This is a genomic window from Bacillus cereus (genome assembly GCF_002567495.1).
Lineage (GTDB): Bacteria > Bacillota > Bacilli > Bacillales > Bacillaceae_G > Bacillus_A > Bacillus_A cereus_AQ.
Genome location: NZ_NVAP01000034.1, coordinates 1 through 57,671, shown reverse-complemented (window position 1 = coordinate 57,671; position 57,671 = coordinate 1). Strand labels below are relative to the sequence as shown.

Below are 57,671 nucleotides of genomic sequence, written 5' to 3'. Positions count from 1 at the left end.
TAATATTGCAGTATGCGTATTATAAGCTTTCATGGCAAAAGAAACGAATTACACGATTAGTTAGTTAAATAGTAAAAATGTCCCTAAGTTATTAAACTTAGGGACATTTTTTTTTCATAAGTGTATGTTTATAAATAGCTTTTTAAAGTTATGTCAAAATGTTGTCTAATGAATTTTTTATCACTCATATAAAACTCCCACGCTTTTTCCGGTTCGCCGATAATTTCAAAGGATTCCTCTGTAATATATAAAGCGCAATTATCCTCCAGTGCAATTCCCTCTATATTCCCTTGATGATTTTGTAAAAAGGAATGGAAGGCGTTCATTCGGTTTAATTGATTATAATGTGGGCAAAATCTTTTATTAACAATTCCCCACCCGTTACTCTCTATATAACCAGAACCTTCATAATCTGATCGGATACTAGACATGAACCAACACATAGCACCAGCGCTATAACCAGCAATAAGTGTTCCTTGTTGCAGAGCCAATAATAATTTTTTATCGATTCTATGTTCTTTCCAGTATGTAAGCATTTGAATATAGTTCCCGCCACCAAGATAAATTAAATCGGCTGAATCAATCATCTCGTCTATTTCATACTTAGAAGGTGAATCTGTTATAGTACGTAAAATTTGTACTTCACAATGTAATTGTTTTTCAAACGTGTCTAAAAATAATTTTATATAGCTTTCATCATCATGACTAGCCGTTGGAATAAATAATATTTTTGGGTACGGTTTATTTGTTAATTCTATAAGGCGTTCATTAATAGGCAAGTGATTTGAATCTTGTAAATCACCGCCACCAATGACAGCTAATTTCATAGTAAAGCACCACCTAATCATTTTTGTTATATAAAAATTCGATAGAAGAGACTTACATTCCTTCTGTAATGTAATCAATAATTAGAAAATGTGGTTTAAGTATATCGGAATAGTAAAGGAAATCCCGCTGATTAAAGTTTCACTTTATCGATATATAATATTTCATACTATTGTTTCAAAATATGGAAAAAATATGTTTAAATAGATATAATGACGTATTCATTCATATTGAATTCGTGCTTATATTTTAAAAAGGAATTGGAAATAATAGAGATTTTATAAAACAGTTTTTACTTTTAATAGGAACTTGTATTACAATATGGTAAAATTATTTCAATATATTTATTTAATATGAAATACAAAGAGGGAGCGTGAAAAAAGTGGATTTTCGATTTGAATTTACAACGAAGCTGAAAGAATACTTAGATGATGAGAAGGATGAAAAAATAATAAAAGATGGACATAGAGATATGATTTTTCACTATTTATATGCGTTAGAGACTGAAATTGGCGTTGTTAAAAATCCTAATTTTACTTTTTTTGCATCAGGAAGGCGTTCACATATAGTATTAGAAAATGTTGAATTTAAAACAGAAGTAAACGTGAAAAGTAATATAATTGAAATTACAAAAATAGTAGATAATGTAGTTATTCCGTTAGATACTATCGTAGCGAAAGATCGGGAGTTATTTGCACTTGGGCGTAATGAGAAGTTTAGTGTACAAATATTAGAGCAGTATCTCTTTGATACATTTGGAGATAAGTTAGGCTTATAATATATAGAATGAGGTACTTATTTATAGGTAGTGAATTTTAGTTTATATTACTCGCGTTTGACCTCTCATTTAATTTATACTACAATTCGTAGTGTGAAAGGAGCCATACGATGTTTACGCAAAACTATAAATTAAATGAGCAAGGATTAAATCACTTCTTTGGACCGCTTGAAGCGAAAATTATGGAGATCATTTGGTCTACTGAAGGTATCACTATTAAAGAAGTCCAGCAGAAATTAAGTGAAGAATCGCCTGTGAATTTTAATACTGTTATGACAGTTATGAACAGGTTAGTAGAGAAATTACACTTAGAAAAACAGACTGTGAGAAGAAGTGGTATATATCGTGCTGTACAAACGAAAGAAGAATTTTTATCCAATCAAACGAAGAAAATGACACAGGAATTAATGGGGGAATTTGGAGATTTAGTTGTAACTCATATGATAGATGAGCTAGAGCAGGCTGATCCGAATTTAATAAAAAAATTAGAAGACAAATTGAATCAGTTAAAAAAAGAGGATCGATGAAATGAAATGGCAAATGCGTAAAATCGTATTGTTAGCGGTCATTGTTAGTACCCTCTTTTTCAGCATGCTATTGTATTACGTTACATATCCATTTCTTTTTCAAAATAAGGCGTTCTTCCTTTCAAAATTTTGCTTGTTTCAGTTAGAAAAACATATGAAAGAACTATCAACGATTCGTATTATAATAGCTGGGTTATTATTATTTACTGTATTAATCGTGTGCAAAAGAATTTGGCGGCAATTTTTCTATAGTAAAAAATTGCAAAAAGCACTTATCCCATTCATTAGAAAAGGGAAACAAATACATATACTACCGACTGCGGAAGTTGCAGCGTTCACAATTGGATTATTTCGTCCGAAAGTTGTCGTATCAGAAGGTTTGCTTCAGACATTTTCAGATGAAGAAATTGAAGCGATTATTTTCCACGAAGAATATCATCAAAATAACCGAGATCCGCTAAAATTATTTTGTTTTACGTTATTAGCAGAAGGAATGTTGTACATTCCGATATTAAAAGGATTGTTACAACGATATCATACGTATCAAGAGTTAGCAGCAGATAAATATACGATACAAAAAATGAAATCTTCATTTGAGTTAGGTAGTGCGTTATTAAAATTAATTAAAATAAAGACAATAGAAAATCGATGTGTTACAGCTTCATTTGCAAAAACAGCAATAAATTTACGAATCGAGCAAGTGTTAAATGAAAAAGTTGTGAAGCTTAATATCCCGTTACATACGAATTCGGTATATGTAACAATAGGTTTATTCTGTGTGTTGACTGTACTTATTGTTGGAGAGTGCATATAGCCTCTTTTTTTATGAACAAACACTACTCATTGTAGTGTGATAAGAGGTATTGTCATTTATATTATCATGCTTTTTACTGTTTTATTCGTCTATTCGGTGGATTTACAGGTTTTTAAAAATAAGGAGGAAGAAAAGTGAAGAAACTAATTGCTATTATACTAGTAGGTGCCCTCGTTTGGGCGGGTGTTAACTTTTATAATTCAAAGAAAGAAGAGCAGGAAAGAAAAGCAAAGCAAGCAAAGTTACAAGAGAAAGAAGTATTACCACAAGTAGGTTTTAAAGCACCTGGTATCACATTAAAAGGATTAGACGGAAAGTTGCAGTCGTTAAATGATGCAAAGGGAAAACCGTATATCATTAATTTTTGGGCATCATGGTGTGGGCCGTGTGAAATGGAGGCACCTGACTTAGTTCATATGTATGATAAATATAAAAAGGATGTTGAAATTTTTGCGGTGAATGCAACTGTTAGTGACCCGGTACAAGAAGCAAGCGCATTTGCTAATCGCTATGGATTTGAGTTTCCTGTTCTACTAGATATGGATGGAGTAGCTGGCCAAGATTATAAAGTATTCTCTTTACCGACGACATTTTTCGTTAATAAAGATGGAATTATCGTAGATCATGTACGAGGGGTATTACCACCAGACCAATTAGAAAAGAAATTTAAGAAATTGATTGAGAGTTAAGAGCGGATTTCGTGATGATGGAGTGGATCGTGAGGTTACAACCCGTATCTCTTATAATTGGAAGTCTATTTGGATTTATGTTGATGAAACGAAAGATGAGGCATCAAAATGTATCATATGAAAAAATGATGGATGTCGTAACAAATGCTTTTCTTATCATCGTATTTGTATGGAAGTTTGCACCGGCAATTTTAAATCCGATATGGGCTTTGGGATCGCCAGTGCAAGCATTATTAGCTGTTGGAAGTATGCAACATATTGTAGTAGGATGCGTAATTGCTAGTGTATACATTGTTTTGAAAAGTAAAAAGGAGCAATTTCCGCTTCGTATTTTACTTGATGTACTGCCTTTTGGGCTATGTATGAGTATTATTTTTTATTTTCTATTTCATCATGAAGTAGGTGCACAAACGACACTACCATGGGGAATGAACATATATGAATCTAAATTTTTATATCACTCTATTTTCGTATACGAGATCATCCTTGCTCTTTGTATAATGGGCTTGTTATGGATGAAAAATGAAAGGCTCGGAAATGGAAAGAATATAAGTATTTTTCTAATTGTTGAGGGGTTTGCTCAAATCATTATTTCGCTTGTTAGTGAACAAAATTCGGTTCAGTTTGGTCTATCGGCACAGCAAATAATGAGCTTTTGTATTATTAGTTTAGGGATTTTGTTGGTGCCGAAAAAATAAAAAATAGCCATTAACGGATATTCCCCGTGCATGGCTATTTTTTTATTACATACATTAAAAAATCGGTGGAGTAACAGAAAATAAAACTACCGCATTTCTCTCAAAATGATTCACCCATTTATGCTTTAAATAAGCAGGTATTTTTACACTATCGCCAGTTTCTAATATGTATTCTTCCTCGTTTAAATATAATGTGATTTTCCCATCTAAGACAAATGCTAATTCTTCTCCTTTATGTTCTAGTACATTTTCTGATGAAGCTGTATTAGGCGGGATAGTCATAATTGCTGTTGCTAAATTTCCAGTAAAATCAGGTGAAAGCATTTCATATGATAAATTATCGATAATCATTTTCTTTCGTTTATGGGAACGTACAATTAAATCGTCTGTATTTGTTTCTTCTAGTAAAAAACTAAATGTTGGAACATCAAGAGCTTTAGCAAGCACTTTTAATGTTTGAATAGAAGGGTTAGCAGACCCGCGCTCAATTTGACTTAACATAGATGGTGTAATATCGGCCATCTTTGCTAGTTCTTTACTAGTTAAACCCTTTTCTTTTCTTTGTTTTTCAATCTTTTTACCAATATCTATATTTTCCATAATGAAAATCTCCTTAATGATTATTAAATTATATTTAAATAAATTAAACTAAAATTAATTTTTGTGTTAAACTATATTAAAATTAATTTAATTATAATTTATTAAATCGCAAGCTACAAGGTGATGAGGAGGAAGAGGAATGAAGGAAATAGAGAAATTAAAAGAACAATATGCACTATTAAACAAGCTAATCGCAACGGAAGAAGTCTTTTGGATGAATCCGAATACGAAAAAGTATGAGACGGCAATAAAAGACTCGCCACTGAATGAAGGAAATGTAAAAGACGCGGAAGAGAGATTAAAGCGTTTTGCACCATATATTGCGAAAGTTTTTCCTGAAACGAAAGAGACGAACGGCATAATTGAATCACCTTTAGTGAAAATACCTTCTATGAAAGAAGCTTTAGAGAAAAATTACGAGCAACCTATTTTAGGAGAATTATTATTAAAATGTGATAGTCATCTTCCAATATCAGGATCAATAAAAGCTAGGGGCGGCATTTATGAAGTGTTGAAACATGCTGAACAATTAGCATTGCAGCACGGAATGTTAACAGAAGAAGATGATTATTCTATTTTAGATAGTGATACATGTAGAGAGTTTTTCGCGAAATATTCAATTGCGGTAGGTTCAACAGGTAATTTAGGATTGAGTATTGGGATTATGAGTGCAAAACTAGGTTTTAATGTCACTGTTCATATGTCAGCAGATGCGAAACAATGGAAAAAAGATTTATTAAGAAGTAAAGGTGTAAATGTTATTGAATATGAAGATGATTATAGTAAAGCTGTAGAAGAAGGAAGAAGGCAAGCTGATGCTGATTCTAGCTGTTATTTTGTAGATGATGAAAATTCACATGATTTATTTTTAGGATACGCAGTAGCGGCATCGCGTTTACAAAAGCAATTAGAAGAGTTAAAGATTGTAGTAGATGAAGAACATCCTCTATTCGTTTATTTACCATGTGGTGTCGGGGGCGGACCTGGCGGAGTAGCATTTGGGTTAAAGTTATTGTATAAAGACAACGTTCATTGTTTTTTTGCAGAGCCTACTCACTCTCCATGTATGTTACTCGGCTTAATGACAGGCCTTCATGACAAAATTGCCGTTCAAGATATCGGAATTGATAATGTAACAGATGCGGATGGACTTGCGGTAGGAAGGCCATCTGGATTTGTTGGGAAAACGATGGAACCATTTTTAAGTGGAAATTATACAGTAAGCGATGAAGAGTTATATAGATTGTTAAAAGAACTGGCTGATACGGAGGATATTTATTTAGAGCCTTCTGCACTAGCAGGTATGATAGGGCCAGTGAAAGTATGTAAAGAAGATGAGTATTTACAAAAGCAACAGTTAACAGAGAAGGTGACAAAAGGTACTCATATTGTGTGGGGAACGGGTGGAAGTATGGTTCCACAAGATGTAATGAGTGATTATTATAAGAAAGGTTTAGAATTAACGATATAAGAAAAATGAGGCTAGTTGTAGCCTCATTTTTTTCATGTACATAAAAATCTTTGTTATTTTCATAATAGTTCTTTATAGTATATATAAAGGATAACTAATATTGAATAAATACAACAAAAAGCTTTATTTTACATAATAAGAGGATGTGTATACGATGTCATTACAGACTAAATATATAGCGGGCATTTCGCTTGGGGTTATGGGTGTAGGCTTTGCAGCTACCATCCCTTTTCATGGAACGGTAGCAGGGGAGATTATACAAGGGGGATTTGAAGCCGGATTGGTTGGTGGACTTGCGGATTGGTTCGCGGTTACAGCATTGTTCCGTCATCCGATGGGAATCCCAATTCCGCATACCGCATTGTTACCTAAAAATCGTAAACGGGTAACGAAAGGGCTTATTCATACGTTAGAAAATGAATGGCTGACGAAAGAAAGTATTACGAATAAAGTAAAAGAGATGCAGTTAGCACAAATGGTGCTGCAAATTGCTGAAAGAGAAATACAGTCTGATGCTGTGAAAAAGGGGATTGTAACGATTGCAGAGAAAGCGATTGTAACAATAGATACAGAAAAGCTAGCTGTTATTATTGAAAAAGAATTAAAAACATATTTACATACAATTAATACAAGTAACATTTTACAAGTGCTTGTTGATCAATTAGTTGTGCAAGAATATGATGAAAAGACACTTGATCACATATTAGTAAAAGTGAAAGATTGGACAGCGCAAGATGAAGCTCGTTACCAACTCGGAAGCTTAGGTATGAAGGCAATGGAAAATATAAAAGTAGATGGGTTCTTGCAGTTTACTTTGAAATCATTTATGAATATTGTAGATGAAGATAAAATTGGTGGCATTTTGCAGAAGTTTATCATTAGCAATATTAACAGCTTACAAGAGGCTGATAATAGCACAAGACAACTTATATTAGCGAAGATTCGTCAAGAAATTATCAATGTAAAAGAAAATGGAGCATTATTACAGGAATTAGAAAATTGGAAAGAAAAGTGGATTGCGAATTGGAATGCTACTGATAAAATAAAAGAGTTGCTGGAGCAAGTACAACAAAGAGCAGTTGCTTTTGTAAATAATGAAGAATTTGCTGATAAATATGTTATTCCATTTTTACAAAAACAAATGAATAAAATAAAAGAAGACGAACAGACTGTTCAAAAAATAGAAGATTGGTTACAAAAACAAGTTGTGAATCTTGTTGAGAAGAACCATTCGAAAATCGGTAAGCTTGTACAAGAAAACCTTGATAAGTTAGATGATAAAACATTAATCGAAATGATTGAAAATAATGTCGGTAAAGATTTGCAGTGGATCCGTGTGAACGGTGCTGTGTGCGGATTTATGATTGGATTAATTTTAGAAGGAATTAAAGCAATTATATAAGAAAAACCTTCCACAATTGTGGAAGGTTTTTCTTATTTTTCAATAACGCTCATATTTAAATTATAAGCTTTCTCAATATTTAACTTGTACGTGCCATTTCCAGTTTTAATCGAATTTTTATACCAATGTTCTTGGTTGTTTAATTCTGGATGTTCTTCTGAAGAAGTATTTTCTTTTTTCGTTAAATCTTCTACTTGTTCCCAAGGTGTGCTTTCATGTGTTTCTTTTTGATTTGTTACTGCTGTTAAAGATACATCACTCTCTTTTGCAAGATGGACAGAGACTCTTGAGCTTTCCTGTACAAACCAATTATTTTGTAATTGACCTGGATAAAGAGATAGTTCGTTATTTGAAGCACGGATTTCCACATTTTTATTTTGCGGAAGAACAAGTGTTGGTTTCACCTGTGGTGCTGAATTAAATAACGTATGCTGAACAGGTAATGATTTTAAAGTGATGTACATCGTTTCTCCAGCCGTTTGAACCGAAAGGAAATCATCTCGTTTTAAATTGAGTTTTTCATTTGCTTTCGTCGTCATTTCATAAGTTCCCAAAAGATGAATTTGATTTGTATTATTTCCCTCTATCGTTAGAGGTTGATGTCCCGCATCTACTACGATTTTTTTGATAGATTCAGGTATATCAAATTGTCCGTCTGGAATATTACTCGTTTGCCTCGTTGTGTTAATAGAATGACGAACTTCTTCTAGTAATCCAGTTGATAATAAACAGTAAAAAGCAATTCCGACACTTCCTAAAACACCGATAAAGAAAATACTAAAAATATCATATTTAATAAAAGATTGCTCTTTTTTAGAGAATAGAAGGTATAGTAAAACTTCAGCTCCAAGTATGATAAGTAAAACTGGCCACCATGCAGTTAGTGTATCTAATACTTGAATTCCTTTTACGACTGAAAATAGTAAAAAGCATCCTAACGATATAATAGAAAGCCCCATTGAGAATGTTCCAACACGCCAAGTCCTCATTCGCTTGTCCCACCTTTGTTTTCTTTATTTCCAAGTAACAATTTACAGCCGCCACCAATTAAAAGGAGAGCAACGATAGATGTTTGGAAATAGCGATAATATAGTTCGCTAAGATGAATATTAAATATAGTTACAAAATAATCATTCAAAATCGGAAGGACTGTTTGATTTAATAAATAATAACCACCGAGTGTAATTAATCCGATACCAATCCATCTTTGATGATTTATAAAATAATCAATGATAGGTTCGTCATTTACGCGTTCTTTTCCGTATTTTGCTGTTTGCTGTAACGCATCAAAAAAGCTATAGAACCAAATAATTGGTACTAAAAATAAAAATGCAGAAAGTCTTAATAAGTCGAGTAAATAAATTGATAGTAAAAAGGCTGCCATAAGCTGAAGACCACGGCGTTGTAAACCTAAATACATATGTCCTGCTCCGGGGAACATTGCTAAAATAGAAGCAAATGTTTTATTTTTCTTTCCTTGTTCACGGTGCTCTTCAAAATCTTCGAAAATAGTACGGTCAACTAATTGCTCGCCGCGTTCTTTTTTCTGTAGTTGCTGAACAACGTCAAAGAAATTATAAATCCATAAAACAGGTAACGTAATAAGGAAGATAAGGAAACTTCCTTGAGATGTTAATAATGTCACAAATATAATCATGCTACCTAGGCCCGTACATGCAACTAAAAATGTAAGACCACGCTGCATAAGTCCTAATTGAAAATGTCCAAGTCCAGGGATGATGGATAGGAGAATAATATAAAATCTTTCACTTTCTTTAGTAGTTTCTAGATTTTTTTCTGCACCTTGTTTTTGTGATTGATTAATAAGGGTAATGACTAAGTCAATTAAATTGATTGTCCATAAAGCTGCAAATAAAAATAGGAGAAGAAAAATAATTCTATGATCTCCGTAGAGAACTGTAATACCTGCTGTAGCAATAAATAGTAATAAAGCTCCTCCGCTATATAAAATAAACCGTCCTATCTTTTTTAAGTATAAATGTCCAAGCCCAGGAATTAGCCCTAATACAAGTGCTAAAAAGGGATTTTTAATCATGCTTTGAACCTCCGTCCTTTTTTGATGTGTCTACCGATTTGTTTACAATTTGTTGTGAGATAGAAGTCTCATTTTCTTTGGAAGATTTCTCGAAATTTGATGCCGCTGTGAAAATAAATTGGAATAAACCACTTACCATGAAAATAATTGTAGCCGCAGTTGCAATTATGTAGTGAATAATCGTGCGCTTTAGTGAGTTTGTTTTTATATTTTCATTAGGTTGTAGCGTTTCAAAATTAATTTGCGTCATAACTTCGTTTGTAAATGAATCATCATTTATCATTGGAAGGTTTTCATGTTGTTCATCAATACTTTCCATATAAAGTGCTAAACAATGATCACATTCATAAAGGTGTTCTTCCATAGATTCACGTTCATTGCTTGCTATAAAATCTAATGTATAATTGCGCCAATCTTCTTTTGAATAATGCATCATAGAAACTCTTCCTCCTTCCAATGTTTTTTTATCCATTTTCTTGCCCGATACAGTTTCATTTCGACTGTTTTCACTTCGATGTTTTCTTGGAAAGCAATTTCTTGATAACTTTTTTCCTCTAAGTAATGCGCGAGAACGATGTCACGGTAATTTTCCGGAAGTTCTCTCAGTTTTTGAGCAATGAGTAATTTTTGCTCTTTCGTCAATAATAAAGCCTCGATATTATGAGAGGACTTTATATTTTCTTCAGTTTCTTTACATAAGGAGAGTTCTTCGTTTTCTCTAGCTTTCTTTCTCTTATAATCAATAGCGTGATTGGTGGCAATACGTGCCATCCACGTTTTTAATCCGCGAAATTGATAATTTGGGAGAGAGGTGTGAATTTTTACGAATACTTCTTGTGTAACATCTTTAGCATCTTCTTCATGTCTTAAAATAGAAAAGATAACTTGAAAAATATAATGACGATATGTTTGTACAAGGATACGAAAAGCATGCTCGCTTCCTTGCTGTGCTTTTTCAATTAATTGTTTTTCCTCAATCGGTCTCTCCCTCCTTTTTGACCCATTCTATTATATAGACGTAAGAAATGATAAGTCACCCTACACATTTTGTAAAAAAAAATAATATATTTTTTTGCAGGAGAGCTAGATGAAAAAAGGTGTGAAAAAATGGTAAGCAGAAGTATATAATGAGCAAGTAGGAAATGTTACGGGAAGAAAGGATGTGAATGTTAGTAGGGAAAGGGCCATACTAACAAAAATGAAAATTAAAATATTAATAGCGGATGATAACTCTTTTATTAGAGAAGGCATGAAAATTATTTTAAATACATATGAAGAGTTTGAAGTGGTAGATACTGTAAATGATGGGGAAGAAGCTGTAGCATATTGTAAAAAGCATGAAGTTGATATTGCTCTTTTAGATGTTCGTATGCCAAATATGAACGGGGTAGAGGCGACGAAGTTCATTTGTGAAGAGACGAAAACAAAACCGCTTATTTTAACGACGTTTGATGATGATGAATATATTTTGGATGCAGTAAAAAACGGAGCGAAAGGTTATTTATTAAAAAATAACGATCCGGAGCGTATTCGTGATGCGATAAAAGGGGTTTATAACGGTCAAACTGTTATGCAAGATGTAGTCCTTGATAAAATTAAGTCTAATTTAATGGAAAGTAAAGAGGAAGCATGTAAAATTGATAAGAGCCTTTTCACAGAAAGGGAGCTTAGTATTATCGCATTAATTGCAAAAGGTTTCTCAAATAAAGAAATTTCGAAACAGCTTTTTATATCTGAAGGAACAATTGCAAATTATATTACATCAGTTTTAGGGAAAACTGGACTTGAACATCGCACACAAATTGCGATTTATTACTTAACAGGGAAAGTAGATTAATGATATGGAATTTTGGTTAACGGTAAGTAAATTAATTGTTTTTTTATATATTGTGTTCAGTTACATACATTCAAATGTTACGAACTTACCATGGGTTATATTTGCTTTGCTTTTATATCTTTCTGTAAACGTGCTGATCTCTATATTTAAAAAAGATACGTACAAAAAAATATTAATCTGTATTTCAATTAGTGTAGTTATGTTATTAACATGGAGGGTTCATCCATTTTTTATTTTGTTTTTACCTTTGAACTTATACGAAATTACATTCCATTACATAGACAAGAATTGGTCACGCTTTGTCATTATGATGCTCCCAATTACGGTTACAGATGAAAGTATTCGAATGACTTATGGATTAATTGTTGCATTTTCTTTTCTCGTTTTAACTATGGCAGATCGATATATATCGCGTGTAGTAAAGCTTGAATCGCAAAATGATAAGATGCGAAAAGATATGCAACGACTTACGAAGAGCTTACATGAAAATAAAGAGTACATAAGACAATCAGAATACACGTTTAAGTTAGAAGAAAGAAATCGGTTATCACAAGAAATTCATGATAAAATTGGTCACTCGATGACGGGTGCACTAATTCAAATGGAAGCAGCAAAGAGATTAATGGGGATAGATAAAGAAAAATCTGCGGAGTTATTACAAAATGCAATTCATATTTCAAAAGATGGAATTGAAAGTATTCGCATTACATTAAAAAATATGAAGCCACCAACTGAGCAAATTGGCATTCACCGTATGAAATTATTCATAGAGGAATTTGCCAGTAAGAATGATGTGAATATTCCTTTCGTATACAAAGGGGACTTAGATATGATTTCTCCCATTCAGTGGAAAATTATCGGTGAGAATGTTACAGAAGCATTAACAAATGCGATGAAATATGCCGATGCGACAGTGATTTCCATAGATATTCATGTGCTTAACAAGATGGTTAAGGTGCAAGTGAAGGATAACGGAAAAGGCGCAGCTCTTGTTAAGAAAGGTCTCGGTATTATGGGGATGGAGGAGCGAACAGCGTCAGTAAACGGAAAAATTATTGTAGATGGAACAAGTGGTTTTTCAGTGACAATGTTGTTTCCGATATAAGAGAATGGGACGAAGATGAACCATCTCATATGAAAAAAGTGAATATTCTCATGTGAAAAGAATGAACTTCTGCACTGAGCAGGTTCATTTTTTTTGTTTATACTAAAAGCAGAGAAACCGAAATAGGGGTGAAATGATGAATACATTAGAAATTAAAAATTTAACGAAAAAATTTGGTGATTTCATCGCGGTAGATAACATGTCTTTATCTATTAAAGAAGGTGAAATATTTGGCTTTTTAGGATCAAATGGTGCTGGTAAAAGTACAACGATAAATATGATTGCTGGATTGTTAAGAAGTAATGAAGGTGAAATTAGCATACTAGGAAAAAATATAAAGAAACATAACCGCTTCGCAAAGATGAACATTGGTATCGTTCCACAAGATATTGCGATTTATGAAGAGTTAACTGCCTATGAAAATGTGAAGTTCTTTGCTGGGTTGTACGGATTAAGAGGGGCTGAGCTAAAAGCGAGAGTAGAAGAAGCACTTCAATTTGTGGGACTTAGTGATAAACAGAAAAGTTATCCGAAAAACTTTTCTGGTGGGATGAAAAGAAGGCTAAATATCGCTTGTGCAATCGCACATAGACCGAAGTTAATTATTATGGATGAACCGACAGTTGGAATTGATCCGCAGTCAAGAAACTATATCCTTCAATCTGTCCGGAAGTTAAATGAAATGGGAAGTACAATTATTTATACGAGCCACTACATGGAAGAAGTAGAAGAGATTTGTACGAAAATCGCAATTGTCGATCACGGTAAAGTAATTGCAGAAGGAACGAAAGAACAGTTAAAAGCGATTATTACAGATACGAAAGATATTTGGATTGAAGTCAAATCAGTAGAAAATTTAGATGTAGAAAAATTAAAAGAGATAAGCGGTGTGAAAGCTGTTCAAATTGAAGAGAACGTAATTAAAGTGAATTCTGATGCAGGATTAAATAATTTAAATAAAATTATTCAGCATTTCATTAATCACGATATTGAAATTCGCTCGTTAGAGGAGCAGGCTCCGAACTTAGAAACAGTATTTCTTACGTTGACTGGAAGAAACTTACGAGATAAATAAAAAGTAAATGAAGAAAAGGTAAAGGGAGGTTCATCGATTGAACATCTTCAATATAGCAGTTATGCATATTAAAAGAGATTTCAGGGACGTAAGAACTTTAGTTTTTATGTTAGCATTTCCAATTGTGCTTATGCTTGTGTTAGGAACAGCGTTAACGAACGCATTTAATAGTGATAGTCATTCGATTAAAGATATACAAGTGTTATATAAAGATGAAGCAGGTAGCACGTTTTCTCAATCATTTGAAGCATTTACGAAAGAAGTGGATAAATCAGGTATTCATTTCAAAAAAGCTTCTGAAGGTATAGATGGGAAAGAAGAAGTGAAGCAAAATAAATATGCTGCATATGTAGAATTAAATAAAGACGGTGCGAAATTTTACGGCAGCGACAGAAGTAGTGTTGAGGGCAGTATTGTAGAAGGAATGCTTACAACATTTGTTGATAAGTATAATGTAGCGGTCGAAGTTGCAAAAGTAGATCCTAGTAAGGTTAGCGCAGTTATTTCAAACGGAAATCATAATGACTATATAAAAGAAACATCTTTACAGGCGGCGAAAAAACCAGGTTCTATGGATTACTATGCTGTTGTAATGACGACGATGATTGCCCTGTACGCTGCGATGGGAGCGAGTTTCCTAATTCGAGGTGAACGAATACGTAAAACAGGAGATCGCCTTATTGCTGCACCTATAAGTAAGGCTGAAATTTTCATTGGGAAAGTGCTCGGTAGTCTTGTAGCAAATGCCCTGTGCATATTACTCGTCATGTTATTTAGTAAATTTGTCTTTCAAGCGAATTGGGGGGACCATCTTGGAATCATATTTCTTATTGTATTAACAGAAGTCTTTCTAGCAATTAGCTTTGGTTTAGGGATTGGATATATTACAAAAACACCTGAAGCATCTAGAGCGATTATTATGGTTGTTGTGCAATTAGCTTCTATTTTTGGAGGTGCATATTTCGTAATAGAAGAAAATTTCGTTACGAATTTATCACCATTAACGTGGGCAAATACAGCTGTTATGAAAATTATTTATGCAAATGATATGGGAGCGGCACTGCCGGTAATCTCTTTAAATCTTGGAATTTCTGCACTCTTTTTATTAATTGCAATTATCGCATTACGTAGACGGGAGGGGCTATAGTATGAAGGATATTTTATGGCTCATACAAAAAACGTTATCTGTGCTTTTGAAAAATAAAAAAAGTTTACTCATTATAATTAGCTTGCCGATAATAGGGACGCTCATTTCCTTCTCGATATACGGAAATGTAGGGCAAGGAACCTTAAATATCGGGATTGTAAATAAAGAAAATCAGCCGATAGCAAATGATACGGTGAAATTTTTAGAAGGATTAAATCATGTAAATGTAAGTAAAATTAAAGAGTCTGAAGTAGAAGATAAACTCACTTCCAAAAAACTTGATGGTGTGATTACATTGGATTCAGGTTTTTCTGCAAGTGTTCGAGAGGGGAAACCTGATCATATTGAGATTTCATCGATTAAAGGTGATCAAGTAACAGTATTTATAAAATCATATTTATATAACTATATTGATAATGTAGCATCAATTAGTAAAGTAGCAGGGGCGGATCAAAGTACGTTTAATAGTATGTACGCTGGTTATCAAAAAAGTTCATTTAAAGTAAAGTCTGAGACACTTGAAGATACTTCGAAAAATAAAGATATGACAAATCAAACGATGGGCTATCTTATTATGTTTATGTTATTTTCAGCGGTAAACTTATCAGGATTTATTTTAAAAGAAAAAGAGAACAGAACGTACTTTAGATTATTATCAACGCCGATTGATGGAAAGAAATTTATATTATCTAATGTCGCAGTGAATATGATGATATTAACAGTACAAATTGTCATTGCGGTATTATTTATGACGAATGTTTTTCACACAAATATTAATATGCCTTTCATAGTAATGATTGGTGTGCTTATGATATTTGCTTTAATCGCAATTGGTTTATCATTAGTCATTGTGTCCTTTTCAAAAAATTCAGCCGCTTCAAATGCAATGCAAAATATAGTGATAGTACCAACATGTTTGCTTGCTGGATGTTATTTTCCATATGATATTATGCCAAAAGCAGTACAAAAAGTAGCTGATTTCCTTCCGCAGCGCTGGTTATTAGACACGATAGCAAAATTACAACAAGGAATTCCATTCTCTGAGTTGTATTTAAACATCTTAATTTTATTCGGTTTCGCGATTGCATTCTTCTTAATTGCGATTTATAAGTTTGGAAGAAATAATGATGCGAGGAATTTTGTTTAAATATAAAAAGGTGTGGCTTAATGCCGCACCTTTTTTGTTTGTAATTTAGAGTATCTTTTGTAATATAGGAATGCTTTTGTAGAGTACTTCGTTATGTGAAGCATGCACAGCATATTTATTTCCGTCTAGAAGAAAAACGCTATGTAGAACAGCGTTACCGTCACCATGTTTTGTAAGTGAATCACCGACTACTTTGCCGTCTGTCCATTTCAGTTTGGAGTGTGAAGGGACAACTTGTAAATATTGAATGGTTTCCTCTCCATCTCCGGCAATGAGTGTAGTTTCAATATTTCTTTTTTGTATCATAAATCTATTTTCATTTAATGTATCGAGGAAAGGGTTTTTCGTTTTCATCTTATTATAAGGAAGAAATGTAATCGAAGATCCAGATCTTATAAATAAATAATTCCCGTAATCTTTACAAGGAATAACATCTTGTAATCCTGGAAAGTAAAGATGTATCGCCTCAACTGTATTCATGTTATGTAAGGTACCTAAATAGTGAATGTATTGTTCCATATAAAAATGGACGATATTTATTTTAGAAGAGGCATGGACAGGAAGACTACCTCCAGTCCAATAACTATAATTTGCCGGAGATCCAGCGTTTGGTGTACAGAGTATAATAAGCTGATTCACATCATTTTTATATTCGTCACTTTGAACGTAAGTACGTCCAAGAAGCCCGCCCATACTATGGCATATTAGATTTAGTTTATCGCAACCTGTAATTTTTTTCGCATAGGCAATCGTTTGTAATAAATATTTTTGTGTAGAAAAAACAATGCGCTGCTGCCAGTCATAAAAACAGATGAACAAGTCTTTATTTCGTCTGTACCCCATACTTTCTAACATCATGATGAATGGCTCATAAACAAACGCAGAAAGTCCAAAGCTCCAATTACCGGTACCGGGAATAATAATATTGCTCATTGAACCGAAAAGGCCTGGGATAAAAACAATAGGGGTTTTTCCTCTTTTCATATTTCTCTCTCCTTTAATCGTTTAGCATCAATAGAAATACATTTCGTATGAAATCATATTTAAATGAAACACTACGGAGTAAAAAGTAATTTGATCGGAAGGAAACCAAAATGATTAAAAAAATATTACGAGTTACTTCTATTATTATTGCGATTTTCGTTTTTATTTTAATTTGGATGCATATCGATGTTACCTTAGGTAGGAAAATGGAAGCTGGGAAAAACATGCCGACAGAGTATGCGCCTCATTATAGTGATTTTCAATTATATGTAGAAGGAAAATCATTATATGAGCAGCTATTTGAAGATATTAAAAAAGCGAAAAACTCCATTTACACTTATTTTTTTATTTTGTCGGATGATAAAAGTAGCTATATTTTTTTAAACTTATTAAAAGAGAAGGCAAAAGAAGGTGTAAACGTTTATTTATCAGTTGATCGCATTAATGATTTATCATTTGAAAGAAAGATGATAAATGAATTGCGGGAAAGTGGTGTACATTTTACATATAGTAGAAAACCTGAATTACCGTTCGGATTTTATTCACTTCACCATCGCAATCATCGCCGTATTACGACGATTGATGGGGAGATTGGCTATACGGGTGGTTTTAATATTGGGGATGAGTATTTAGGGAAAGATAAGCGATTTGGATATTGGCGTGACTATCATGTACGAATAAGGGGAGAAGGAGCAAAAGATTTAGAAGAACAGTTCGCTTTAGATTGGAAACGAGATACGAAAGAGGATATAAAGAGGAGTACGAATAAGATCAGTAAAGGGAACACGTTACATACAATGGTTAGCTACAATGGACATCACGTCGTTGAAAAATATATAGAGTTAATAAAACAAGCGAAGCATTCAATCGTCATTACAACACCTTATTTTATAGCAAAAAATAAAGAATTAATGAATGCTCTAATTGAAGCACAAAAACGTGGTGTTACAGTAAAAATACTATGGTCATATAAACCCGATATTCCCCTTATTAAAGAGGCAGCGTATCCTTATATTCGTCAAGCTGTTAATAATGGGATTACGGTATACGGTTATAAAAAAGGGATGTTTCATGGGAAGTTAATGCTGATTGATAATGAATTAACTGTTATCGGTACAACGAACATAACTGCGCGAAGTTTCTATATAAATGATGAGATGAATTTGTATATTCATGGTGGAACTATCGTATCAGACGTAAATAAGGCGTTAACAAAGGATTTTCGTGATTCAAAAGAAATGACGAAAGAGTTTTTTGAGAAGTTATCTTTTTGGGAGCGTTGTAAGGAAAAGTTGGGGGGATTGGCTGATTTTTATTTGTGATGATGAATTAGGAAAGGGTGCCTACAAAAGGCACCCTTTTTTGTGGAAAATCATTATTTTTCATGCACAAGCATCGTAACATCATCATTTATTAACGTCCCCACATGTTCGCCTAAACATATTTTCTTCATGACCCCAGGCTCATCAAAGTTAAAGACATGTGCTGGTAAATTGTAGTCCCTGGCAAGCAGTAATGCCGCTTGATCCATCACTTGTATATTTTGTCTAACAACATCATTATAGTTTAGTTTGCTGTACATTTTTGCTGACTTGTTATGCTTTGGATCACTTGTAAAGACACCATCGACACCCTGCTTTGCGACTAATATGGCATCACTATTCATTTCAATGGCTCTTTGTACGCTTGGATAATCTGTAGTAACGAACGGTTGCCCGTTTCCGCCTCCAAAGATAACGATATAACCGTTATCTAAATGGTGGACTGCACGCAAGCGAATGTATGGTTCAGCTACTGCATTAAATGGAATAGACGTCATAACTCGCACTTCTCTATTTGTTTTACTTGTTAAAACACCGCGAAGCATTAAGCTGTTAATGATTGTACCTAACGTACCGATATTATCAGCTTCTACGCGATCAATGCCCCATTCTTCAGCTAGGTGGCCCCTAAAAATGTTACCGCCACCGATGACGATGGATACTTCGATACCTAAATCAACAATGGATAAAATTTCGTTTGCGATATGTTCTAATCGTTTGGAGTTAAAGCTATTTCCAGTTTGATCGGCAAGTGCACCGCCGCTTAATTTAATTAAGACACGTTTATATGGCCTCATAACAATTCCCCCTATATAGATCGCAATAAAAAAGGAACAAAGGCGAATGCCTTTGTTCCTTTTTAAGAAAATGAAAAAGAAAAGAAGAAGATAGGACGAATTGCTTTGTATAGTTTTTCATAACATCCACTCCTTTTCATTTCGATTTGTTGTAAGTATATATCTTTTTGATTATACGAAACAATCTGATTACATATCAAGTATATTTTATCAGTTTTTCACAAAATGGTGTCAATGAAAAAGAAAAGAAAAATTTTCGAATTTTTTGTGACGAACTTGTAGGTTTTTGTATGATTTTGTAGGTTCACTTATAAGATGTGTGAGTAGCTTTTATAAATACAAATTGAAAGCGTTCGCATGAAGGGGATGAACATAAATGAAAAAATTTGGATTGGCAACACAAATCTTTGTCGCGCTTGTTTTAGGGATTGTAGTAGGGGCAGTCTTTTATGGCAATAAAGCAGCGATTTCTTATATCACACCAATCGGGGATATATTTATTCACTTAATTAAGATGATTGTAGTACCAATTGTTATCTCAGCATTAATTGTTGCGGTAGCTGGTGTAGGAGATATGAAGAAGCTTGGGAAACTGGGCGGTAAAACAATTCTTTATTTCGAAATTATTACGACGATTGCTATTTTAATGGGATTACTTGCAGCGAATATATTCCAACCAGGTACTGGCGTTGATATGAATAACTTACAGCAAAGTGATATTTCTTCTTATAAACAAACAGCAGATGCAACAGAGAAGAAAGGTTTTGCTGAAACGATTGTTCACATTGTACCGAAAAACGTATTTGAATCGATTGCACAAGGTGACTTATTACCAATTATATTCTTTTCTGTGTTATTCGGTTTAGGAGTTGCAGCAATTGGAGACAAGGGGAAGCCTGTTTTTAACTTCTTTGAAGGTGTACTTGAGGCGATGTTTTGGGTTACGAATCAAGTTATGAAGTTCGCACCATTTGGTGTATTTGCATTAATTGCCGTTACAGTTGCGAAATTTGGTGTAGCAACATTACTTCCGCTAGGAAAACTAGTGCTAGCTGTATATGTAACTGTTATACTATTCGTTGTGATTGTATTAGGTATTAATGCGCGAATGGTTGGAGTAAACATTTTTACATTAATGAAAATTTTAAAAGAAGAACTTATTCTTTCATTTACGACAGCAAGTTCAGAAGCTGTTTTACCTAATATAATGAGAAAAATGGAAGAGTTCGGTTGTCCAAAGGCAGTTGCCTCTTTCGTAATTCCGACAGGTTATACATTTAACTTGACTGGATCGGCTATTTATCAAGCGTTAGCGGCATTGTTTGTTGCGCAAATGTATGGCGTACACATGTCACTGACGGAGCAAATAACGTTATTATTCGTTCTCATGTTAACATCCAAAGGTATGGCGGGAGTTCCAGGTGCCTCGTTCGTTGTTGTATTAGCGACGTTAGGTTCAATGGGCTTACCACTAGAAGGTATCGCGTTAATTGCGGGGATTGACCGCATTTTAGATATGATTCGCTCAGCTGTCAATGTATTAGGAAATGCATTAGCGGCCATTGTTATGTCGAAGTGGGAAGGCGAATTCGATAATGAGAAAGCAAAACAATATGTAGAAACAGTCAAACAAACAGAAGCAGCATAAGAAATCGTTTAGGAGTGAATAATCATGGCAACATTAACTGAAGTTAAAAATGGTGTGCGAATTGAAAAAGATTTTTTAGGTGAAAAAGAAGTACCAAATTATGCGTACTACGGCGTACAAACAATGCGTGCAGTAGAAAACTTCCCAATTACAGGGTACAAAATTCATGAAGGTTTAATTAAAGCGTTCGCAATTGTAAAAAAAGCAGCAGCGCTTGCAAATACAGATGTAGGAAGATTGGAATTAAATAAGGGCGGCGTGATCGCAGAAGCTGCTCAAGAAATTCTAGATGGAAAGTGGCACGATCATTTCATCGTCGATCCAATCCAGGGCGGAGCAGGTACTTCAATGAACATGAATGCAAATGAAGTCATTGCCAATCGTGCTCTTGAATTATTAGGAATGGAAAAGGGAGACTACCATTATATTAGTCCAAATAGCCACGTCAATATGGCGCAATCAACAAACGATGCATTTCCAACTGCGATTCATATCGCAACATTAAATGCATTAGAGGGTTTATTACAAACGATGGGCTATATGCATGATGTATTTGAATTAAAAGCAGAGCAGTTCGACCATGTTATTAAAATGGGTCGTACACATTTACAAGATGCTGTGCCGATTCGTCTTGGGCAAGAGTTTAAAGCGTATTCCCGTGTACTTGAACGTGATATGAAACGTATTAAGCAATCACGTCAACATCTATATGAAGTAAATATGGGAGCAACTGCAGTAGGGACAGGCTTAAATGCAGATCCAGAGTACATTGAAGCAGTTGTAAAACATTTAGCTACAATTAGTGAATTACCGCTTGTTGGTGCAGAAGATTTAGTAGATGCGACGCAAAATACGGATGCTTATACTGAAGTATCTGCAGCACTAAAAGTATGTATGATGAACATGTCTAAAATTGCGAATGACCTTCGTTTAATGGCATCAGGTCCACGTGTTGGTTTAGCAGAAATTATGTTACCAGCTCGTCAACCAGGTTCATCTATTATGCCAGGGAAAGTAAATCCTGTTATGCCAGAAGTTATTAACCAAATTGCGTTCCAAGTAATTGGTAACGACCATACAATTTGCCTTGCTTCAGAAGCAGGACAATTAGAATTAAACGTTATGGAACCAGTACTTGTTTTCAACTTACTTCAATCTATTAGCATTATGAACAACGGTTTCCGTGCCTTTACAGATAACTGCTTAAAAGGAATTGAAGCGAATGAAGATCGCTTAAAAGAGTATGTTGAGAAGAGTGTAGGAATTATTACAGCCGTGAACCCTCATATCGGTTATGAAGCAGCAGCTCGCGTTGCGAAAGAAGCAATTGCAACAGGTCAATCCGTTCGAGAACTTTGTGTGAAAAATGGTGTATTATCACAAGAAGATTTAGAGTTAATTCTAGATCCATTCGAAATGACACATCCAGGGATTGCAGGAGCAACTCTTTTAAAGAAAAATTAAAAGAAGAGGGGGGACAAGCCCCTCTTTTTTGTTTACAATATAGAAATGCTATATATGAATAGAGGTAGGGATGTTATGAGCAAGTTTACAGTGGCTTCTAATGGTGCATTAGAAACAACATTAAGAGGAGCAGAAGTATTATCAACACCACTTTTAAATAAAGGGGTAGCTTTCACACAAAATGAAAGAGAAGAGTTAGGGTTAAAAGGGTTATTACCGCCAGCGGTTTTAACGTTAGAAGAACAAGCACGCCGAGCATACGAACAATTTAGTTCGCAGCCGGATGATTTATTAAAGAATGTATACTTAACTGCGTTACATGATCGAAATGAAGTATTATTTTATCGTATACTAACAGATCATTTACGTGAAATGTTACCGATTGTATATACACCAACTGTTGGTGTAGCAATTCAAAGGTATAGTCATGAATACCGTAAACCACGTGGTGTTTATTTATCAATTAACGATCCATCAGGTATTGAAGATGCATTTGCAAATATTGGTGCAACAGCTGAGAATATTGATTTAGTCGTTGTAACAGATGGAGAAGGTATATTAGGAATTGGTGACTGGGGTGTTGGTGGTATTAACATCGCAATCGGAAAATTAGCTGTTTACACTGCCGCAGTTGGAATCGATCCTAGTCGCGTATTACCGGTAATTTTAGATGTAGGTACAAACCGTGAGGAACTATTAAACAACCCATTTTATATTGGAAATCGTCACCCTCGTATAACAGGTGAAGCTTACGATGAATTTATTGATACATTTGTTCAAGCGGTAAACAAACAATTCCCGAAAGCACTTTTACATTGGGAAGACTTTAGCTCTCGTAACGCACGAAAAATTTTAGATAAATATCGTCATGATGTATGTACGTTTAATGATGATATTCAAGGTACAGGTGCAGTTTCACTTGCGGCAGTATTATCGGCAGTGAAAGCTTCTGGTGTACCGTTAAGTGAACACCGCGTGGTTGTGTTTGGTGCTGGTACAGCTGGAATCGGTATCGCAGATCAAGTAAGAGATGCAATGGTCCGCGTCGGCTTATCAGAAGAAGAATCACATAAGCGTTTCTGGTGTATTGACCGTAATGGGTTAGTTACAGATAATATGGAAGATCTTCTTGATTTCCAAATTCCATATGCAAGAAAAGAAGCGGAAGTAAGTGATTGGAAACAAAATGATGTGATCGGACTTGCTGAGGTTGTGAAACATGTAAAACCGACAATTTTAATTGGCACATCTACTGTTGCGGGCGCATTTAAAGAGGAAATTATTAAAGAAATGGCTTCTCACGTAGAAAGACCAATTATTTTACCAATGTCGAATCCAACGCCACTTGCTGAAGCGAAACCAGTTGATTTAATCAAGTGGACAGAAGGAAGAGCGTTAGTTGCAACAGGAAGTCCATTTGAACCAGTTACATATAACGGTGTAACGTATGTTATTGGGCAATCAAATAATGCACTTATTTTCCCAGGGCTTGGTCTTGGAACAATTGTAGTACGTGCAAGCGTCATGACGGATGGAATGTTCGCAGCAGCTGCTGAAGCAGTTGCAAGTATGGTAGATACAAGTCAGCCAGGGGCACCTATTTTACCAGAGGTCGAAGAATTACGTAATATCTCAGAAATGGTTGCAATTGAAGTAGCGAAAGTTGCAGTTGCAGAAGGTGTTGCAAGAGTGAACTTAAGTGATAACGATATCAAGATGGCAGTGAAAGAAGCAATGTGGAAGCCAGAGTATCGCCAAATAAAAGCGGTAGAAAAGGTTAGAATATAGAAACGAAGCCCGTTTATAACAATAAGCGGGCTTTCGCTTTTACTACTGAAAAAAGTATAGGAAGTGGCACCTTTGAATTGGAATCAATTATGGAAGAAAGATATGTCCCTTTTAATTATATTAATGGTCGTTGTTCCGATTGCTGGAGAGCTGAACTTTCATCCCTTTAATGATACGTTTCGAGTTAGCTTTGGTACACCGCTATTCTTCTTTTTATTATTATTTTTAAGAAGAGTACCAGCAGGAGTTGCAGGTATTCTTGTTGGTATATCTGTAGTCTTATTCCGAGTATGTCTTGACTGGATCATGCAAGGTTCATTTTATATGACAGAATCATTTTATTTGCGTTATCCTGTGTTCTTCTATTATTTTATTTATGGCAGTCTTTTTTCGCTTTGCAGGGTAAATAAGTTCCATCAGAAACCAATCATTATTGGATGCCTTGGAATTTCAATTGAAATTGTTGCAAGTATGTCAGAACTTGCGTTTTACCACATGTTAGTACTCGGTACAACAATAACGATTTCTGAAGTAAATAAACTTATTATTATTGCTATTTTTCGTAGTTTCTTTGCACTTGGTTTTTTAAATATGATGAATTTATATGAAACGAAATTAAAAGAATCGCAAGTTCGAAAAGAAAATGAAAATATGTTAATGCATCTTTCTAATTTATATGTGGAATCTGTTCATTTGAAAAAGACGTTACAAAATGCGGAGTTAATTACACAAGAAGCATATCAACTATATCGAAATTTACAAGTAAGCGCTGATTCAAGTAGTAAAACAGCATTGAAAATAGCAGGGGAAGTGCATGAAATAAAAAAGGATAATCAAAGGATATTTGCAGGATTATCTAAACTGTTGTTAGATAAAAATGTGGCTGAATATGTAGAAGGACATGAGTTAGCAGAGATGATTGTTAGAATAAATGAGAAGTATGCTGAAATGCTAGAAAAGGATATACGTTTTTCTAAACATATAGAAGGTGAGCATGCTGCATACCACGTGTATACAGTTCTATCAATTTTTAATAACTTAGTTTCGAATGCAGTTGAAGCAATTGAAGATAAAGGTGTCGTTATTATTAAGCTATATAAAAGAGATCAACATATATTTTTTGAAGTAATTGACGATGGGCCTGGTATTACACAAAAGTATAAGAAATTAGTATTTAAGCCAGGGTTTACTTCCAAGTATGATCAAACGGGAACACCGTCAACTGGTATAGGGCTTTCTTACATAAATGAAATGGTAACAGAGCTAGGCGGAGAAGTGAGATTAGAAGACCGAGAAAATAAAAGAGGATGTAAGTTTATCGTTTGTTTACCGGAGGATAGTTTAAAGCAGGAAGGGGAATAGATTTGTTTTATTATATCGTAGACGATGATGAAGTTTTCCGTTCAATGCTTTCACAAATTATTGAAGATGGAGATCTTGGAGAAGTAATTGGTGAGGCGGATGACGGAGCTTTTATTGAAGCGGATCAACTAAATTTTAAAAAAGTAGATATTTTATTTATTGATTTGTTGATGCCGATGAGGGACGGAATTGAAACAGTTCGTCACATTGCGTCAACTTTCACGGGGAAAATTATTATGATTTCTCAAGTGGAATCGAAGCAGCTTATAGGTGAGGCATATACACTTGGTGTAGAATATTATATTACAAAACCATTAAACAAAATCGAAGTTGTATCTGTTGTACGAAAAGTGATGGAGCGTATTAGATTGGAGCGTTCTATACATGATATTCAAAAATCATTGAATAACGTGTTTCAGTGGGAAAAACCGCAATTGCGTAGTGAACCAGTACAAGAAGGAAAAAAGATAGGGGATTTAGGGCGCTTCTTACTATCAGAACTCGGTATTGCGGGAGAGAATGGCAGTAAAGATTTACTTAGTATGCTGGAATATTTATATGGTCAAGAAAAGGCACAGACATTTGAGTTTGGTTTTCCTGCGTTAAAAGAAATTTTCCATCATATTACGATAAGGAAATTAGGGGATATAGCTTTAGATGCGGATATTGATAAAGAGAAAAAAGCGTCTGAACAAAGAGTACGTCGAGCTATTTATCAGTCGTTAAATCATTTGGCTTCTTTAGGATTAACAGACTTTTCAAATCCGAAATTTGAAAGCTATGCTCCAAAATTTTTCGATTTCACTGTAGTTAGAAAACGGATGACAGAAATGACGAAAGATGAACTCGCATCTTCTGGTCATACGCGAATTAATACGAAGAAGTTTATTCAAGTGTTGTATTTTGAGGCGAAGAGGTTGATGGAGGTAGAGTAAAGAGGATGCTTATAAATAAGCATCTTTTTTTGTTAAATCAACATTTTATATTTTCTCGTGGAGCATGTAAAATGTTAAGTAAGAGAAAATGGTTTTATATTAAGGAAGTGTCAAAGTAATGAGTTTCACATTGAATAAATCGATTATTAAAGAAGTGTGCGGAGAGACCTCATATAAAAGAGGTGAAGCCTATTATAAATCAAATAAAATAATAATAAATCATTATGATGAAAATAAAGAAATTTGCGAGGCGACAGTAAAAGGGAACGAGGATTTCCATGTTACAGTAGAAAAAGCTAAAAAGGGTGATGTTGTTGCAAAATGTAGTTGTCCTTCATTAGCGTCTTTTCAAACGTACTGTCAACATGTTGCAGCAGTATTAATACAAATAAACTATAATCAACAAACAGGTGGAATGAGCTCCACAAGTAACAGAAATGATCAATTGACAAGTGGTATGTTTCAGCTGTTTGCAGACAAACCACTGAGGCCAAAAAGTAAACAACACCGTTTTGATACACGTGAAATATTAGATATTGAGTTTATATGTACACCAGTAGCTACGAGAAGTGGTGGGGCTCTTCTTGGAATTCAATTGAAACTTGCCAAAGTGTATTTCATAAATCATATTAGAGAATTTCTTTCTAAGGTGGAGAAAAGAGAGTCTTTTCGTTTTTCAAATGAATTTACATATACACCGGATGTACATAGTTTTAAACAAGAAACGGATGCGATTATTCAGCAGCTCATTAAAATGTATCATAACGAAAAAATGTATGAAGATACGCTAGAAGTACATGCGAAACAAGATGAAAGTATGATATTCATACCACCAGCTTCATGGAAAGATATGCTCTCTTCACTTTCTAAAGTAGAATATGTGCAGCTGAAACAAAATGAACAACTGTTTCAGGGGTTACTAGTTTCAAAAGGTTTGTTGCCGTTACACTTTGAATTTACGAAAGGGAATAATGGCGGATTTACACTTCATATAGATGGTTTAAATCGTGTACAAGTTATGGATATGTATAACAATGCACTTTACGATGGGAAATTATATCACTTACACATTGAAGATTGTATGCGACTTATTGAATTACAAAAGATGATGGGTCGCTCAAATAGTAATCAGTTTTATATTCCAGAAAGTAAGATGGAACATTTCGTAGCGAAAGTTGTACCAGGATTAATGAAGCTCGGAAATGTACACATTGATGAAGTAATATCGGATCGTGTTGAAACACCTTCGCTAAAAGCGAAATTGTATTTAGACCGCGTGAAAAATCGCTTATTAGCAGGTCTTGAATTCCACTATGGGAACGTCATGATTAATCCGCTAGAAGAGGATGGACAGCCGTCTGTTTTTAATCGTGATGAGAAAAAAGAAAAAGAGATTTTAGACATTATGAGTGAAAGTGCCTTTGCGAAAACAGAAGGCGGTTACTTTATGCATAATGAAGAAGCTGAGTATAACTTTTTATATCACGTCGTGCCAACATTAAAAGGTTTAGTTGATATTTATGCGACGACAGCAATCAAATTGCGAATTAGTAAAGGAGATGCAGTTCCTCTTATTAGAGTGAGAAGAAAAGAAAGAATTGATTGGTTGTCATTTCGTTTTGATATAAAAGGAATACCAGAAGCAGAAATTAAAGGTGTATTAGCGGCTCTTGAAGAGAAACGTAAATATTATCGATTGGCGAACGGTTCGTTTTTATCGCTAGAGAGTAAAGAGTTTAATGAAATTAATCAGTTTATAAAAGAATCAGGTATTCGGAAAGAATTTTTACATGGAGAAGAGGTAAATGTTCCGCTTATTCGGAGTGTGAAATGGATGAACGGACTTCACGAAGGCAATGTTTTAAGTTTGGATGATTCTGTTCAAGAGTTAGTAGAAAACATTCAAAATCCGAAAAAATTAAAGTTTGCTGTGCCAAATACTTTAAATGCAGAAATGAGAAAGTATCAAGTATATGGGTTTGAATGGATGAAGACACTCGCTCATTACCGTTTTGGCGGTATTTTAGCAGATGATATGGGGCTTGGAAAAACGTTGCAAAGCATTGCTTTTATAGATTCTGTTTTGCCTGAGATTCGAGAAAAGAAACTGCCTATATTAGTCGTTTCACCCTCATCTCTTGTTTATAATTGGTTTAGTGAATTGAAAAAATTCGCCCCGCATATTAGAGCGGTTATTGCAGATGGAAACCAAGCAGAGCGCCAGAAGATTTTGAAAGATATAGCGGGATTTGATGTCGTAATTACGTCATATCCATTACTGAGAAGAGATATAAGATTGTATGCAAGACCATTTCATACACTATTCCTTGATGAAGCACAGGCGTTTAAAAACCCTACAACGCAAACGGCAAGAGCTGTGAAAACAATTCAAGCTGAATACCGTTTTGGACTAACAGGGACACCTGTAGAAAATTCATTAGAAGAGCTATGGTCTATCTTCCATGTCGTCTTCCCAGAATTATTACCAGGAAGAAAAGAGTTCGGTGACTTAAGGCGTGAAGATATAGCGAAGCGAGTGAAACCATTCGTATTAAGACGATTAAAAGGGGACGTATTAAATGAGTTGCCAGAGAAAATAGAGCACTTACAATCATCGGAGTTATTACCCGATCAAAAGAGTCTCTATGCTGCTTATTTAGCGAAGTTAAGGGAAGAAACGTTAAAGCATTTAGACAAAGATACGTTACGTAAAAATAAAATTAGAGTTTTAGCTGGTTTAACGAGATTGCGACAAATTTGTTGTCATCCCGCTTTATTTGTAGATGATTACAAAGGAAGTTCAGCTAAATTTGAACAACTATTAGAGATTTTAGAGGAATGTAGAAGTACAGGAAAGAGAATTTTAATCTTTTCTCAATTTACGAAGATGCTTTCCATTATTGGTCGTGAGTTAAATCGACAAGCAATTCCATACTTCTATTTAGACGGGAGTACACCAGCGCAGGAACGTGTAGAGCTGTGCGATCGGTTTAACGAAGGAGAAGGAGATCTATTTCTCATTTCTTTAAAAGCTGGCGGTACCGGTCTTAATTTAACTGGTGCAGATACAGTAATATTATACGATTTATGGTGGAATCCAGCTGTTGAACAACAAGCGGCCGATAGAGCGTATCGAATGGGGCAAAAAAATACAGTGCAAGTTATAAAGCTAGTAGCTCAGGGAACAATTGAGGAGAAAATGCATGAACTGCAAGAAAGTAAGAAAAATTTAATCGCTGAAGTGATTGAGCCGGGAGAAGAGAAATTGTCCTCAATCACAGAGGAAGAAATTCGAGATATTTTAATGATTTAATATAAAAAAGCTATGCCTTCAAATTTATGAGGGCATAGCTTTTTTGTTGTAATAATTATATTTTGTTTTGTACAAAGTAAAGAAATCAAATGTTATTTAAATTACTTCTTTGTACCTTTACTTTTGTATGGTTTGGCAGCTGCCTTTTTCTTTGCACTTGATTGCCAACGGTTCCATCCTTTACTTCCTGTACCTTGTCCTACACCTTTTTTCGGTTTTGCTTTCGTTTTACTCATATGATCACTCCGTTATATAAAAATCTTATTTGATAATAGTCAATGATTTAGAAAATACTCTTTATAAATGACTATGATTGCTTTAAGTAAAAATAAACTGCTTGAATGCTATAGTATATCATGAAATTGCAAGTAAACTGAAAGGAATTATAAAGAAAATGAAAATAATAAGAAATACTGCGGATTCTATATTCCGAACGATCACATTAATTGTTGTGTATACGTTAGTTTCGGTCAGTGAAACATTTTTTGGATTGACGAGGCAGAAAAAGTAAAGATGTTAAATTAACAACAATCAATAAAGCCGTAAAATAAAGAATTGAAAAACATTTTAAAACTTTTTGTTGACTTTCTTTATTTTTTGTATAGAATAATCATTAATAAAATGTTTCAGAGATGTGACAACAAAACGACTATGAAAGGACGAGTAGTAGTAGGACGTAGTTTAAGCGAGTCAGGGGTGGTGTGAGCCTGATACGAAGCCTATTATGAAGAACCTCCTGGAGTTGCTAACCGAAATCCTTTATAGGAAAGTAGACTTAGCCGGGAACTTCGCCGTTACAAGAAGAACAGTATCGAGATATTTCATCTCCGTACTGAATAAGTGAGCAACCTCTGTTGCTAATTTGGGTGGTACCGCGGAACTAAAGCCTTTCGTCCCAGTTTTTTGGGAAAGAAGGGCTTTTTTTGTTGGCTTCTTTTCACAACATCCAAACATTTTAGGAGGAAACCACCATGTATCAATCATTAATGACAGTAAGAGAGACTCAAATCGCAATTAAGGAAGTTAAAACATTTTTCGAGGACCAATTAGCAAAACGCCTTGAATTATTCCGCGTATCTGCACCATTATTCGTAACTAAAAAATCAGGATTAAACGATCACCTAAACGGTGTAGAACGTCCAATTGAATTTGATATGTTACATTCAGGAGAAGAATTAGAAATAGTCCATTCACTAGCGAAGTGGAAACGATTTGCATTACATGAATACGGATATGAAGCTGGTGAAGGTTTATATACAAACATGAACGCGATTCGTCGTGATGAAGAACTTGATGCAACGCATTCCATTTACGTTGACCAATGGGATTGGGAAAAAATCGTTCAAAAAGAATGGCGTACTGTCGATTACTTACAAAAAACAGTACAAACAATTTATGGAATATTCAAAGAATTAGAAGACCACTTATTTGAAAAGTATCCGTTCCTTGGAAAGTATTTGCCAGAAGAGATTGTTTTCATTACTTCCCAAGAACTAGAAGATAAATATCCAGAATTAACACCGAAAGATCGTGAACATGCAATTGCGAAAGAACACGGTGCAGTCTTTATTATCGGAATTGGTGATGCACTTCGTTCAGGTGAAAAGCACGACGGACGCGCAGCTGATTATGACGATTGGAAATTAAACGGTGACATTTTATTCTGGCACCCAGTACTACAATCTTCATTCGAATTATCATCAATGGGAATTCGTGTTGATAGTAAATCACTTGATGAGCAGTTAACGAAAACTGATGAAGACTTCAAACGTGAGTATGATTTCCATAAAGGTATACTAGAAGACGTACTACCATTAACAATCGGCGGTGGTATTGGACAATCAAGAATGTGCATGTACTTCTTACGTAAAGCACATATCGGTGAAGTTCAATCTTCTGTATGGCCTGATGATTTACGTGCAGCTTGTAAGAAAGAAAACATTCATCTGTTTTAAATAGAAGTGAGAGAATAGCTCAAATATAGAGCTATTCTCTCTTTTTTTATTGTGTAAACGAATAGTTTACAGTGAGTTTTACTAATGGTTTCTTTCGTTTATATCTCCTTTTATGTAATAATTTGTTAAAGGAGGGGATGTTATGAGCATAGGAGAACAGCTAAAAAAATTACGAGAATCAAAGGGGTTTTCGCAAGAGGATGTTGCTAAAAAAATTGGTGTGACAAGGCAAGCAGTATACAAATGGGAAAATGATAAAAGTTATCCTGATATTGATAATCTAATTTTACTAAGCGAAATGTACAATGTTACGCTTGATGAGTTAATAAAAGGGAAACAGAACATGAAAGAAAAAATACATATTGATGAAGAAGATAAGGATTTTGAAAAAGAGAATGAGTTTGGTTTTTATATTGGGTTTGGATTGCTAATTATGAGTGCATTCATTGATTATGAAGGAATACAGGTGTTTGTATTAGGAGTTGCACTATTCATGATGGTTTTTTATTCGGATGTGAAGAAAGTTATTTTGAATGAATATAGATCGTTTTTTCAAGGGAAAGAGCGAAAAGATATATGTGATAAAAAGTGAGAAGAGTTAGTTATATTTCCTAGGAAAGGGTATAACGAATATTTTAATTGTTTTATAATGATTTTAGGATATTGGTAATGTGTTAAAAAGCTATTTGGGTAGATTCTTGAAATCTATATGTAAAATGATAATAAAGTTATTTAATTTTAAAAGCTCAAACAAGCATAACCCCGTTCTAAAGTTAGGACGGGGTTAAAAATATAATAATAAAGTCGCTTAAGAGTCTAAGTTTTATTCAATGATAGTGCCTTTTTATAAAACGTCACTTGCTTACTTATTACCGAGTTGTTCCGCCAAACCGATTAGAAGTCCTTCGACTCCACGAATGTAGCAGAGACGATACGAGTCCCCGTACTGAACTACTTCGCCAACGAGCTCTGCACCATGCTTAGTAAGTCTAGATACCATTTCGTCAATGTCTTCAACGGTGAACATGACGCGTAGATAACCGAGGGCGTTTACAGGAGCTGTTCGGTGATCTGTTATAGTAGGAGGAGTCAGAAATCGCGAAAGTTCAATTCGGCTGTGGCCATCTGGAGTAACCATCATAGCAATCTCTACGCATTGAGAACCGAGTCCAGTTACGCGACCAGCCCATTCACCTTCGACAGTGGCTCGCCCTTCGAGTTTCAAGCCGATCTCCTCGAAGAAAGAGATTGCGTTATCAAGGGATTCTACAACGATGCTGACATTGTCCATTCGTAGTAATTTGTTTTTTGCCATAGTCTTATCTCCTTATGTGTGAAAATTTATTATTTGATCATCCTCATAATTATACTACTAAAAAGCTGTAAATTCCTTTCAATCAAAAAGCACCTTGTCACAGTATAGGAAAATGTGACAAGGTGCTTTTATGTATGCCATATGGTAGAGAGTTAACAAATAATACTTTGTAAACTCTCTACTATTGGAATATAAGAAGGAAATAGATTAATATAATTTGTTTTAAGTTTTACCGATAGAAATTAGCTCATTTGCACTAAAGGCTCAATTTTTGCCATAAATGATTGATGCAGCGCCTCAACACCTGTTACTAAATGAAGGCGGTCAATAACGACAGACACTTTAATTTCTGATGTACTTACCATTTTAATATGAATATTTTCTTCTTTTAAAGTAGTGAACATATTTGCAGCAACACCAGGATTAGATACCATACCAGATCCTACAATTGATACTTTTGCTAAATGGTTTTCATGTTCTACAGATTCATAGTGAAGTGCTTCTTGGTTTTGTTCCAACACTTCTAAAGTTTCTCTTAAATCATTAGAATGGATGGAGAAGGAGAGATGAACAGTTCCTTCATTTGTAATACTTTGAATGATGATATCTACATTAATATGTGCCATTGCTAATGTAGAGAAAACAGTTGAAAGCGAGCCTTGTTCCAATCCTTTTACTGTGACACGTGTAATATTATCTTCAAATGCAATACCTTTAACGATTGATTGTTGTTCCATGTTACATTCTCCTTTTACAATTGTTCCGTTTTCTTGTTCCATACTTGAGCGAACTTCTAAAACTACGTTATGATTTTTAGCAAACTCAACAGCGCGTGGGTGTAATACGCCAGCACCGAGGTTTGCAAGTTCTAACATTTCGTTATAAGAAATTTCATCTAATTTATAAGCATCTTTTACAACTCGTGGGTCCGTCGTATATACGCCGGTCACATCCGTGTAAATATCACATTTTTTTGCTTTCAGTGCAGCAGCTAATGCAACCGCAGTTGTATCAGAACCACCGCGTCCAAGTGTTGTTATTTCATGATCTTCACTGATTCCTTGGAAGCCAGCTATGATCACAATCGTGCCTGCAGCAAGATAGGACTGTATACGATCTGTATGAATGTTAGTAATCCGTGCACTACTATGTACAGATTCTGTCGTAATACCAGCTTGCCACCCTGTTAATGAAATTGCATGATAGCCTTTTGCTTGCAGTGCCATTGTTAATAATGAAATAGTTACTTGTTCTCCTGTAGATAGAAGCATATCCATTTCACGTCTACTTGGATTTTCTGTAATAGCATTAGCGAGTGCGACAAGTTCATCTGTGCTTTTTCCCATTGCTGAAACGACAGAGACAACGCTATGACCTCGTTCATATTCTTCAATGATTAAATTTGCTACATGTTGAATGCGTTCGACGCTTCCGACAGAAGTGCCACCAAATTTTTGAACAATTGTTTCCATTACAAATTCCTTCTTTCGTCTATTTTTAAGAATAGATTAGGAAATATATAAATCCCAATACTCCTGTAGTTACCAGAAAGACAAACAAAAAACACCATCTCAAATAAGTGAGGATGGTGCTGTTACAGGAAAAGGGAAACAGAAAACGGAGCTAATAAAAAAACCGCCAAAAAAGGAATATCATAAAAAATGATATCTCTTTTTTGTAGATAGCTCTTCATACATACACGTCTGTACATATGACAGTTCTGTTTCTATTCGAAAACAGCCCCAATTGATAAATGCAGAGAAATTTATCAATTTCGGCAATACTTCCTTTCATCTAAGTTCATAGACATCTCTGTGTCTCCATTAGAATACTCATAAGTATTGCAACCTCTATCTCACGTTTTAGGCGAGAGTGTTTGATTTATGAAGTTGTTGGTAACATTTGTTTTATAATAGTTTAAATTTTTCGAGGAATCAAGTGTTTTATATATATTTTAAAAATTCTTTCTTTTTTAAAAGGAAGTTTGTGAAAAATGTAGCAAAATAAATTCATTGCATGTACATTAAACGTATAGTGCATAGGAGGTGGGAGAATGAAAAGGAAACAGCCTATTTATGTTGCGACAAAAATGAACACAACGATGGAGAAATTATGGGAATATACGCAAGAACCAGATATACATACAGAGTGGGATGCACGCTTTACTGAAATTTCGTATTTAGAGAAAAAAGAAGGAGAACCACAGAAATTTTTGTATAAAACAAAGATTGGATTTGGGCTTGAAATAGCTGGAGAAGGGGAATCAATAGGTGAAATAAGAAAAGAAACTGGTGAAAGAATTTCTTCTTTAAAATTTTGGACAGATAATACATTATCTCTTATTCAAATAGGGCGTGGTTATTGGAAGTATACACCGGGTAAAGAATACATTCATTTTGAAACACAATATGATTATGATACAAGATTTGGTCGTATCGGAAATGTGATAGATTCCTATATTTTTCGTCCGTTATTAGGGTGGGCGACTGCTTGGAGTTTTGATGCTTTAAAATTATGGTTAGAAAAGGGGCTTCATCCTAGGTTACTCATTAGAAGAACAATGACGTATTGGCTCGTATGCTTTTTATTTGCTTTTGTATGGATATATCAAGGGATAGTGCCGAAACTAGTGTTTACTCATTCAGAAGAAGTAAAGATGCTTTCTGTATTAATCGGTTCAAATGAAAGTAGTGTATATATACTTAAAATAATTGGGGTGTTAGAAATAATTTTCGGCGTCGTATGGCTGTTGCCACTAACAAAACGAAAAATATTTATACTGCATATTATTGTGTTACTAGTTTTAACGATAGCGGCAGGATTTACGAATATCGCAAGCTTTACAGGGCCGTTTAATCCGATTACATTAAATATTCTTCTAATGGGGTTATCAATTGTCGGTTATATAAATAGTTTCGATTTACCAAGCGCGAAAAATTGCAAGAGGAAGAGAAAGGGATAAGTGTATGGCTAATATGTATGAACGATTATTAGGGGATATCTATAAAAATCTTCATCCTGAATTGCAGAAGCGTTATGCGATTACAGAAGAGAATAGCTTTACAGGGGAAGGAAAGATGGATGAAATTTACGGTGGCTCTTTTTTCGTAAAATTTATATTAAAAATTGCATCGAAGTTTCGAATGTTTTTCTCGGAACGAGGAGAGGAAATTCCATTTACGATACAAAATACAGCTGAGCGAGATGAATATGGACAAGAATTAGTAAGATGGAATCGTACTTTTTATTTTCATAATAAGAAAAGATATTTTAATGCAGTTATGCAATTGGATGAAAAAGAAAATGAAATTGTAGATTATTTTGGTGAGCCACATTTACTCGTTTCTACACTGCATTTTCATATCGATGAGTTAGGTGCAATGCATATTTCTTCAAAGAAACAATGGTTTTATATGTTTGGAAGAAAAATTCCGTTACCAAAATTCTTGTATGGTGAAGCAAAAATTATTGAAAGTTATGATGAAACACTACAGTGTTTTCGAATTCATGTACAAGTACGAAACCCGTTAATTGGCTCGCTTTTTTCATATAAGGGAACATTTGTGGAAAGGAACTAAACGATATGAAGAATATAATATTTGGGCTTGCTTGTTATGTTGTTTTTCTATTATGTGAGCGGTCGAATACAAATCCTGTTGAAGCAATTATATTATTATCTGTTTTATTATTTATACCAATGTCGTTTTGTATTATTGATAAAAGAAAAAGAGATGGATCGTATTTATTATTTTATAAATTCGTATCGTTTTTATATCCAATCGCAGCAGTTTGCGCAATGCTAGCTTTCGTCACAAATCACTATGTATTTGCGCTACTTTGGTTTGTATATACGGGAATCGTTGCGTTATTTGGTGTAAGTAGATTGCTAGAAAGAGGATGGAAGCCATTAGAAGAGACAGTCATAGATAGTGCGTTTATTTATTTGTTTTTAGGTGGTTTTTGGTTTTTTGCTTCAGTAGCAAAACTTTCGATTATGCAGTTTAGCTCTGATATTGTTTTACTCACAGCTGCACATTTTCATTATTCGGCGTTTCTATTGCCATTATCAGCTGGTTTAATAGGGAGAACAAGAGAAAAGAGAAGTAAAGTGTATGATGCTATTATGTTTATCATCCTGATTTCACCTATGACAGTTGCAATAGGAATTACATACTCGATAATATTTGAATTTTTTGCAGTGTTCTTATATTTATGTGCGATTTATGGATATGGATTTTACGTTTGGAGAGCAAAATTTAATACGATCAGTGCAAAGATTCTTCTAATCATTTCGTCTAGTACGCTCATGGTTACAATTATGTTCTCACTCATATACTCATACGGGAATTTGAAGCATGTAATGACGATTACAATTGCCCAAATGGTTTGGATTCACGGTGTTGTCAACGGAATTGGAGTAGCGTTACCGGCATTTGTTGGCTGGATGATCGAAAAGAGTGTTCCGAATTATAAATACTATGGAAAACCAATGAGTAAGTTAAGAGGAAATGTGGCAATTGGTGAAGCGTTTTTATATGGAAGAAATTTAGTAGACAGTAAGGAATACAACGGTTTAGTTGATAAAATGAATGATTTTCATAGTGAGGTATTTGAAGCGACGAAGATTCCTTTAAGCATTATTCGTTTTTATGAAAATACAACAGAGTATGAGTTGCAATCGAATATTAAATGGGCTCGTTGGTTCCGACCATTTGCATTTTGTTATGAGAAAATGAGCAAGCGTGTAGGACAAATACATTTAGGAATGGGCGGCAAGTGGGAAACGATGCATGGCTCTATCATTGGTGTAATGGATGAGAAAGATGGAAGAGAGAATGTAAGGGCTTGGCTAAGGAAAAATGAAGCAAGTGAATCTATTTTTGTAGCTCTTTATTCAAAGCATACAAATAAGGATGAGACATATATGAATATCGCCTTGCCTTTACCTTATTCGAATATGACTGGTATTTTGAGGCTATGTAATGATAATCATGATTTAATCATTACTAGTAAGTTAAGAGAAAATGGCCAGGGAGATGAGGGGATTTATTTACATACTCGGTTCTTGACAATCCGTTTACCGTTAGCAGAGACTTTCATCATTACAGAGGATAAGGATAAAATGTTAACAGCTCATCATAGCATGTGGCTATTTGGACTTGAATTTTTACATATTCATTATAAGATTGAAAAAATTGCACAGAGGTAAGAAAGGCTTGGATAGGTTTCCAAGCTTTTTTATGTATGGGTAATTGTCATAGAAACTTGTTTATTTAGCTCATCATCCCAAACGCGTTGAATTTCAAAAGTGCCTTTTTCAAAAAATAATGGGAATCTTTCTTTAAACCAAGTTTGCATAGGTAGCTTAAGTGCTGTATCGATTGGTATCCATAATAATTCACCCTCAGGAGGGTTCAAAAGAAGTTCATCTTCAAATGAGTCTGTCCAATAGTTAAATACCATATATCGAACATTACCTTTCGGATTTACATATTCATCTAATCCTTTAAAAGTTAAATTGGAAACAAGTAATCCAGTTTCTTCTTTTACTTCTCTTATAGCGGCTTGAACGATACTTTCGGGGAAATCTACTTTGCCGCCAGGAGCGATGTAGCCAGGGAAACCTCGATGGTTGGGGCGTTTTATGAGTAAAACTTCATTGTTACGTTGGATCATACACATTGTATAGATCTGGTGTTCGATGTTATGTGAATTTGGAGGCATAATGATGTATTCTCCTTTATATTTTTTTGATAATTTTACCATAACATAATTGTTTCTTATATAATTGGAAATGGAATGTTATAAATTTTCAGTTATATATTATAAATTCTATAGTCATTCGAAAAGAGGGGAGAGACATGCAAGGAGAAATACAAAAGGAGAAAAGTTTAGGTTATGTTGGTAAATTATTATTACCGGTTAAAGTATCACCACACTTTAAATTTTTATGGATTGGACAATTACTCTCGGTCTTAGGTAGTTCGATAACTATGGTCATACTCCCAGTTGTTGTGTATTCATTAACTGGTTCAACAGTTGTAATGGGGATGACGATGGCAATGTACATGCTACCTAATATTCTTGCCTTACCGTTTGCGGGTTTAGTTGTAGACCGAATTGATCGGGTTAAATTAATGTTATTTACGGATATAATCCGCTGTATATTAATGCTATTACTTGCATCGCTTATATTTATGGATTTATTAACAATTACAATTTTATATATTCTCGTTGCCTTATACGGACTTATGGAAGGGATATTCCAACCAGCATATGCTGCTGTAAGAGCGAAAGTATTTGTTCCTGAAATTCGTAATGCAGCTAACGCACTCACTCAAATGAGTAATCAAGGTATACGATTAATTGGACCAGCACTTGGTGGGTTAATCGTATCGGTTGCGTCTGCAGGGATAGGCTTCGGACTAGATGCAGTAACGTACTTATTATCATTTTTATGTTTATTATTTTTAAAAGAAATTAAGTTTAAAAAAGTAAAGTCTATTGAAAAGAGTAACATTGATTACAAACAAGAGTTTATGGCAGGTGTTTTCGTTTTAAAAAGTCATCCTTGGCTATGGATTACAATTTTAGTCTTTTCTTTTATAAATATTTGTTATGCCGGCATTATCGTCGTATTAATACCATGGTTATTTAATGTTCATCATCATTTTGAAGCTTACGTGTATGGACTTGGCATGGCCTTTTCTGGTGGTGGAGCTGTAATTGCTGCATTGATATTTGGTGGGAAAGAGCGGTGGCAGAAGAGAGGATTACTGGCTTATGGAGGTGTTTTAATTAGTGGGATTGCTTTATTAATTATGCCATTCATTTCTTGGGCACCTGCTTTAATATTCTTAATGGCAATTGAAGGATTCGGCATGATGATATTTGGACTCATTTGGGAAACGAGTTTACAGGAGCTTGTACCAGAAGAAGCGTTCGGAAGAGTGGCAAGCCTTGATATGTTGGGTTCTTTTGCTTTATTGCCATTAGGGTACGTAGTTGTAGGCTGGTTAGCTACTGTCATAGGTGGCGAGATAACTATTATAACACTAGCTAGTTTAGTAATTTTAACAATTGGAATCGCATTGTCTGTACCGAGTATTCGTCGATTTGATTGATGATATAAGGGAAGGGGAACGACTTATATGATTATAGAAAACATGAAAGCTATAGTAGCAAAGGAATTGGATAGCGAATACACTTTGCAGGAAAAGGTCTTTGAAGCAAAAAATTTCACAGTCTATATCGCTACCTATAGAGAAAATACGCTAACATATAATCAACTAGTACTAATAAAACATCTTTGTCAGGAAAAGCCTTCCGTACATATTTGGCAGAAGAAAATTAGCACCGAAGCAACAGAACTGGAAATCACAAAAGAAGTGACGGAAGCGATTCAATCTGGTTTTGTGAATAAAGAGTAAGCCCTAATCAAATTAGGGCTTACTCTTCATTAAACACAAATGTTTGTTTCATTTTTTTACTTTCATCTACTGGATGACCGTTGTATGAGAAATTCTTTTCTTCCCAAGTGATCACAACTTTAAAATTATGGCTATTAAAGTCTAATGGGAATACCATGTAGTCAAAGCTTGTATGACTGTTAGAAATATTTTCATTAGGTGTAGTAGGTTTAAAGGTAGCCTTAGAGGTAGGATTGTTATCAAGTATTTCCACAGATACGTTTGATACATCATGACCGATGTTTTTTACGAGTAAACTATACGTATCAAATACACCTTGTTTTGGCTGGATTGCTTGCTTGTTTGAGTTATGAGATTTATCAATTTCGACATACCATTGTTTAGACTTTGACGCAATCGGTAGTGACTGAAATGTGTAAGCACTAGCTTGCATAGGTAGTGCTAAACATATAAGCGTAAAGAGAGTTAATATTTTTCGTTTCATTTTTTGAGAGCTCCCATTCTTTAATGGATTTACTTGTTATTATCTTCTTTTCACGAGTAAATATACCATATAATGTAAGGTGGATATTGTGAGTAGTGAATCAATATCTTATTCATGACTCTTATAGCTGGCATAATTACGTATGTAGTAAGAAAGAATAAATTTGTTTTTTCTATACTTAGATTGCTGCCCTTTTTAAAAGGGCTATTTTAATGTAGTTAAATGTGCTTGTATATGTGAAATTAGAGAAGGAAGCTGTGTAGAGATGTTTCTACACAGCTTTTTAGGATATGAAAAAAACTCCTAAAATATGTTAAAATAACATTGTCATACAACAAGGGGGATTTGTTTTATGGAAAATGGACATCTTGCTAAAGTAGACTTAACGAAAAAAATTGAATCAAAATCTAAGTACAATAAGAAATTAGAAAAATATCAAAGGCGCTTATTAGCATTACAGCAAATTTTGAAAGAAGAAAAAATCGCGGTTATGCTCGTTATGGAAGGTTGGGATGCGGCTGGTAAAGGTGGAGCAATTAAGCGGGTGACGGAACATCTTGACCCACGTGGGTTCCAAGTAAATCCAATTGGAGCGCCTGCACCTCATGAAAAACGTTACCATTATTTGCAACGTTTCTGGCGCAAAATTCCACAGTACGGGCAAATTACTATTTTTGATCGCTCATGGTACGGTCGTGTGTTAGTTGAGCGTGTTGAAGGTTTTGCTACAAAGGAAGAGTGGATGAGAGCATATGATGAGATTAATGATTTTGAAAAACTACTAACAGATGACCATTACATAATAGGGAAGTTCTTCTATCATATAAGTAAAGAGGAACAGTTAAAGAGATTTAAAGATAGAGAGAAAAATCCTTTGAAAAGATGGAAAATTACAGACGAAGATTGGCGTAATCGTGAAAAATGGGATGAGTATGTTGAAGCGATGGAAGGCATGTTTGAAAGAACAAGTAAGCCAAATGCGAAGTGGCATATTATTGAAAGTAACGATAAATTGTATGCCCGTGTGAAAACGTTAAAAATCATTATTTCATTCATAGAAGATTATTTCTTAGAACATGGTATAGAATTGCCTTCTTATTATTATGAAATGAAAGAGGATATTGAAGTTTTGCAAGATGTAGGTGTTAAAGAGTAAATAAGAAAATGGCCCTGTGAATTGGTGAAACCAAATTATGGGGCTTTTTTATTTAGAAACATTTTACAATTAACAGAATAAGGTATATAATCAATAATCATATNNATATGATTATTGATTATATAATATGTGGGGGTTTTACTTTGAAGGGAAGAGATGTTGTTTTAGGTTTATTAATGGAAAAGGAATTGTCTGGTTACGATATTAAAATTGTGTTTGAAGACGTATTTACTCATTTTTTTGATGGAAGTTTTGGAATGATTTATCCAACGTTACGACAATTGGAGAATGAGGGGAAAATAAAAAAAGAGGTTGTCATGCAAGAGGGAAAACCGAATAAGAAAATGTACTTTATTACAGATGAGGGGCGTGAAGAATTTTATCAATACATGCAGACACCTGTAGAGAAGGATGTTTTACGTTCGGATTTTTTAATGAGAATGTATTTTGGTAACTATAGTGATGATGTAACAATAAAAAAATGGATTAAAGATGAAATTGAAAGAAAAGAAGCGTACATTGCAGATCTTCGATTGAAATATGAAAAGTGGAGAGTAGGTATTACTTTCGTCGAAGAAATTTCACTAGACGTAGGTATTGCATCGTATAGTGCACAAGTGGAGACTTTGAAGAGAAAATTAGAAGAGCTAGAGGCGAAAGAAAACAATAAAACAGAAGAATGAAAAACATGTTCACAATAAATAAAGGGGTATATAAAGATGGAGCAATCAAAGGGTATTAAGATTGTCTTTTTAATGTGTCTAGGTATCTTTCTTTGTATGATTGATACGACAATTATGAATATAGCTTTACCAGCAATACAATCAAGTGTAAATACTTCATTAGAAAAGATGTCTTGGGTATTAAATGTTTATACAATGACGATTGCAGTACTTGCCATACCGCTAGGTCGGATAGCTGATATTTTTGGAAAAGCAAAGATGTATGTTCTTGGTCTGTTGATTTTTGGTGGTGGATCGGTACTTTGCGCTTTTGCAAATACAGGTGATTTTCTTATTTTTTCTCGCTTTATACAAAGCTTCGGGGCAGCGATTTTATTTCCAACAAGTATGGTAATTGGTGTATCAGCTATGCCATTAGCTAAGAGGCATGTTGCGCTTGCGATTTTAGGAGTAACACAAGGATTGTCAGCTGCGATGGGACCGGTAATAGGTGGAATTATTACGCAAAATTTAGGATGGAGATGGGTGTTCTTCGTTAATGTTCCGGTTTGTATAATAGGAATCGTGTTATGTTGCCTCATGCTACAAATAAAAAATGAAGAACGTATTATCTCAAAAATAGACTGGATAGGACTACTATTAAGTAGCGCAGCAATTTTTTCATTTACTCTCATTTTAGTAAAAGGTAATACATGGGGATGGCAAAGTAATATTGCTTTGTCTTGTTATGCAACTAGCACTATTACTCTTATTTTATTTGTTTTAGTAGAACGAAAGATTCATAATCCAATGGTGAATTTAAAGTTATTTCAAGATCGAATGTTTGTCGGAGCGTCTATCGTTGTTATATTAAGTAATTTATTTTTAATTGGAGTTACTGTATTGCTTCCAACGTTCTTGACGAAACTACAAGGTCGAACGGAAATTGAAGCGGCTTTTTTAGTGACACCTATTTCAGCAATGATATTTTTAATCTCACCAGTTGCAGCAACTTTAATTAAAAAACTCGGAAAAGTAACTATTATTTTGTCAGGATTTCTTGTTATGGGGCTTTCCTACTATTGGTTGCAAATGATTGATGTTCATTCAACAAATATAGAAATTATTATTCCGTGTATGATATTAGGTGTTGGATATGGTTTAGTAGTGGGGCCAATTACAGTTTTAAGTGCGTCTTCATTTGAAGGAGAATTATTAACTGCTTCTCAAAGTGTTGTATCAATGTTACGACAAGTTGGAATTGTATTGGCGGTCGCGATATTTGTCTCTAACTTAACTCATAATTTAACTGTAAATAAAGAAAAAGTATATCGTTATGCAGAAGAAAAGGTGCGGAATATTCATGTGAATAGTGCTGAGCAAGCTGAAATTTTACAAATGACTAAAGAGAAAATAGAGAATCAAAGTTTAGAGTCGAATATAAATAAGAAACAAAATGCAATGGCAATGGGATTAAGTAAAGAGAAAAAGGAAGAATTGATTCGCGACAAGACGGCTGAAATATTAAGAGAAGTTCCAGTAGAATATAGAGATGTAAAAAGAGAAGAAGTTATGAGGCAAGTGACAAAAGAAGTTGAAAAACAAGAGGAAAGTATAAAGAAAGAGGTACTCACATTTTCGAATGATGTGAATCATTATGCCAAGAATCAGATGGCTATGAGTTTTACAGATTTATATAAAGCAAGTGTGCCAATTATTTTAATTTGTGCTTTCGTAAGCTTGTTGTTTTGGGAAGGGAAAGCTTTGAGTAAAAAGAGAAGGGGACGGATAGTAGAAGAAGCGTAAAGGAAAACAGGCTATAGCAGCCTGTTTTTTTCATTGTGTTCTCCTTGCATATTGTGAATAGTAGTATTTTTAATATAGCATGGGATAAGTCGAGTATGGTTAGAAAGTTTTTTAGAATGAAAGGGATGAATGGAAATTGCCATTGAATATGTAACGTTATACATAGTACATTAACAAGAGGGCTGAATTTCAAAAGGAGGATGGGGAATTGCTAGATAAGGCAGGGGCTTTAATAGATAATCATGTGTACACAGAAGAAGAGCAACAAAAATTATACAAACGAACGTTAATAATTGTCAGCATTTCACAAATGTTTGGCGGTGCAGGACTAGCTGCTGGTATTACAGTGGGAGCACTTCTTGCGCAACAAATGCTTGGGACAGATGCATATGCAGGATTACCGACTGCTATGTTTACATTGGGATCGGCTTTAGCAGCTTTCATAGTAGGGAAGCTTTCGCAACGATATGGACGCCGAATAGGTCTTGCAACAGGATTTATAGTAGGTGGATTTGGAGCGATTGGTGTTGTAATGGCAGCTTTAACAAATAGCATTATTCTTTTACTTATTTCTTTACTCATATATGGTGCCGGTACAGCTACGAATTTACAAGCTCGTTATGCAGGTACAGATTTAGCAGATAAGAAGCAGAGAGCAACGGCTGTTAGTATTACGATGGTAATGACGACTTTCGGTGCAGTTGCAGGACCAAATCTAGTAGGAGTAATGGGTGATTTTGCTAATTCGATTGGAGTTCCTAAACTTGCAGGTCCGTTCATATTATCGGCAGCAGCATTTATACTGGCGGGTCTAGTTCTTTTTGTTATGCTTCGTCCAGATCCTTTGATTATTGCTAACATAATAGAAAGATATAAACAGGAACATACATATAAAGGACAACCAATAATAGAAGAAGCGAAAGAAAATAAACGAGGTATTACAGTTGGAGCAATCGTAATGATACTTACACAAATAGTGATGGTTGCGATTATGACGATGACACCAGTTCATATGGGACACCACGGTCACCGTTTAAGTGCAGTAGGACTTGTGATAGGTTTTCATGTAGGTGCAATGTATCTTCCATCTCTCGTTACAGGAATGTTAATTGATAAAATTGGCCGAACTACAATGAGCATAGCTGGTGGAGTGATTTTACTTGCAGCGGGTGTCATAGCTGCGATAGCGCCAAGTGATTCTTTATTATTATTAATCGTTGCTCTGTCTTTACTTGGGCTAGGATGGAACCTCGGATTGATAAGTGGTACAGCACAAATCGTTGATTCCACAACACCGTCTACACGTGCTAAAACACAAGGGGAAATAGATGTTTTTATTGCGCTAGCTGGAGCTTCTGGTGGAGCGATGTCAGGTATGGTAGTAGCGAATTCAAGTTATGCGGCATTGTCATTGGCTGGAGGCGTGTTAGCGTTATTACTTATTCCTGTTGTGATATGGTCTCGAAAAGGGGCAAGAAATTAAATGAAAAAGAGGTTCTAGTTACTGACTAGAGCCTCTTTTTATACACTTAAATTAAATTCCACTCTACAATAAGCCCTAAATGCGTAAGTCCGCCACCAAATCCGTATAGTAAAAGTGTGTCTCCGTTATTTAATTTTCCTTGTTTTATAGCTAAATTTAAAGCGAGTGGAATGGTGACTGAAGAGGTATTCCCCATATATTCCACGCTCGTTAATGTTTTTTGTATTGGAATTTGAGATTTTTCGCAAATAGATTCGATCATTCGTAAGTTAGCGCTGTGGGGTATGAACCAGTCTATATCATCTACTTGCATATTTGCGGTATGTAATAAATTTTTTATGCCTTTTGGTACTGTGCGTGTTGCCCATTTATATACTTCTCTTCCATTTTGAACGATTCTTTCATTTGTTTGCAGTGGTGTGCCATTCATAGTAGTAGATAAGTTTGTTCTGTATAGATGAATGCCGCCATCACCGTTTGTTCCCATATGAGCAGCGATAAAGCTTGGTTTGTGTTCATCTCTTTCTAATAAAATAGCTCCAGCGCCATCGCCGAATAAAATACAGGTCGTTCTATCGGTATAATCAGTAACTTTAGATAATGTTTCTGTCGCTATGACAAGTACTTTTTCATGTGATCCAGAAGTGATTAAGCTATTACCGACGTGTAGTCCATATGTAAAACCAGCACAAGTTGCATTTAAATCAAAAGCTAGTGTATGAGGTATGTTGAAGTATTGTTGTATTTGGCAAGCAACACTAGGAAAAACGTAATCAGCAGTAGTAGTAGCGACAATGATACAGTCGACATTTTCTAAGTTTTTCTTATATGTTGTACATAAATTTTCAATTGCTTTAATGGCTAAGTTTGAGGAGTATTCTTCTTCGCTAGCGATTCTTCTTTCTTTCATTCCTGTTCTTTGTACAATCCATTCATCATTCGTATGGACCATCTTTTCTAAATCGTTATTAGACAATATTTGATTTGGAACATAAGTGCCAATTGCAGTAATACGAGATTTAGAATGCATAGGAACATCTCCTAATTTTTATTTTATAACCTGATACTAATATCAGGTTATAAAAATGTCAATAAAGATTTTTGTTGTATTGAAATGATAATGATTAACTTGCTATGAAGGAATTTGGCGAGTGTTGTAAAAATAATATACGAGAAGTTTCTAAAATTGATAATGAAGGGGGGAGTTCCTTGAAAAGAATTTTACACATGTTTCCTATTGTAATTATTTGTAGCTTTATTCTTATTATTTTTTCAGAGAAATCTTATGCTTGTGATTGCATTAACGTATCAGTAGAAGATGCATTTCAAAAAAATGATGTAGTGTTTGAGGGGAAAGTAATTGAGGTTGGAAGGAAAGAAGAGGTCGGAATTGAAGTGTTATTTGAAGTGAAGAAAATTTGGAAAGGGACAACTTCTTCGCAAATTATCGTATATACAAATGGTGGTGATTGTATGTTTCACTTTGTAGAGGGAGGCGAGTATTTAGTGTTTTCTTCTCAAAGAGGATCAGAAAAACAATTGCACACACATAGTTGTAGTGGAACGAAGAGATTGGATGAGGCAGGGGCGGACAAAGCGGCTTTAAGTCAAATTGCAAAAGAGTCTGTTCCGACGAAGAAAGTGGATTTAAAGGGTGAGATGGTGGGCGGTTTAAGTTGGTGGCAAGTTGCTATTATTTCCATTGGTTTGTTAGTGATAATTGCTTTTGTTATTTTTGTTGGAGAAAAACTCGCAAAAAATGACGATTAAAGTAAAAATATAAAGATTTTCTTTAGCCTGATATAGGTTGTTAAACCTTGTGAAGGCGAATTACTTATGCTACACTTTATATAACTTAAAATGAACGGAGGGGCTTCCTTTGATCTTAATCAGATTACGTCTCAATACTTTGTGCCAATAATTGAATAGCGCTCAAAGGCTCTGTCTGTGTACAGAGTGAACGGGATTGGTCTGCCTATTTTAAAGGAACCCTTTATTAAGCTTATATGTGAAAAAGAGGGAGGGACGAATACGCCCTCTTTTTGTTTTGCCTTTATAAATAGAATGGGATTGTATAGGTGAACACTTATTGTGGATACGTATATAATCTTGGGACTTTTTGACTATAAAATAGGATGAAAGCATAGCTTTCTTCTATTTCTTTGGTGAACCCTTATCCGTTTACGAAAACACAGGCAGCGACCTGTGTTTTTTATTTTACGTAATCGAAATGGAGGAATAAATATATGGAAGAAGTATTACAAAGAGCAGTTTTAGTTGGAGTAAATTTAGGTAATGAAGATGATTTTGCATATTCGATGGAAGAGTTAACAAATCTTGCGGAAGCTTGTGATGTAGAGGTAATTGGGCAAGTAACGCAAAATTTACAACGAGTAAATCCGTCGCATTATATCGGAAAAGGAAAGATTGAAGAAGTAGCAGCGTATGTACAAGAAATAGATGCGAATATGGTCATCTTTAATGATGAATTATCTCCTTCACAAATTCGAAATTTAGAAGAGGATTTAGATTGTAAGGTAATTGATCGTACCATTTTAATTTTAGATATTTTTGCGCAACGTGCGAAAACGAAAGAAGCACAGCTGCAAGTAGAAGTAGCCCATCTTCAGTACATGATGCCTCGTTTAATCGGTCTTCGTGAATCGTTAGGAAGACAGAGCGGCGGCGTTGGTACGAAAAATAAAGGTGTCGGTGAGAAGAAGTTAGAGTTAGATCGTCGTAAAATTGAAGAACAAATTTCAGTTTTAAATAAAGATTTAGAAGCGCTCGTTGCCCAGCGTCAAACGCAGCGAAAGCAACGTAAGAAAAATGAAATACCTGTAGTAGCATTAGTAGGTTATACGAATGCAGGAAAGTCTACGACGATGAATGCAATGCTTGAAATTTATAATGGTACAGAAGAAAAACAAGTATTTGAAAAAGATATGTTATTTGCGACGTTAGAAACATCTGTACGAAATATTGATTTGCCAGATAATAAATCATTCTTATTAACAGATACAGTTGGATTTGTAAGTAAATTACCACATCATCTTGTGAAGGCGTTCCGTTCAACATTAGAAGAAGTAGCGGAAGCAGACTTACTTATTCATGTTGTAGATTACGCAAATCCAAATTATGAACAATTAATTGATATTACAAATGAAACGTTAAAGAAAATTGGAGTAGAAAATATTCCAACAATCTATGCCTATAACAAATCAGATATGGTAGATGTTGAAATTCCAAAAGCGCAAGAAGATCGCGTTTATTTATCAGCGAAGAAACATGTTGGAATGGAAGAGCTGGTAGAAATGATTCGCTCGCATATTTATAAAGAATATACGAAGTGTGAAATGTTAATTCCATACGATCAAGGACAGGTAGTTTCGTATTTCAATAATCATGCGCACGTTTTATCTACGAGTTATGAAAATGAAGGCACAAAAATGACATTAGAATGTAAGACGAGTGATTACGAGAAGTATAAGCGTTTTGCGATTTAATTTTAGAGGTAACCCAGTATGCGATTGGGTTGCCTTTTTCTGTAATGTTTTACTGCTGAAAGTTACAAGGATGCAAGCTAATGACGGGAGTTAAGTTATATTTCTGGAAAAAGAAATGAAAGCAGTATAGAATAGAAATGTTTCAAAACTCAGAATTTATTACACCTACTGTAATAAATATATATTTTGTACGGAAAGGGGAGATTCATATATGCAGGCAGTTTCACAAAAAAATACAGTAGAAACACCGACAATATATCGAATTTTATTTGCGATTAGCTTCGGACATTTTCTAAATGATTCGATGCAAGCAGTTGTACCGGCGTTGTTTCCTATTTTGGAAAAAACGATGAATTTATCCTATATGCAAGTAGGGTGGATTGCGTTTGCGTTAAATATGACGTCATCGATTATGCAACCGGTGTTTGGCATGTATTCAGATAAGAAGCCGTCACCATTTTTATTACCGCTCGGCATGTTTTCAAGTATGCTTGGAATGATTGGACTCGCGTTTGCACCAAACTTTATTATTGTTATTATTTCTGTTTTATTTATTGGCTTAGGTTCCGCAGTCTTTCATCCAGAAGGTGCTCGTGTTGCGTATATGGCGGCAGGTGCAAAACGAGGGTTAGCGCAAGCAATTTATCAAGTTGGAGGAAATACAGGCAATTCCTTAGCTCCAATTTTTACAGCGCTAATTTTCGTTCCACTCGGCCAAATTGGTTCTTTAGGTTTTACAGCTTTTGCGGCAGTAGGAATTGTATTGCTAATTTTCGTATCAAATTGGTATAAAAATGAATTAGCGACCGGCGCTGTAAGAAGGAAAAAGAGGGCTGAGCTTGAGGCGGAAAATGCAATTGTAAGTACGCATATTAAATTCGTTATTATACTACTTGTTTTCCTTACTTTTGTGCGCTCTTGGTACGGTGCCGGTATCGGTAATTTCTATCAATTTTATTTAATAGAGCATTACGGTTTATCTATAAAAAATGCACAGTATTTCGTATTCGCATTTATGATTGCTGGCGTGTTAGGCACTTTCTTCGGAGGACCGTTAGCAGATCGATTTGGTAAGAAAAACATCATCATATTTTCAATGTTAGGTTCAGCACCACTAGCACTGTTATTACCACATGTTTCACTTGTGTGGGTCGTACCGTTATTTTTATGTATCGGTTTTATTAGTTCAAGTAGTTTTAGTGTAATTGTTGTTTATGCGCAAGAACTTGTTCCGGGAAAAGTGGGGATGGTATCAGGTTTAATTGTAGGTCTTGCTTTCGGCCTTGGTGCTTTAGGTGCTGTAGTTCTTGGGAAGTTAGCTGATATATATAGCCTTCAATTCATTATGATATTATGTAGTTGTTTACCGTTAATTGGACTTACTTCATGGTTATTACCAAGTGATAAGAAAACGATAGAATAGGGGATGCACTATGAAATTATGTGAAAACGTAACAGAATTAATAGGAGATACACCTGTTGTCCGATTATCTAAATTTATTCCGGAAGACGCAGCGGATGTGTATGTGAAACTAGAAATGTTTAATCCATCGCGCAGTGTGAAAGACCGTGCTGCGTATAATTTACTTCACGTTGCAGAAGAAAATGGTCTCATCAAACCAGGAGATACAATTATTGAACCAACAAGCGGGAATACAGGGATTGGTTTAGCGATGAACGCAGCAGCTAAAGGGTATAAAGCGATTTTAATTATGCCAGACAATATGTCAAAAGAACGTATTAATTTATTAAAAGCATACGGAGCAGAAGTAGTTTTAACACCAGCAGAACAAAGAATGCCAGGAGCAATCGCAAAGGCGTTAGAACTGCAAAAGCAAATACCGAATAGTTTTATTCCGCAACAATTTGAAAACCCAGCTAATCCGAATATTCACCGTTATACGACTGCGCTTGAAATTTATGAACAAATGGATGGAGAACTTGACGCCTTTGTTGCAACGGCAGGAACAGGCGGAACGATTACAGGGACCGGTGAAACGTTAAAAGAGAAATTACCAAACTTATATATTGCAGTAGTAGAACCGAAAGGATCTCCCGTTTTATCAGGTGGTGTACCAGGTCCTCATAAACTAGTAGGAACAAGCCCAGGATTTATCCCGAAAAACTTAAATACAGAAGTGTATAACGAAATTATTCAAATTGCAGACGAAGAGGCTTTAACGACAATGAGAAACTTAGCTAGACAAGAGGGATTATTAGTTGGGCCATCTTCTGGAGCATCTGTTTATGCTGCAATCATGATAGCGAAACGTCTAGGCGCTGGTAAAAAAGTTTTATGTATTGCGCCTGATACAGGTGAACGTTATTTGAGCATGGGGTTATTTGAATAAAAATAATAGAAACACCTTAATANNTATTAAGGTGTTTCTATTATGGAATGAAGAGGGAGAAGCATAATGAAACTATTAAAACCAATACATGAATATAGTGGACAAATTATGGCGTATAGACAGGCATTTTTAAACTCAGGAGAACAACCACATGGCAGTAGTTCTTTACAAAACTTTGATTCTCTTGATGAGTGGTTTGAAAAAGTGTGTAGACAAGAAGTAGGAGAAAACTTACAAGGAAATCGAGTACCATCTAGCCAATTTTTAAGTTTTGAAAAAGGAGAACTTATAGGTTTTGTGAATATTAGACATAGATTAAATCCGGAATTATTACGGGAAAGTGGTCATATAGGATATAGTGTCCATCCGAATAAACGTCGCCACGGTTACGCTACGAAACAACTACAGCTTGCATTAGCTGAAGCGCAAAAATTAGGATTACAGAAAGTGTTAATAACTTGCGATAAATCTAATATCGGTTCTGCTAAAACGATTCAAAAGGTTGGCGGTGTGTTAGAAAATGAAGTAGTTTCTTCTCATACTGGTGAAATTGTTCAACGTTATTGGGTAGAAATATGATTTGGTAGGAATTTGTAAAGGTAATGCAAACTGTAATATCGAAATAGATAAATGAAATATAGGGGATTACTGCAATTTTAGGGGGAAATGAAGTGGGATTAAAAGAGAAAGCAATAGAGATGTCAGGGATTTATAGGCAAAATCCGAAAGTAGAAGCTATTATTTTAGCGGGTTCAGTAGCTAGAAAGCTTGAAGATGAACATTCAGATATAGAATTACATATTTTATGGTCAACACCGCCAGAAGATGAGGACCGTAGGGCTCCTATTCATCGTATTGATGGGACAATATTATCGTATCATCCGTATGAGGAAGAAGAATGGTCGGAAACGTATTTGACAAAAGAGGGAATTAAATTAGAGATTAGTAACTTTTTAACAGAGACAGTAGAGAAAGTAATTTCGGATGTGGTGGATCAATATGATATAAGTTATGAAAAACAATGTATTGTATCATCCGTTCATGATGGTGTTAGTTTGTATGGAGAAGAGAAAGTGAATGAATTAAAAGGTAGAGTAGCGGTATATCCAGAGGAATTAGCAAAACGAATGATTTCCGAAAATCTATGTTTAAGTAATCGTTGGCACAATCGAAAGGCGCTTTTAAAACGGAAAGATTGGCTTATGCTTTATGATGTTATTTGTGAAGTACAAAGGAATGTATTCGGTGTTTTATTTGGTTTGAATAAACTGTATGTACATCATCCGGCGTTTAAATGGATGCCCAACAATGTGGAACGAATGACTATTAAACCTGGAAAATTATATGAACGTATGGCGGACACATTAATAGGGAATCCAGAAAATAGTGTGCAGGAGTTAGAGTTGCTAATAGAAGAAGTGTTGCAGCAAGTTCATACATACGCTCCGGGAGTAAATGTTGATGAACAAGAAAAATCTATTTTTTATTTTGTGAAATAGAAAATAGATTTTTATCGATTGTTCCTAAAAGAAAACTCACATTTTGAATTTTGAAATAGATTGTAATACATAAAAATTCAAAATATAAGTTGACACTATTTTTAATGTGTGATAAAAATGATAGTAATCAATTCGGAAAATAATATTTGGGCAATGAAAGGGTATAGTAGTGAATATCTCCCTATTTCAGAGAGCTGATGGTTGGTGTGAATCAGTATATAGATTATTCATGAAGTTCGTCCTGGAGCATCTTTCATAAATCTCACATTGTGAGGAAATGAAAGACGGTAGTTTATACCGTTATCAAATAAAGTGATGAAGATTGTTTCATAACTAGGGTGGTACCGCGATATTTATCGTCCCTACGTATTTACGTAGGGACGTTTTTTATTTAGGTCTTACTTTGTTGTGGCTTCATAACTAGGGTGGTACCGCGATATTTTATCGTCCCTACGTATTTGCGTAGGGGCGTTTTTTATTTAGGTCCTAACTTTGTTATATCTTTGTAACTAGGGTGGTACCGCGATATTTTTGTCGTCCCTACGTATTTACGTAGGGGCGTTTTTTTATTATTAGGAAGGAAGTGAATGTATTAGAAAAGAGTATGGATAGAACAATATAAATACCGGATTGTAAAACAGAAAAAGAGACAGAGAGGAGATTAACAGATGAATTCACAGCAATGGACATCGAAATTAGGTTTCGTATTAGCTGCAGCAGGTTCAGCAATTGGTCTAGGGGCGATTTGGAAGTTCCCGTATATGGCCGGAATTGGAGGGGGCGGCGCATTCTTCCTTATTTTCATCGGTTTCACATTATTAATTGGTTTACCGCTATTATTAGCTGAATTTGTTATTGGAAGAAGTACACAAAAAGAGGCTGTTGATGCGTATAGAGAGATTGCTCCTAAAACGTTATGGCCTTGGTTAGGTAAATTAGGAATTGTAACATGTTTCATATTACTTTCTTTCTACAGTGTTGTAGGAGGATGGATTATATTATATTTATGGAATGCAATTACAGGTAGACTATGGGAAGGAAATGGAGCATACGAAGCTACGTTTGGTGAAATCATTTCCAATCCATATTTAGCAGTTGGATCACAGCTATTATTCATCCTTATTACTATTTTTATCGTAAGTAAAGGTGTACAAAATGGTGTTGAAAAAGTAAATAAATATTTCATGCCAGCACTATTCGTTTTATTCTTTGTATTAATTGTTCGTGCACTTACATTAGATGGTGCTGGAGAAGGAGTTCGTTTCTTCTTACAACCTGATTTCTCACATGTAACATCAGAAGTTATTTTATATGCAATGGGTCAATCGTTCTTCTCGTTATCAGTCGGTGTAGCTGTAATGGTAACGTATAGTTCATACTTACCGAAAGAAGAAAGTTTACCACGTTCGGCATTTTCTATCGTAGCTTTAACTCTTGTTATTACATTACTTGCAGGACTTGCAATTTTCCCAGTTGTGTTCGCATTTGGAATGGAACCATCTCAAGGGCCGGGACTATTATTTATCGTGTTGCCAGCTATTTTCAGTAAAATGGCGTTCGGAAAATTATTCTTCATCGTTTTCTTATTACTATTCTTCTTTGCTACTATTACATCAGCAATTTCGATGTTAGAAATTAGTGTTGCATCTTTAACTGCAAAAGGTAAAGGGAAACGCGAAAAGATGGCTTTAATCGTTGGATTATTAATCTTTGTTGTTGGAGTACCATCAGCATTATCATTCGGTATATTAAGTGACCTAAAGATTTTCGGAAAGACAGTCTTTGATTTAGCGGATTATGCAGTTAGTAACGTACTAATGCCACTTGGTGTTTTATTAGTTTCTATCTTTGTTCCTTTAAAAATGAAGAAAGATGTATTAATGAAAGAGCTAGGTGTAAGTAAAAATAAGGGCTATAAACTGTTCGTACTATGGTTGTTCTTACTTCGCTTTATCGCACCAATTGCGATTATTATCGTATTCTTAAATGTACTTGGCATTATTTAAAAAGAAAGGTAGCGTATCGTTATATGATACGCTACCTTTTTGTTTTGCTCTTTTTTAGATAAAGAGTCTAAAAGACCTTCAAAAAGTATGAAGATGCAAGGAAAAGGGATTTATCATATAATAAAATACAAAAGGTATATTAGGAGGTGTTTATATGGCGATTATAATTCAATTGCCAGACACTGCAACGTCTCATGCAAAGCCAAGTATGGAAATGGCGATACTTTGCGTGAGGTAGACAAGTAATATACAATCGCCTAAATGAGCTCGTATCATTTTCTATATTTGGCTTTGCACCTTATTGAAATGAACCATAAAAAATAAGGGGCGAGCAGAAATGAAATACGTAAAGGCTAAGGCCGTTTTACCAGAGAGTTTAATTACTGAAATTCAAAAGTATATACAAGGTGAAACAATTTACATTCCAAAACAAGAAACGAAACATTATAAATGGGGTACACGATCTGGTGGAAGAAAACAACTAGATGAAAGAAATAAAGCGATTAAAGAAGCGTTTAAAAGTGGAATTTCCGTTCATCAACTTGCAGAAGAATATTTTCTTTCTGGAGAAACGATTAAAAAGATTGTGTATTCTAAATAAGAGGAAAAGAGTCTGATTCATATATTATTTTGAATCAGACTCTTTTTGTTTTGTACGTATTGGATATATGAGATGTAAATGGGCATGATAACAGAAAAAATGTGCCGTTTTTTAATTAAATGTATACGGAGCACTTGAAAAGTAGAAAGGTGAACATATATGAATCATATTGGACAAATAACGATAGAGCTTTTAATTGGTTTTTTTGTTCTATTAATTGCTACAAAAATATTAGGGAAAACACAAATATCTCAGCTAACGCCCTTTGATTTTATTTCTGCAATCGTCCTTGGGGAGCTTGTTGGAAATTCAATATATGATCCTAAAATTAAAGTATGGTCTATTTTATATTCAGTATTTGTCTGGGTAATTTTAATTTACACAATAGAGGTGATAACGCAAAAAATAAGAGGAACAAGGAGGTTTTTTGAAGGATACCCTGCTATTATTATTCGTAATGGATATATTGATCGAGAACAATTAAGTGTAAATCATTTGGATATAAACCAATTACAACAAATGCTTAGGCAACAAAAAGATATATTTTCAATCCGAGAAGTTGAATATATGATATTGGAACCTAATGGAAACATAAGCGTTCTGAAAAAAAGTAAATACGAATCTCCTACTATAAATGATTTAAGTTTAAAACATAAGCCTGTATACTTACCAATTTCATTAATTAGTGATGGGAAAGTAGTTAAGGATAATTTGAGGGAAGCAGGATTTGATGAAGGGTGGCTTTATAAACAAATAAAGCAAAAAGGAATTACTAAATTTGAAGACGTATTATATGCGGAATGGAAAACAGATGATGGCTTCTTTTGTCAGGAAATGCAGCGGTAGAGAATAAGTGATGTATGTAATGTTTGTTTCTAAGTTATCTTTTACATATCAAAAAACGTAATCATTGTATACAATAAAACTAGATTAACAATTTGTATGGAGTGATAAAGATGGAAGCGTTTATTAGAAGTGATCAATATAATTTTATAAAATCACAAGCTTATATTTTAGCAAACGGGCATGCGACGGCAAATGATAGAGGTGTAATAGCGGCACTAAAATCGCTCGCTATGGAGAAAGTAATCGGTGTTTTTGAAAATTTAAATAGGGAACAAAAAGAACTAATTGATACAGTATTAGAAGTGAAAAATAGAGAAGATGCAGAATCGTTTTTGCTGAAAATAAATCCATATGTAATTCCGTTTCAGGAAGTTACAGCACAAACATTAAAAAAATTATTTCCTAAAGCAAAAAAGCTAAAACTCCCTGATATGGAAGAACTGGATATGAAAGGATTATCTTATTTAAGCTGGATTGACAAAGGATCAAGCAGGAAATTTATTATAGCAAAAAATGATAAAAATAAATTTGTTGGTCTGCAAGGGACATTTCAAAGTTTAAATAAAAAAAGTATTTGTTCATTATGTCATGGGCATGAAGAAGTAGGGATGTTTTTAGTTGAAATTAAAGGTGATGTACCAGGAACGTTCGTTAAAAAGGGAAACTACATTTGCAAAGATGGTGTAGCTTGTAATCAGAATATGAAATCATTGGATAAATTGAACGATTTTATTGAACGATTGAAGAAATAAAGAGAAAACCTCTAGTATTTTGAAGTGAACCCGAA

General features: G+C 34.6%; 55 protein-coding genes, 1 riboswitch and 2 other annotated features (1 of these 58 running past the window's edge). Of the genes, 41 read left to right on the top strand and 14 right to left on the bottom strand.

The window, feature by feature from the left end; all coding sequences use genetic code 11:
• Positions 1–68, top strand: the final stretch of a protein-coding gene (locus COK05_RS15260) for an MATE family efflux transporter (protein WP_098613244.1). Its footprint begins 1,342 nt before the window's first position; the window shows 68 of its 1,410 coding nt (coding positions 1,343–1,410); the start codon falls outside the window, past its left edge; it ends in the stop codon at positions 66–68.
• Positions 69–128: 60 nt separating this feature from the next.
• On the opposite strand, the gene COK05_RS15255 is transcribed toward COK05_RS15260, so the two are convergent.
• Complete coding sequence (locus tag COK05_RS15255; RefSeq protein WP_098613243.1) at positions 129–827, bottom strand: peptidase E; 699 nt, start codon at positions 825–827, stop codon at positions 129–131.
• Positions 828–1,207: 380 nt separating this feature from the next.
• On the opposite strand from COK05_RS15255, the gene COK05_RS15250 reads away from it, so the two are divergent.
• The 5 genes from COK05_RS15250 (at position 1,208) to COK05_RS15230 (ending at position 4,331) form a co-directional block, all read left to right on the top strand.
• Positions 1,208–1,603: a DUF3942 family protein gene (locus COK05_RS15250; protein ID WP_141539111.1), complete on the top strand. Its 396-nt coding sequence runs from the start codon at positions 1,208–1,210 to the stop codon at positions 1,601–1,603.
• Positions 1,604–1,713: 110 nt separating this feature from the next.
• Positions 1,714–2,130, top strand: a complete 417-nt coding sequence (locus COK05_RS15245; protein WP_098613241.1) for a BlaI/MecI/CopY family transcriptional regulator — start codon at positions 1,714–1,716, stop codon at positions 2,128–2,130.
• Between the two features lies 1 nt (position 2,131).
• Positions 2,132–2,944 carry a M56 family metallopeptidase gene (locus COK05_RS15240; RefSeq protein ID WP_098613240.1) on the top strand — a complete coding sequence of 271 codons (813 nt, stop codon included), beginning with the start codon at positions 2,132–2,134 and terminating at the stop codon, positions 2,942–2,944.
• A gap of 134 nt (positions 2,945–3,078) precedes the next feature.
• Entirely contained in the window at positions 3,079–3,633 is a 555-nt protein-coding gene (locus tag COK05_RS15235; RefSeq protein WP_098613239.1) for a TlpA family protein disulfide reductase, read from the top strand.
• A gap of 17 nt (positions 3,634–3,650) precedes the next feature.
• The gene (locus tag COK05_RS15230) at positions 3,651–4,331 is read left to right on the top strand and encodes a prolipoprotein diacylglyceryl transferase family protein (RefSeq protein ID WP_141539117.1); all 681 of its coding nucleotides are present in this window, start codon (positions 3,651–3,653) and stop codon (positions 4,329–4,331) included.
• Positions 4,332–4,385: 54 nt separating this feature from the next.
• On the opposite strand, the gene COK05_RS15225 is transcribed toward COK05_RS15230, so the two are convergent.
• Complete coding sequence (locus COK05_RS15225; protein ID WP_098613237.1) at positions 4,386–4,931, bottom strand: helix-turn-helix domain-containing protein; 546 nt, start codon at positions 4,929–4,931, stop codon at positions 4,386–4,388.
• A gap of 139 nt (positions 4,932–5,070) precedes the next feature.
• Here COK05_RS15225 and COK05_RS15220 point away from each other — a divergent pair, with 139 nt between their 5' ends.
• Both COK05_RS15220 and COK05_RS15215 read left to right on the top strand, forming a co-directional pair.
• Positions 5,071–6,402 (top strand): D-serine ammonia-lyase, encoded by a 1,332-nt coding sequence (locus COK05_RS15220; protein ID WP_098613236.1) that lies wholly within the window; start codon positions 5,071–5,073, stop codon positions 6,400–6,402.
• A 154-nt stretch (positions 6,403–6,556) separates the two neighbouring features.
• A complete protein-coding gene (locus COK05_RS15215; protein ID WP_098613235.1) occupies positions 6,557–7,804 on the top strand; it encodes a DUF445 domain-containing protein in 1,248 nt (415 codons plus the stop codon).
• A gap of 32 nt (positions 7,805–7,836) precedes the next feature.
• Here the strand turns inward: COK05_RS15215 and exsE are convergent, their stop codons facing one another.
• From exsE to COK05_RS15195, 4 genes are read right to left on the bottom strand one after another with little or no spacing between them, the layout of a single operon-like run.
• A complete protein-coding gene (exsE, locus tag COK05_RS15210) occupies positions 7,837–8,793 on the bottom strand; it encodes an exosporium protein ExsE (RefSeq protein WP_098613234.1) in 957 nt (318 codons plus the stop codon).
• Positions 8,790–9,860 carry a hypothetical protein gene (locus COK05_RS15205; RefSeq protein ID WP_098613233.1) on the bottom strand — a complete coding sequence of 357 codons (1,071 nt, stop codon included), beginning with the start codon at positions 9,858–9,860 and terminating at the stop codon, positions 8,790–8,792. The genes exsE and COK05_RS15205 overlap by 4 nt, the downstream gene beginning before the upstream one ends.
• A complete protein-coding gene (locus COK05_RS15200; protein ID WP_098613232.1) occupies positions 9,853–10,296 on the bottom strand; it encodes a hypothetical protein in 444 nt (147 codons plus the stop codon). The genes COK05_RS15205 and COK05_RS15200 overlap by 8 nt, the downstream gene beginning before the upstream one ends.
• Positions 10,293–10,781 carry an RNA polymerase sigma factor gene (locus COK05_RS15195; protein WP_098613231.1) on the bottom strand — a complete coding sequence of 163 codons (489 nt, stop codon included), beginning with the start codon at positions 10,779–10,781 and terminating at the stop codon, positions 10,293–10,295. The genes COK05_RS15200 and COK05_RS15195 overlap by 4 nt, the downstream gene beginning before the upstream one ends.
• A gap of 277 nt (positions 10,782–11,058) precedes the next feature.
• Here COK05_RS15195 and COK05_RS15185 point away from each other — a divergent pair, with 277 nt between their 5' ends.
• The 5 genes from COK05_RS15185 to COK05_RS15165 all read left to right on the top strand — a co-directional run bounded on the left by COK05_RS15185 (position 11,059) and on the right by COK05_RS15165 (position 16,171).
• The gene (locus COK05_RS15185; RefSeq protein ID WP_098613230.1) at positions 11,059–11,697 is read left to right on the top strand and encodes a response regulator transcription factor; all 639 of its coding nucleotides are present in this window, start codon (positions 11,059–11,061) and stop codon (positions 11,695–11,697) included.
• 4 nt (positions 11,698–11,701) lie between these two features.
• Positions 11,702–12,802: a sensor histidine kinase gene (locus tag COK05_RS15180; RefSeq protein WP_098613229.1), complete on the top strand. Its 1,101-nt coding sequence runs from the start codon at positions 11,702–11,704 to the stop codon at positions 12,800–12,802.
• Between the two features lie 136 nt (positions 12,803–12,938).
• Positions 12,939–13,877, top strand: coding sequence for an ABC transporter ATP-binding protein (locus COK05_RS15175; RefSeq protein ID WP_098613228.1), 939 nt, complete (start codon positions 12,939–12,941; stop codon positions 13,875–13,877).
• A 37-nt stretch (positions 13,878–13,914) separates the two neighbouring features.
• A complete protein-coding gene (locus tag COK05_RS15170; RefSeq protein WP_098613227.1) occupies positions 13,915–15,024 on the top strand; it encodes an ABC transporter permease in 1,110 nt (369 codons plus the stop codon).
• A 1-nt stretch (position 15,025) separates the two neighbouring features.
• Entirely contained in the window at positions 15,026–16,171 is a 1,146-nt protein-coding gene (locus COK05_RS15165) for an ABC transporter permease (protein ID WP_098613226.1), read from the top strand.
• A gap of 45 nt (positions 16,172–16,216) precedes the next feature.
• Here COK05_RS15165 and COK05_RS15160 read toward each other — a convergent pair whose 3' ends face one another.
• A complete protein-coding gene (locus COK05_RS15160) occupies positions 16,217–17,155 on the bottom strand; it encodes an esterase/lipase family protein (RefSeq protein WP_098613225.1) in 939 nt (312 codons plus the stop codon).
• A 110-nt stretch (positions 17,156–17,265) separates the two neighbouring features.
• Between COK05_RS15160 and cls the strand changes: the two genes are divergently transcribed.
• Positions 17,266–18,477: a cardiolipin synthase gene (gene cls, locus COK05_RS15155; protein WP_098613224.1), complete on the top strand. Its 1,212-nt coding sequence runs from the start codon at positions 17,266–17,268 to the stop codon at positions 18,475–18,477.
• 53 nt (positions 18,478–18,530) lie between these two features.
• On the opposite strand, the gene pyrH is transcribed toward cls, so the two are convergent.
• The gene (pyrH, locus tag COK05_RS15150) at positions 18,531–19,274 is read right to left on the bottom strand and encodes a UMP kinase (protein ID WP_001248059.1); all 744 of its coding nucleotides are present in this window, start codon (positions 19,272–19,274) and stop codon (positions 18,531–18,533) included.
• Between the two features lie 376 nt (positions 19,275–19,650).
• Here pyrH and COK05_RS15145 point away from each other — a divergent pair, with 376 nt between their 5' ends.
• The 6 genes from COK05_RS15145 to COK05_RS15120 all read left to right on the top strand — a co-directional run bounded on the left by COK05_RS15145 (position 19,651) and on the right by COK05_RS15120 (position 29,784).
• Positions 19,651–20,922 (top strand): cation:dicarboxylate symporter family transporter, encoded by a 1,272-nt coding sequence (locus COK05_RS15145; protein ID WP_098613223.1) that lies wholly within the window; start codon positions 19,651–19,653, stop codon positions 20,920–20,922.
• A gap of 24 nt (positions 20,923–20,946) precedes the next feature.
• Positions 20,947–22,386, top strand: a complete 1,440-nt coding sequence (gene aspA, locus COK05_RS15140; protein WP_098613222.1) for an aspartate ammonia-lyase — start codon at positions 20,947–20,949, stop codon at positions 22,384–22,386.
• A gap of 75 nt (positions 22,387–22,461) precedes the next feature.
• Complete coding sequence (gene malS, locus COK05_RS15135; protein ID WP_141539110.1) at positions 22,462–24,174, top strand: oxaloacetate-decarboxylating malate dehydrogenase; 1,713 nt, start codon at positions 22,462–22,464, stop codon at positions 24,172–24,174.
• A gap of 63 nt (positions 24,175–24,237) precedes the next feature.
• The gene (locus COK05_RS15130; protein WP_098613221.1) at positions 24,238–25,536 is read left to right on the top strand and encodes a sensor histidine kinase; all 1,299 of its coding nucleotides are present in this window, start codon (positions 24,238–24,240) and stop codon (positions 25,534–25,536) included.
• Positions 25,537–25,538: 2 nt separating this feature from the next.
• Positions 25,539–26,471 (top strand): response regulator, encoded by a 933-nt coding sequence (locus COK05_RS15125; RefSeq protein ID WP_098613220.1) that lies wholly within the window; start codon positions 25,539–25,541, stop codon positions 26,469–26,471.
• 118 nt (positions 26,472–26,589) lie between these two features.
• On the top strand, positions 26,590–29,784 hold the full coding sequence (locus COK05_RS15120; RefSeq protein ID WP_098613219.1) for a DEAD/DEAH box helicase: 3,195 nt from the start codon (positions 26,590–26,592) through the stop codon (positions 29,782–29,784).
• 101 nt (positions 29,785–29,885) lie between these two features.
• Here COK05_RS15120 and COK05_RS15115 read toward each other — a convergent pair whose 3' ends face one another.
• Positions 29,886–30,020, bottom strand: a complete 135-nt coding sequence (locus COK05_RS15115; RefSeq protein ID WP_000047588.1) for a DUF3934 domain-containing protein — start codon at positions 30,018–30,020, stop codon at positions 29,886–29,888.
• 406 nt (positions 30,021–30,426) lie between these two features.
• Positions 30,427–30,685: a binding site (T-box leader), on the top strand.
• A gap of 70 nt (positions 30,686–30,755) precedes the next feature.
• Here COK05_RS15115 and asnA point away from each other — a divergent pair.
• Together asnA and COK05_RS15100 are read left to right on the top strand one after the other, a co-directional pair.
• Entirely contained in the window at positions 30,756–31,739 is a 984-nt protein-coding gene (asnA, locus tag COK05_RS15105) for an aspartate--ammonia ligase (RefSeq protein ID WP_098613217.1), read from the top strand.
• Between the two features lie 142 nt (positions 31,740–31,881).
• Positions 31,882–32,331: a helix-turn-helix domain-containing protein gene (locus tag COK05_RS15100; protein WP_098613216.1), complete on the top strand. Its 450-nt coding sequence runs from the start codon at positions 31,882–31,884 to the stop codon at positions 32,329–32,331.
• A gap of 270 nt (positions 32,332–32,601) precedes the next feature.
• On the opposite strand, the gene COK05_RS15095 is transcribed toward COK05_RS15100, so the two are convergent.
• Together COK05_RS15095 and COK05_RS15090 are read right to left on the bottom strand one after the other, a co-directional pair.
• A complete protein-coding gene (locus tag COK05_RS15095) occupies positions 32,602–33,054 on the bottom strand; it encodes a VOC family protein (protein WP_098613215.1) in 453 nt (150 codons plus the stop codon).
• 242 nt (positions 33,055–33,296) lie between these two features.
• Entirely contained in the window at positions 33,297–34,526 is a 1,230-nt protein-coding gene (locus tag COK05_RS15090) for an aspartate kinase (protein ID WP_098613214.1), read from the bottom strand.
• Between the two features lie 202 nt (positions 34,527–34,728).
• A riboswitch (Lysine riboswitch) is annotated at positions 34,729–34,915 on the bottom strand.
• A gap of 192 nt (positions 34,916–35,107) precedes the next feature.
• Here COK05_RS15090 and COK05_RS15080 point away from each other — a divergent pair.
• The 3 genes from COK05_RS15080 to COK05_RS15070 are packed head-to-tail and all read left to right on the top strand — an operon-like array spanning position 35,108 to position 38,263.
• The gene (locus tag COK05_RS15080; protein ID WP_098613213.1) at positions 35,108–36,016 is read left to right on the top strand and encodes a DoxX-like family protein; all 909 of its coding nucleotides are present in this window, start codon (positions 35,108–35,110) and stop codon (positions 36,014–36,016) included.
• 4 nt (positions 36,017–36,020) lie between these two features.
• On the top strand, positions 36,021–36,632 hold the full coding sequence (locus tag COK05_RS15075; protein WP_098613212.1) for a DUF4166 domain-containing protein: 612 nt from the start codon (positions 36,021–36,023) through the stop codon (positions 36,630–36,632).
• Positions 36,633–36,637: 5 nt separating this feature from the next.
• On the top strand, positions 36,638–38,263 hold the full coding sequence (locus tag COK05_RS15070; protein WP_098613211.1) for a YndJ family protein: 1,626 nt from the start codon (positions 36,638–36,640) through the stop codon (positions 38,261–38,263).
• Between the two features lie 29 nt (positions 38,264–38,292).
• Here COK05_RS15070 and COK05_RS15065 read toward each other — a convergent pair whose 3' ends face one another.
• Positions 38,293–38,778 (bottom strand): 8-oxo-dGTP diphosphatase, encoded by a 486-nt coding sequence (locus COK05_RS15065; protein WP_098613210.1) that lies wholly within the window; start codon positions 38,776–38,778, stop codon positions 38,293–38,295.
• A gap of 137 nt (positions 38,779–38,915) precedes the next feature.
• On the opposite strand from COK05_RS15065, the gene COK05_RS15060 reads away from it, so the two are divergent.
• Both COK05_RS15060 and COK05_RS15055 read left to right on the top strand, forming a co-directional pair.
• Positions 38,916–40,178 (top strand): MFS transporter, encoded by a 1,263-nt coding sequence (locus COK05_RS15060; RefSeq protein ID WP_069355388.1) that lies wholly within the window; start codon positions 38,916–38,918, stop codon positions 40,176–40,178.
• Positions 40,179–40,205: 27 nt separating this feature from the next.
• On the top strand, positions 40,206–40,484 hold the full coding sequence (locus tag COK05_RS15055; RefSeq protein WP_098613209.1) for a hypothetical protein: 279 nt from the start codon (positions 40,206–40,208) through the stop codon (positions 40,482–40,484).
• Between the two features lie 19 nt (positions 40,485–40,503).
• On the opposite strand, the gene COK05_RS15050 is transcribed toward COK05_RS15055, so the two are convergent.
• Positions 40,504–40,968 (bottom strand): hypothetical protein, encoded by a 465-nt coding sequence (locus COK05_RS15050; RefSeq protein ID WP_098613208.1) that lies wholly within the window; start codon positions 40,966–40,968, stop codon positions 40,504–40,506.
• A gap of 352 nt (positions 40,969–41,320) precedes the next feature.
• Between COK05_RS15050 and COK05_RS15045 the strand changes: the two genes are divergently transcribed.
• The 4 genes from COK05_RS15045 to COK05_RS15030 all read left to right on the top strand — a co-directional run bounded on the left by COK05_RS15045 (position 41,321) and on the right by COK05_RS15030 (position 46,075).
• Positions 41,321–42,124 carry a polyphosphate kinase 2 family protein gene (locus COK05_RS15045; protein ID WP_098613207.1) on the top strand — a complete coding sequence of 268 codons (804 nt, stop codon included), beginning with the start codon at positions 41,321–41,323 and terminating at the stop codon, positions 42,122–42,124.
• 143 nt (positions 42,125–42,267) lie between these two features.
• Positions 42,268–42,807, top strand: a complete 540-nt coding sequence (locus COK05_RS15040; RefSeq protein ID WP_006916931.1) for a PadR family transcriptional regulator — start codon at positions 42,268–42,270, stop codon at positions 42,805–42,807.
• A 36-nt stretch (positions 42,808–42,843) separates the two neighbouring features.
• The gene (locus tag COK05_RS15035; protein ID WP_098613206.1) at positions 42,844–44,592 is read left to right on the top strand and encodes an MDR family MFS transporter; all 1,749 of its coding nucleotides are present in this window, start codon (positions 42,844–42,846) and stop codon (positions 44,590–44,592) included.
• Between the two features lie 208 nt (positions 44,593–44,800).
• A complete protein-coding gene (locus tag COK05_RS15030) occupies positions 44,801–46,075 on the top strand; it encodes an MFS transporter (protein ID WP_098613205.1) in 1,275 nt (424 codons plus the stop codon).
• A 46-nt stretch (positions 46,076–46,121) separates the two neighbouring features.
• Here the strand turns inward: COK05_RS15030 and COK05_RS15025 are convergent, their stop codons facing one another.
• Entirely contained in the window at positions 46,122–47,105 is a 984-nt protein-coding gene (locus COK05_RS15025) for a ketoacyl-ACP synthase III (RefSeq protein WP_098613204.1), read from the bottom strand.
• A 179-nt stretch (positions 47,106–47,284) separates the two neighbouring features.
• Between COK05_RS15025 and COK05_RS15020 the strand changes: the two genes are divergently transcribed.
• The 10 genes from COK05_RS15020 (at position 47,285) to COK05_RS14975 (ending at position 57,636) form a co-directional block, all read left to right on the top strand.
• The gene (locus tag COK05_RS15020; RefSeq protein WP_098613203.1) at positions 47,285–47,845 is read left to right on the top strand and encodes a cobalamin biosynthesis protein CbiN; all 561 of its coding nucleotides are present in this window, start codon (positions 47,285–47,287) and stop codon (positions 47,843–47,845) included.
• 476 nt (positions 47,846–48,321) lie between these two features.
• Positions 48,322–49,581 carry a GTPase HflX gene (hflX, locus tag COK05_RS15015; RefSeq protein ID WP_098613202.1) on the top strand — a complete coding sequence of 420 codons (1,260 nt, stop codon included), beginning with the start codon at positions 48,322–48,324 and terminating at the stop codon, positions 49,579–49,581.
• Between the two features lie 211 nt (positions 49,582–49,792).
• The gene (locus tag COK05_RS15010) at positions 49,793–51,004 is read left to right on the top strand and encodes an MFS transporter (protein WP_098613201.1); all 1,212 of its coding nucleotides are present in this window, start codon (positions 49,793–49,795) and stop codon (positions 51,002–51,004) included.
• Positions 51,005–51,014: 10 nt separating this feature from the next.
• Positions 51,015–51,932 carry a cysteine synthase A gene (gene cysK, locus COK05_RS15005; protein ID WP_000762271.1) on the top strand — a complete coding sequence of 306 codons (918 nt, stop codon included), beginning with the start codon at positions 51,015–51,017 and terminating at the stop codon, positions 51,930–51,932.
• Between the two features lie 66 nt (positions 51,933–51,998).
• Positions 51,999–52,511 carry a GNAT family N-acetyltransferase gene (locus COK05_RS15000; RefSeq protein WP_098613200.1) on the top strand — a complete coding sequence of 171 codons (513 nt, stop codon included), beginning with the start codon at positions 51,999–52,001 and terminating at the stop codon, positions 52,509–52,511.
• Positions 52,512–52,603: 92 nt separating this feature from the next.
• Entirely contained in the window at positions 52,604–53,431 is an 828-nt protein-coding gene (locus COK05_RS14995) for a DUF4037 domain-containing protein (protein ID WP_098613199.1), read from the top strand.
• A gap of 144 nt (positions 53,432–53,575) precedes the next feature.
• Positions 53,576–53,798 (top strand) — a binding site (T-box leader).
• Positions 53,799–54,099: 301 nt separating this feature from the next.
• The gene (locus tag COK05_RS14990) at positions 54,100–55,437 is read left to right on the top strand and encodes a sodium-dependent transporter (protein WP_029441970.1); all 1,338 of its coding nucleotides are present in this window, start codon (positions 54,100–54,102) and stop codon (positions 55,435–55,437) included.
• Positions 55,438–55,774: 337 nt separating this feature from the next.
• Entirely contained in the window at positions 55,775–56,038 is a 264-nt protein-coding gene (locus COK05_RS14985) for a CD3324 family protein (RefSeq protein WP_098613198.1), read from the top strand.
• Positions 56,039–56,197: 159 nt separating this feature from the next.
• The gene (locus COK05_RS14980) at positions 56,198–56,884 is read left to right on the top strand and encodes a DUF421 domain-containing protein (protein ID WP_098613197.1); all 687 of its coding nucleotides are present in this window, start codon (positions 56,198–56,200) and stop codon (positions 56,882–56,884) included.
• Positions 56,885–56,994: 110 nt separating this feature from the next.
• Complete coding sequence (locus COK05_RS14975) at positions 56,995–57,636, top strand: FusB/FusC family EF-G-binding protein (RefSeq protein ID WP_098613196.1); 642 nt, start codon at positions 56,995–56,997, stop codon at positions 57,634–57,636.
• Positions 57,637–57,671: the final 35 nt, after the last annotated feature.

Coding starts and splice junctions, on each gene's coding strand:
- COK05_RS15025 (WP_098613204.1), bottom strand. CDS start 47,105: ATGCATTCTAAATCTCGTATTACTGCAATTGGCACTTATGTTCCAAAT.
- COK05_RS15220 (WP_098613236.1), top strand. CDS start 5,071: ATGAAGGAAATAGAGAAATTAAAAGAACAATATGCACTATTAAACAAG.
- COK05_RS15065 (WP_098613210.1), bottom strand. CDS start 38,778: ATGCCTCCAAATTCACATAACATCGAACACCAGATCTATACAATGTGT.
- COK05_RS15185 (WP_098613230.1), top strand. CDS start 11,059: ATGAAAATTAAAATATTAATAGCGGATGATAACTCTTTTATTAGAGAA.
- COK05_RS15075 (WP_098613212.1), top strand. CDS start 36,021: ATGGCTAATATGTATGAACGATTATTAGGGGATATCTATAAAAATCTT.
- COK05_RS15160 (WP_098613225.1), bottom strand. CDS start 17,155: ATGAAAAGAGGAAAAACCCCTATTGTTTTTATCCCAGGCCTTTTCGGT.
- COK05_RS15240 (WP_098613240.1), top strand. CDS start 2,132: ATGAAATGGCAAATGCGTAAAATCGTATTGTTAGCGGTCATTGTTAGT.
- COK05_RS15000 (WP_098613200.1), top strand. CDS start 51,999: ATGAAACTATTAAAACCAATACATGAATATAGTGGACAAATTATGGCG.
- pyrH (WP_001248059.1), bottom strand. CDS start 19,274: ATGAGGCCATATAAACGTGTCTTAATTAAATTAAGCGGCGGTGCACTT.
- COK05_RS15035 (WP_098613206.1), top strand. CDS start 42,844: ATGGAGCAATCAAAGGGTATTAAGATTGTCTTTTTAATGTGTCTAGGT.
- COK05_RS15090 (WP_098613214.1), bottom strand. CDS start 34,526: ATGGAAACAATTGTTCAAAAATTTGGTGGCACTTCTGTCGGAAGCGTC.
- COK05_RS14975 (WP_098613196.1), top strand. CDS start 56,995: ATGGAAGCGTTTATTAGAAGTGATCAATATAATTTTATAAAATCACAA.
- COK05_RS15200 (WP_098613232.1), bottom strand. CDS start 10,296: ATGATGCATTATTCAAAAGAAGATTGGCGCAATTATACATTAGATTTT.
- COK05_RS15060 (WP_069355388.1), top strand. CDS start 38,916: ATGCAAGGAGAAATACAAAAGGAGAAAAGTTTAGGTTATGTTGGTAAA.
- COK05_RS15045 (WP_098613207.1), top strand. CDS start 41,321: ATGGAAAATGGACATCTTGCTAAAGTAGACTTAACGAAAAAAATTGAA.
- COK05_RS15225 (WP_098613237.1), bottom strand. CDS start 4,931: ATGGAAAATATAGATATTGGTAAAAAGATTGAAAAACAAAGAAAAGAA.
- COK05_RS15010 (WP_098613201.1), top strand. CDS start 49,793: ATGCAGGCAGTTTCACAAAAAAATACAGTAGAAACACCGACAATATAT.
- COK05_RS15245 (WP_098613241.1), top strand. CDS start 1,714: ATGTTTACGCAAAACTATAAATTAAATGAGCAAGGATTAAATCACTTC.
- COK05_RS15050 (WP_098613208.1), bottom strand. CDS start 40,968: ATGAAACGAAAAATATTAACTCTCTTTACGCTTATATGTTTAGCACTA.
- malS (WP_141539110.1), top strand. CDS start 22,462: ATGAGCAAGTTTACAGTGGCTTCTAATGGTGCATTAGAAACAACATTA.
- COK05_RS14985 (WP_098613198.1), top strand. CDS start 55,775: ATGAAATACGTAAAGGCTAAGGCCGTTTTACCAGAGAGTTTAATTACT.
- COK05_RS15175 (WP_098613228.1), top strand. CDS start 12,939: ATGAATACATTAGAAATTAAAAATTTAACGAAAAAATTTGGTGATTTC.
- aspA (WP_098613222.1), top strand. CDS start 20,947: ATGGCAACATTAACTGAAGTTAAAAATGGTGTGCGAATTGAAAAAGAT.
- COK05_RS15095 (WP_098613215.1), bottom strand. CDS start 33,054: ATGGCAAAAAACAAATTACTACGAATGGACAATGTCAGCATCGTTGTA.
- COK05_RS15215 (WP_098613235.1), top strand. CDS start 6,557: ATGTCATTACAGACTAAATATATAGCGGGCATTTCGCTTGGGGTTATG.
- COK05_RS14990 (WP_029441970.1), top strand. CDS start 54,100: ATGAATTCACAGCAATGGACATCGAAATTAGGTTTCGTATTAGCTGCA.
- COK05_RS15230 (WP_141539117.1), top strand. CDS start 3,651: ATGGAGTGGATCGTGAGGTTACAACCCGTATCTCTTATAATTGGAAGT.
- COK05_RS15205 (WP_098613233.1), bottom strand. CDS start 9,860: ATGATTAAAAATCCCTTTTTAGCACTTGTATTAGGGCTAATTCCTGGG.
- exsE (WP_098613234.1), bottom strand. CDS start 8,793: ATGAGGACTTGGCGTGTTGGAACATTCTCAATGGGGCTTTCTATTATA.
- COK05_RS15070 (WP_098613211.1), top strand. CDS start 36,638: ATGAAGAATATAATATTTGGGCTTGCTTGTTATGTTGTTTTTCTATTA.
- cysK (WP_000762271.1), top strand. CDS start 51,015: ATGAAATTATGTGAAAACGTAACAGAATTAATAGGAGATACACCTGTT.
- asnA (WP_098613217.1), top strand. CDS start 30,756: ATGTATCAATCATTAATGACAGTAAGAGAGACTCAAATCGCAATTAAG.
- COK05_RS15165 (WP_098613226.1), top strand. CDS start 15,026: ATGAAGGATATTTTATGGCTCATACAAAAAACGTTATCTGTGCTTTTG.
- COK05_RS15255 (WP_098613243.1), bottom strand. CDS start 827: ATGAAATTAGCTGTCATTGGTGGCGGTGATTTACAAGATTCAAATCAC.
- COK05_RS15100 (WP_098613216.1), top strand. CDS start 31,882: ATGAGCATAGGAGAACAGCTAAAAAAATTACGAGAATCAAAGGGGTTT.
- COK05_RS15180 (WP_098613229.1), top strand. CDS start 11,702: ATGGAATTTTGGTTAACGGTAAGTAAATTAATTGTTTTTTTATATATT.
- COK05_RS15120 (WP_098613219.1), top strand. CDS start 26,590: ATGAGTTTCACATTGAATAAATCGATTATTAAAGAAGTGTGCGGAGAG.
- cls (WP_098613224.1), top strand. CDS start 17,266: ATGATTAAAAAAATATTACGAGTTACTTCTATTATTATTGCGATTTTC.
- COK05_RS15055 (WP_098613209.1), top strand. CDS start 40,206: ATGATTATAGAAAACATGAAAGCTATAGTAGCAAAGGAATTGGATAGC.
- COK05_RS14980 (WP_098613197.1), top strand. CDS start 56,198: ATGAATCATATTGGACAAATAACGATAGAGCTTTTAATTGGTTTTTTT.
- COK05_RS15115 (WP_000047588.1), bottom strand. CDS start 30,020: ATGAGTAAAACGAAAGCAAAACCGAAAAAAGGTGTAGGACAAGGTACA.
- COK05_RS15080 (WP_098613213.1), top strand. CDS start 35,108: ATGAAAAGGAAACAGCCTATTTATGTTGCGACAAAAATGAACACAACG.
- hflX (WP_098613202.1), top strand. CDS start 48,322: ATGGAAGAAGTATTACAAAGAGCAGTTTTAGTTGGAGTAAATTTAGGT.
- COK05_RS15145 (WP_098613223.1), top strand. CDS start 19,651: ATGAAAAAATTTGGATTGGCAACACAAATCTTTGTCGCGCTTGTTTTA.